This window comes from Streptomyces sp. NPDC051133 (assembly GCF_040682635.1).
GTDB lineage: Bacteria > Actinomycetota > Actinomycetes > Streptomycetales > Streptomycetaceae > Streptomyces.
In genome coordinates this window covers 55,620-113,290 of the sequence record NZ_JBFBBK010000016.1, presented here as the reverse complement: position 1 = coordinate 113,290, position 57,671 = coordinate 55,620, and the positions used below count along the sequence as shown (strand labels likewise).

General features: G+C 72.4%; 47 protein-coding genes and 2 pseudogenes (2 of these 49 cut by a window edge). 27 read left to right on the top strand and 22 right to left on the bottom strand.

Annotated features, from left to right (window positions below):
- Both AB0N17_RS18495 and AB0N17_RS18490 read right to left on the bottom strand, forming a co-directional pair.
- Positions 1–186 carry the start of an NAD(P)-binding domain-containing protein gene (locus AB0N17_RS18495; protein ID WP_366012396.1) on the bottom strand. 477 nt of this gene lie to the left of the window's left edge, so the window shows 186 of its 663 coding nt (coding positions 1–186); it begins with the start codon at positions 184–186; its stop codon lies off the left edge, out of view.
- Positions 187–257: 71 nt separating this feature from the next.
- Positions 258–902 carry an FCD domain-containing protein gene (locus AB0N17_RS18490; RefSeq protein WP_366012464.1) on the bottom strand — a complete coding sequence of 215 codons (645 nt, stop codon included), beginning with the start codon at positions 900–902 and terminating at the stop codon, positions 258–260.
- Here AB0N17_RS18490 and AB0N17_RS18485 point away from each other — a divergent pair.
- Entirely contained in the window at positions 805–1,323 is a 519-nt protein-coding gene (locus AB0N17_RS18485; RefSeq protein WP_366012463.1) for an ATP-binding cassette domain-containing protein, read from the top strand. The two genes, AB0N17_RS18490 and AB0N17_RS18485, sit on opposite strands and share 98 nt — an antisense overlap.
- On the opposite strand, the gene AB0N17_RS18480 is transcribed toward AB0N17_RS18485, so the two are convergent.
- Together AB0N17_RS18480 and AB0N17_RS18475 are read right to left on the bottom strand one after the other, a co-directional pair.
- Positions 1,268–1,480, bottom strand: a complete 213-nt coding sequence (locus tag AB0N17_RS18480) for an EF-hand domain-containing protein (protein ID WP_366012395.1) — start codon at positions 1,478–1,480, stop codon at positions 1,268–1,270. The two genes, AB0N17_RS18485 and AB0N17_RS18480, sit on opposite strands and share 56 nt — an antisense overlap.
- 59 nt (positions 1,481–1,539) lie before the next feature.
- Positions 1,540–2,451, bottom strand: a complete 912-nt coding sequence (locus AB0N17_RS18475) for a MerR family transcriptional regulator (protein ID WP_366012394.1) — start codon at positions 2,449–2,451, stop codon at positions 1,540–1,542.
- A gap of 48 nt (positions 2,452–2,499) precedes the next feature.
- Between AB0N17_RS18475 and AB0N17_RS18470 the strand changes: the two genes are divergently transcribed.
- The gene (locus tag AB0N17_RS18470) at positions 2,500–3,153 is read left to right on the top strand and encodes a GNAT family N-acetyltransferase (protein WP_366012393.1); all 654 of its coding nucleotides are present in this window, start codon (positions 2,500–2,502) and stop codon (positions 3,151–3,153) included.
- Here the strand turns inward: AB0N17_RS18470 and AB0N17_RS18465 are convergent.
- The 6 genes from AB0N17_RS18465 to AB0N17_RS18440 all read right to left on the bottom strand — a co-directional run bounded on the left by AB0N17_RS18465 (position 3,120) and on the right by AB0N17_RS18440 (position 9,634).
- Positions 3,120–4,310 carry a beta-propeller fold lactonase family protein gene (locus tag AB0N17_RS18465; protein WP_366012392.1) on the bottom strand — a complete coding sequence of 397 codons (1,191 nt, stop codon included), beginning with the start codon at positions 4,308–4,310 and terminating at the stop codon, positions 3,120–3,122. The two genes, AB0N17_RS18470 and AB0N17_RS18465, sit on opposite strands and share 34 nt — an antisense overlap.
- The gene (locus tag AB0N17_RS18460; RefSeq protein WP_366012391.1) at positions 4,310–5,119 is read right to left on the bottom strand and encodes a polysaccharide deacetylase family protein; all 810 of its coding nucleotides are present in this window, start codon (positions 5,117–5,119) and stop codon (positions 4,310–4,312) included. The genes AB0N17_RS18465 and AB0N17_RS18460 overlap by 1 nt, the downstream gene beginning before the upstream one ends.
- Positions 5,120–5,256: 137 nt before the next feature.
- Positions 5,257–5,760 (bottom strand): ATP-binding protein, encoded by a 504-nt coding sequence (locus AB0N17_RS18455; protein ID WP_366012390.1) that lies wholly within the window; start codon positions 5,758–5,760, stop codon positions 5,257–5,259.
- Positions 5,761–6,059: 299 nt separating this feature from the next.
- Positions 6,060–6,827, bottom strand: a complete 768-nt coding sequence (locus AB0N17_RS18450) for an enoyl-CoA hydratase-related protein (protein WP_366012389.1) — start codon at positions 6,825–6,827, stop codon at positions 6,060–6,062.
- A 198-nt stretch (positions 6,828–7,025) separates the two neighbouring features.
- The gene (locus tag AB0N17_RS18445; RefSeq protein ID WP_366012388.1) at positions 7,026–8,249 is read right to left on the bottom strand and encodes an Ig-like domain-containing protein; all 1,224 of its coding nucleotides are present in this window, start codon (positions 8,247–8,249) and stop codon (positions 7,026–7,028) included.
- Between the two features lie 161 nt (positions 8,250–8,410).
- Positions 8,411–9,634: an Ig-like domain-containing protein gene (locus AB0N17_RS18440; protein ID WP_366012387.1), complete on the bottom strand. Its 1,224-nt coding sequence runs from the start codon at positions 9,632–9,634 to the stop codon at positions 8,411–8,413.
- A gap of 222 nt (positions 9,635–9,856) precedes the next feature.
- Between AB0N17_RS18440 and glgX the strand changes: the two genes are divergently transcribed.
- The 5 genes and pseudogenes from glgX to AB0N17_RS18415 all read left to right on the top strand — a co-directional run bounded on the left by glgX (position 9,857) and on the right by AB0N17_RS18415 (position 15,461).
- Positions 9,857–12,118, top strand: a complete 2,262-nt coding sequence (glgX, locus tag AB0N17_RS18435) for a glycogen debranching protein GlgX (protein ID WP_366012386.1) — start codon at positions 9,857–9,859, stop codon at positions 12,116–12,118.
- A 137-nt stretch (positions 12,119–12,255) separates the two neighbouring features.
- Complete coding sequence (locus AB0N17_RS18430; protein ID WP_366012385.1) at positions 12,256–12,762, top strand: SigE family RNA polymerase sigma factor; 507 nt, start codon at positions 12,256–12,258, stop codon at positions 12,760–12,762.
- A gap of 10 nt (positions 12,763–12,772) precedes the next feature.
- Positions 12,773–13,339 carry a hypothetical protein gene (locus AB0N17_RS18425; protein ID WP_366012384.1) on the top strand — a complete coding sequence of 189 codons (567 nt, stop codon included), beginning with the start codon at positions 12,773–12,775 and terminating at the stop codon, positions 13,337–13,339.
- A 128-nt stretch (positions 13,340–13,467) separates the two neighbouring features.
- Positions 13,468–14,172, top strand: a pseudogene (locus tag AB0N17_RS18420) (dolichyl-phosphate beta-glucosyltransferase); the annotation flags it as partial.
- A gap of 47 nt (positions 14,173–14,219) precedes the next feature.
- A complete protein-coding gene (locus tag AB0N17_RS18415; RefSeq protein WP_366012383.1) occupies positions 14,220–15,461 on the top strand; it encodes a glycosyltransferase family 39 protein in 1,242 nt (413 codons plus the stop codon).
- Between the two features lie 12 nt (positions 15,462–15,473).
- Here AB0N17_RS18415 and AB0N17_RS18410 read toward each other — a convergent pair whose 3' ends face one another.
- The 4 genes from AB0N17_RS18410 to AB0N17_RS18395 are packed head-to-tail and all read right to left on the bottom strand — an operon-like array spanning position 15,474 to position 19,023.
- Entirely contained in the window at positions 15,474–16,118 is a 645-nt protein-coding gene (locus tag AB0N17_RS18410) for a response regulator transcription factor (RefSeq protein ID WP_366012382.1), read from the bottom strand.
- The gene (locus AB0N17_RS18405) at positions 16,108–17,358 is read right to left on the bottom strand and encodes a sensor histidine kinase (RefSeq protein WP_366012381.1); all 1,251 of its coding nucleotides are present in this window, start codon (positions 17,356–17,358) and stop codon (positions 16,108–16,110) included. Before AB0N17_RS18405 ends, AB0N17_RS18410 begins: the two co-directional genes overlap by 11 nt.
- Positions 17,359–17,383: 25 nt before the next feature.
- On the bottom strand, positions 17,384–18,118 hold the full coding sequence (locus AB0N17_RS18400) for an ABC transporter permease (RefSeq protein ID WP_366012380.1): 735 nt from the start codon (positions 18,116–18,118) through the stop codon (positions 17,384–17,386).
- Positions 18,115–19,023 carry an ABC transporter ATP-binding protein gene (locus AB0N17_RS18395; RefSeq protein ID WP_366012379.1) on the bottom strand — a complete coding sequence of 303 codons (909 nt, stop codon included), beginning with the start codon at positions 19,021–19,023 and terminating at the stop codon, positions 18,115–18,117. The genes AB0N17_RS18400 and AB0N17_RS18395 overlap by 4 nt, the downstream gene beginning before the upstream one ends.
- Before the next feature lie 209 nt (positions 19,024–19,232).
- Between AB0N17_RS18395 and AB0N17_RS18390 the strand changes: the two genes are divergently transcribed.
- From AB0N17_RS18390 to AB0N17_RS18350, 9 genes and pseudogenes are all read left to right on the top strand, one after another.
- Positions 19,233–21,299, top strand: a complete 2,067-nt coding sequence (locus AB0N17_RS18390; protein WP_366012378.1) for an ABC transporter ATP-binding protein — start codon at positions 19,233–19,235, stop codon at positions 21,297–21,299.
- Positions 21,296–23,152, top strand: coding sequence for an ABC transporter ATP-binding protein (locus tag AB0N17_RS18385; RefSeq protein ID WP_366012377.1), 1,857 nt, complete (start codon positions 21,296–21,298; stop codon positions 23,150–23,152). Before AB0N17_RS18390 ends, AB0N17_RS18385 begins: the two co-directional genes overlap by 4 nt.
- 23 nt (positions 23,153–23,175) lie before the next feature.
- Complete coding sequence (locus AB0N17_RS18380) at positions 23,176–23,547, top strand: hypothetical protein (protein ID WP_366012376.1); 372 nt, start codon at positions 23,176–23,178, stop codon at positions 23,545–23,547.
- Positions 23,544–25,265 (top strand): ABC transporter ATP-binding protein, encoded by a 1,722-nt coding sequence (locus tag AB0N17_RS18375; RefSeq protein ID WP_366012462.1) that lies wholly within the window; start codon positions 23,544–23,546, stop codon positions 25,263–25,265. The genes AB0N17_RS18380 and AB0N17_RS18375 overlap by 4 nt, the downstream gene beginning before the upstream one ends.
- Positions 25,262–27,018: pseudogene (locus AB0N17_RS18370) on the top strand (ABC transporter ATP-binding protein). The gene AB0N17_RS18375 and the pseudogene AB0N17_RS18370 overlap by 4 nt, the downstream one beginning before the upstream one ends.
- 253 nt (positions 27,019–27,271) lie before the next feature.
- On the top strand, positions 27,272–29,317 hold the full coding sequence (locus tag AB0N17_RS18365) for a M4 family metallopeptidase (RefSeq protein WP_366012375.1): 2,046 nt from the start codon (positions 27,272–27,274) through the stop codon (positions 29,315–29,317).
- Positions 29,318–29,567: 250 nt separating this feature from the next.
- The gene (locus AB0N17_RS18360; RefSeq protein ID WP_366012374.1) at positions 29,568–31,223 is read left to right on the top strand and encodes a M4 family metallopeptidase; all 1,656 of its coding nucleotides are present in this window, start codon (positions 29,568–29,570) and stop codon (positions 31,221–31,223) included.
- Positions 31,224–31,294: 71 nt separating this feature from the next.
- A complete protein-coding gene (locus AB0N17_RS18355; RefSeq protein WP_366012373.1) occupies positions 31,295–31,816 on the top strand; it encodes a DUF1990 domain-containing protein in 522 nt (173 codons plus the stop codon).
- A 56-nt stretch (positions 31,817–31,872) separates the two neighbouring features.
- The gene (locus AB0N17_RS18350; protein ID WP_366012372.1) at positions 31,873–32,100 is read left to right on the top strand and encodes a hypothetical protein; all 228 of its coding nucleotides are present in this window, start codon (positions 31,873–31,875) and stop codon (positions 32,098–32,100) included.
- Positions 32,101–32,127: 27 nt separating this feature from the next.
- Here AB0N17_RS18350 and AB0N17_RS18345 read toward each other — a convergent pair whose 3' ends face one another.
- On the bottom strand, positions 32,128–34,746 hold the full coding sequence (locus AB0N17_RS18345; protein WP_366012371.1) for a glycosyltransferase family 1 protein: 2,619 nt from the start codon (positions 34,744–34,746) through the stop codon (positions 32,128–32,130).
- Positions 34,747–35,089: 343 nt separating this feature from the next.
- Here AB0N17_RS18345 and AB0N17_RS18340 point away from each other — a divergent pair, with 343 nt between their 5' ends.
- From AB0N17_RS18340 to glgB, 4 genes are all read left to right on the top strand, one after another.
- Positions 35,090–37,207, top strand: a complete 2,118-nt coding sequence (locus AB0N17_RS18340; protein ID WP_366012370.1) for an alpha-1,4-glucan--maltose-1-phosphate maltosyltransferase — start codon at positions 35,090–35,092, stop codon at positions 37,205–37,207.
- Positions 37,204–38,919 (top strand): maltose alpha-D-glucosyltransferase, encoded by a 1,716-nt coding sequence (gene treS, locus AB0N17_RS18335; RefSeq protein ID WP_366012368.1) that lies wholly within the window; start codon positions 37,204–37,206, stop codon positions 38,917–38,919. Before AB0N17_RS18340 ends, treS begins: the two co-directional genes overlap by 4 nt.
- A 95-nt stretch (positions 38,920–39,014) precedes the next feature.
- Positions 39,015–40,400, top strand: coding sequence for a maltokinase (locus AB0N17_RS18330; RefSeq protein ID WP_366012367.1), 1,386 nt, complete (start codon positions 39,015–39,017; stop codon positions 40,398–40,400).
- Positions 40,401–40,421: 21 nt separating this feature from the next.
- Positions 40,422–42,737 carry a 1,4-alpha-glucan branching enzyme gene (gene glgB, locus AB0N17_RS18325; protein ID WP_366012366.1) on the top strand — a complete coding sequence of 772 codons (2,316 nt, stop codon included), beginning with the start codon at positions 40,422–40,424 and terminating at the stop codon, positions 42,735–42,737.
- 49 nt (positions 42,738–42,786) lie between these two features.
- Here glgB and AB0N17_RS18320 read toward each other — a convergent pair whose 3' ends face one another.
- The 4 genes from AB0N17_RS18320 to AB0N17_RS18305 form a co-directional block, all read right to left on the bottom strand.
- Positions 42,787–45,051 (bottom strand): UvrD-helicase domain-containing protein, encoded by a 2,265-nt coding sequence (locus AB0N17_RS18320; RefSeq protein WP_366012365.1) that lies wholly within the window; start codon positions 45,049–45,051, stop codon positions 42,787–42,789.
- A 154-nt stretch (positions 45,052–45,205) separates the two neighbouring features.
- Entirely contained in the window at positions 45,206–45,538 is a 333-nt protein-coding gene (gene trxA, locus AB0N17_RS18315) for a thioredoxin (protein WP_366012363.1), read from the bottom strand.
- Positions 45,535–45,963 carry a MerR family transcriptional regulator gene (locus AB0N17_RS18310; RefSeq protein ID WP_366012362.1) on the bottom strand — a complete coding sequence of 143 codons (429 nt, stop codon included), beginning with the start codon at positions 45,961–45,963 and terminating at the stop codon, positions 45,535–45,537. Before AB0N17_RS18310 ends, trxA begins: the two co-directional genes overlap by 4 nt.
- A gap of 29 nt (positions 45,964–45,992) precedes the next feature.
- Positions 45,993–46,448, bottom strand: coding sequence for an Lrp/AsnC family transcriptional regulator (locus AB0N17_RS18305; protein WP_366012461.1), 456 nt, complete (start codon positions 46,446–46,448; stop codon positions 45,993–45,995).
- A 111-nt stretch (positions 46,449–46,559) separates the two neighbouring features.
- Between AB0N17_RS18305 and AB0N17_RS18300 the strand changes: the two genes are divergently transcribed.
- A complete protein-coding gene (locus AB0N17_RS18300) occupies positions 46,560–47,474 on the top strand; it encodes an NAD-dependent epimerase/dehydratase family protein (protein ID WP_366012361.1) in 915 nt (304 codons plus the stop codon).
- 1 nt (position 47,475) lies between these two features.
- Complete coding sequence (locus tag AB0N17_RS18295) at positions 47,476–48,369, top strand: aldo/keto reductase (RefSeq protein WP_366012360.1); 894 nt, start codon at positions 47,476–47,478, stop codon at positions 48,367–48,369.
- A 215-nt stretch (positions 48,370–48,584) separates the two neighbouring features.
- Here AB0N17_RS18295 and AB0N17_RS18290 read toward each other — a convergent pair whose 3' ends face one another.
- Complete coding sequence (locus AB0N17_RS18290; protein ID WP_366012359.1) at positions 48,585–49,349, bottom strand: DUF2127 domain-containing protein; 765 nt, start codon at positions 49,347–49,349, stop codon at positions 48,585–48,587.
- A 108-nt stretch (positions 49,350–49,457) separates the two neighbouring features.
- Positions 49,458–51,131: an MFS transporter gene (locus AB0N17_RS18285; protein WP_366012358.1), complete on the bottom strand. Its 1,674-nt coding sequence runs from the start codon at positions 51,129–51,131 to the stop codon at positions 49,458–49,460.
- A 129-nt stretch (positions 51,132–51,260) separates the two neighbouring features.
- On the opposite strand from AB0N17_RS18285, the gene AB0N17_RS18280 reads away from it, so the two are divergent.
- Positions 51,261–51,884: a TetR/AcrR family transcriptional regulator gene (locus AB0N17_RS18280; RefSeq protein ID WP_366012357.1), complete on the top strand. Its 624-nt coding sequence runs from the start codon at positions 51,261–51,263 to the stop codon at positions 51,882–51,884.
- Between the two features lie 118 nt (positions 51,885–52,002).
- Here the strand turns inward: AB0N17_RS18280 and AB0N17_RS18275 are convergent, their stop codons facing one another.
- Positions 52,003–53,382, bottom strand: a complete 1,380-nt coding sequence (locus tag AB0N17_RS18275; RefSeq protein WP_366012356.1) for a cation:dicarboxylase symporter family transporter — start codon at positions 53,380–53,382, stop codon at positions 52,003–52,005.
- A gap of 153 nt (positions 53,383–53,535) precedes the next feature.
- Between AB0N17_RS18275 and AB0N17_RS18270 the strand changes: the two genes are divergently transcribed.
- From AB0N17_RS18270 to AB0N17_RS18255, 4 genes are all read left to right on the top strand, one after another.
- Positions 53,536–55,176: a sensor histidine kinase gene (locus AB0N17_RS18270; protein ID WP_366012355.1), complete on the top strand. Its 1,641-nt coding sequence runs from the start codon at positions 53,536–53,538 to the stop codon at positions 55,174–55,176.
- Positions 55,173–55,859, top strand: coding sequence for a response regulator (locus AB0N17_RS18265; RefSeq protein ID WP_366012354.1), 687 nt, complete (start codon positions 55,173–55,175; stop codon positions 55,857–55,859). Before AB0N17_RS18270 ends, AB0N17_RS18265 begins: the two co-directional genes overlap by 4 nt.
- Positions 55,860–55,981: 122 nt before the next feature.
- On the top strand, positions 55,982–57,355 hold the full coding sequence (locus AB0N17_RS18260) for an extracellular solute-binding protein (RefSeq protein ID WP_366012353.1): 1,374 nt from the start codon (positions 55,982–55,984) through the stop codon (positions 57,353–57,355).
- Positions 57,352–57,671, top strand: partial view of a sugar ABC transporter permease gene (locus tag AB0N17_RS18255; protein WP_366012352.1) — the 5' end (the start) only. It continues 556 nt past the right edge of the window; the window shows 320 of its 876 coding nt (coding positions 1–320); the start codon lies at positions 57,352–57,354; the stop codon falls past the right edge of the window. The genes AB0N17_RS18260 and AB0N17_RS18255 overlap by 4 nt, the downstream gene beginning before the upstream one ends.

The window sequence follows — 57,671 nt, the reverse complement described above, 5'->3', positions numbered from 1 at the left end:
GACCACGATCTCGGCGCCCTCGGCCGCGTCCTCGGCCCGGACCGCGGTGGCGCCGGTCTCCTCGGCCAGTTCCTCGAGCGTCTCGGGACCGCGCGAGTTCGCCACGGACACGTCATGGCCGAGGGCGGTGAGCCGCCGGGTGAGGTTGCCGCCGATGTTGCCCGCGCCGATGATGCCGATCTTCATGACAGGCCCTCCAGGGTCGTTCCATGCGCGTGCATGGGTCTTGTCCGGGGACAACCCCGGCGGTCCGGGACCTATTCCGGCGAGCCCTGGCCGCGCAGCAGCCCCAGCGTCTCCTCCAGCTCGCGCAGCAGCACCGCCGCCGCCTCCTCCGCGTCCCCCTCGGCGACGGCCTCGACGAGGGCCGTGTGGGTGTCGTCACCGGTGGCGGGGTCCTGCTCGCGCAGCCGGGTGAGGTCCAGCAGGGTCACCAGGCCCTCCCGCAGGACGGGGGTGAACTCGGTGAACAGGTCGGCGAGGACCGGGTTGTGGGCGGCGGCGACCACGGCCGCGTGCGGGGCGATGTCGGCGTCCACGAAGGCCGTGTCGGCCCAGGCCGCGGCCGTACGGCGGCCCGCGAGCGCGGTCCGCAGTGCGGTGACGTCCTCGGGGGCGCGGCGCCGTGCGGCGAGGCGGGCGGGCTGCACCTCGACGCCCATGCGGACCTCGTAGACGTCGGTGACCGCGGCGCGGCCGAGCCGGGTGGGCCAGTCCTCGGCGGCCTCGGTGGCGATGACGAACTCCGTGGAGCCGGTGCCGCGCCGGCGGCCGTCCCCGGAGCAGGCGGAGCGGGCCGAGTCGCTGCCGGCCACGCTGGGGCCGGCCGCGCTGCGGGACGCCCGCCGGCCGACGCTGTCACAGGGCCGGCGCGGCCGGACCCTGATCGCGCGGGCGCTGATGCCCGAGCCGCGGCTGCTGCTCCTGGACGAACCGGCGACCGGGCTGGACCTGCCGGGCCGGGAGCAGCTGATCGAGGCGCTCCAGGAGCTGCGGCCGACCCGTCCGCGGCCGGCGACCGTGCTCGTCACGCACCACCTGGAGGAGCTGCCGGCCGGTACGACCCACGCGCTGCTGCTGCGCGACGGCCGCTGCCTCGCGCAGGGCCCGGTGTCGCAGGTCCTCACCGGCGATCGGGTCGGCGCGTGCTTCGACCTGCCGCCGGCGCTGGAGCGGCACGAGGGCCGGTGGAGCGGTGCGGATCCGGCGCGGCGCATGACGAAGGGGGTGCCCCTCCCCTCGGGACGGGCACCCCCCACGACGCGCGTCACTTGTTCAGGTAGGCCCAGAACTCGTCGAACGACAGCACCTTGTCGCCGTTGAGGTCGCGGGTCTTGATGACGGCCTCGGCCACCGCGTCGGTGACGTTCCAGTCACCACCCTGGGCGAGGGCGGACTTGAACTCGGCGGCGGTGATGAATCCGTCACCGTCTGCGTCGATCCGCTGGAACTGCTTGCGTGCTTCCTCGATGTCCGCCACCGATCCGCCCCTTTTGTTCGTGTTTCTCATGCCGTGCTGGCGTACTGACGCTGGTCAGATTAACGGCCCGGCCAGGCCTTCAGTGCCGCGACCACCCAGCCGAACTCCTCCTGGTGCTTCGGGGGCTCGGACTCGCCCTTGATCACGGACGCCAACTCCCGGTAGCGGACGACCTCGTTGCCGAGGTCGATCCGGCGCAGTACGGCCGTCCGGTCGGTGCCCGTGCCGAGCAGCTCGGTCAGGACCGCGTCGGCCTCGGGCGACTCGGGCGCCACGCCCCGCTCCCGTGCGGCGCCGACCAGCTCGACCAGCCGCTCGAAGAACCTCGCCGACGCGCCGGCCGGGGTGTCGGGGGTGCGGTCGGCGGCGTTGTACTCGATCATCCGGCGCATCACGGCCCGGAACTCCGGCGTCCGCAGCAGCTCCGCCAGCTCCACCCAGGCGTCCACCTGTTCCGGGGTGGGATCGTCGGGCAGGGACACTCCGATGCTCCGGGTGCGCTCCCGGATCCAGGGGTCGGCCGTGTCCAGCCCGTGGAAGATCTCCTCCACGAAGTCGTCCACGATCCGCTGCCGTTCCGCGGCCGAAAGCCGCGCCAGCTTGTTCATGAGCGTCATCTCCTCCGCGGTCGAGCCGCGTCGTGCCACGGTCGACAGCACCGCCCGGGTCACCTTCAGCGACCTGATCCGGGCGTCCAGCGCCACCACGTGCGTGGCCGCGACCTCGGCCACAGTCCGCTCGCCGGCCACCACCTCGCGCACGGCCTCCAGGCCGAGCCCCAGCTCGCGCAGGGTGCGGATCAGCTCCAGGCGGGCGGCGCAGGCGGCGTCGTAGAGCCGGTAGCCGCCGGTCGAGCGGGCCGCCGGGGTGAGCACGCCCGCGTCGGACCAGTAACGGATGGTCCGCACGGACAGTCCGGTGGCCCTGGCCAGTTCGCCGATGGTGAGGAGTCCGGTGCCGTCGTTGGTCATGTCTGGGAGTCTGGGCCTTCCAGCGGGTGGAGACTCAAGGAGCGCGTGGTGGAGACGTTGCGGGACATTCTCGATGCGGCGGCCCGGGGCGTCTTCCCGCCGGCGGACGGCGGCACGACGGTCGTGCCGCAGCCCTCTCGGCGGCACGCGGGGGTGCTGTCCTTCACCGCGCACTCGGTGGTGTTCCTCGACGAGGACCCGGAGTGGGTGCACGAGACCCTGCGCGGCGTGGACAGCGACGCGCTGGCGGCGACGATGAACCCGCGCTTCCTGACCGCCCTCCTGGAGCGGACGGGACGCCGGGCGGAGACCGTCGACGCGGTCTGGGTGGGCTCCCCGCTGCCGGGCGGGCCGCCGCTCGCGCTGACGGAGATCACGGACGCCGGCCACCCCCGGATCCGGTACGCCCGCGGCCGCCGCGACGACGTGCGCGCCTGGACCGCGGACGGCGGGGTGGTGGTGACGGGACGCGGGGTCGCGGGGCGGCTGGAGGTGTCGGTCGAGGTGGCCGAGGAGGCGCGGCACCGGGGACTGGGGCGGCTGCTGGTGGCCGCGGCCCGGCATCTGGCCGGCGAGCCGCTGTGGGCCCAGGTCGCGCCGGGGAACGCCCGCAGCACGCGGGCGTTCCAGGCGGCCGGCTACCGTCCGGTGGGGGCGGAGCTGCTGCTTCAGCGGAAGATGCCGGTGTGCCCGAGTGAGTAGCGGCCCGGCTGGGGGTAGACGGCGAGGCCGTGGGGGCCGCTGCCGACCTTGATGCGGGCCAGCTGGGTGCCGGTGCGGGTGTCGATGGCGTACACCTCGGAGTTGTAGCGGCCGGACAGCCACAGGACCTTGCCGTCGGCGGAGACGCCGCCCATGTCGGGGCTGCCGCCGCCGGGCAGGCGCCACTTCTTGGTGAGCCGGTTCTGCGCGAAGTCGAAGACGGAGATCGTGCCCTCGCCCCGGTTGGAGATGTACATCTCGCGGGAGTCCCGGCTGATGTAGAGGCCGTGGGCGCCCTTGCCGGTGGCGAGGAAGGTGGGCCGGGTGAACTTGTCGCCGTCCAGGATCCACATGCCGTCCGCCATCATGTCGGCGATGTAGAACCGCTTGCCGTCCGGGGAGATCTTGACGTCCTGCGGCATGGCGCCGTGGAACGGCAGCTTCTCCTGCCGGATCACCTTCATCTTCGCGGTGTCGACCTTGAGGACCTCGCCGCTGAACTCGCAGGAGACGATGAAGTAGCGGCCGTCGACGGAGAAGTCGGCGTGGTTGACGCCGTAGCAGCTGACCGGCACGGCCTTGACGACCTTCATGGTGTGGGCGTCGCGGAAGACCAACTGGCGGTCCATGGAGGCCATGACGACCGCGTACTTGCCGTCCGGTGTGAAGTACAGGTTGTACGGGTCGTGCACGTCGACCGGCTTGCCTGCCTTGCCGGTCCTCGGGTCGATCGGGGTGAGGCTGTTGCCGAGGTCGTTGTTGACCCAGAGGGTCTTCAGGTCCCAGGAGGGCACGACGTGCTGGGGCTGGTGGCCGACCGGGATGGTGTCGATGACCTTGTAGGCCTTGGGGTCGATGACGGTGACGGTGTTGGAGTTGGTGTTGGGGACGTAGACCCGGGACGGGAAGCCCTGGACGGCGGGCGAGAGCCGGCCCGGGCGGTCGGCCGAGTAGATGTCGGCCGGGTCCTCGACCGGGGGCATCCCGGGCAGGACGTCCACCCGCGCCCGGTTCACCTGTGGCTGCAGCGGCGCCTCGCTGGCCCGGGCCTCCTTCTCCGGGTGCTGATCGGAGCCGGAATCGCACGCGGACAGCAGCGTCAGGGCGGTGAGGGCGGCACCGGCGGCCAGCAGGCGGGCGGCTTTCGAGGTTCGCATCAGCTCAGCAGCTCCGTGGTGGTGACCGCGCGCAGGCCACGGCGGTCGAGTTCATGGAGGACGTCGGGGAGGGCGGCGACCGTGTCCGCGTAACCGAAATGCAAACTCACCACCGACCCGTTCCGCACGTCCGAGAGGACCTTGCGGGTGACGGCGGCGGCGCCGGGGCGGGTGTAGTCGAGCGAGTCGACGTCGTAGGACAGCACGTGCGGATAGCCCGCGGCGCGGGCCAGCCGGCCGACCAGCGGGGAGGCGGTCGGCGACCGGGAGGGGCGGAACCAGGTGCCGATGGATCCGGTCAGCCGCTGAAGGCGGTCGGCGCAGTCGGTGATCTCCTTGCGGGCGTCCGCCTCCGCGAGGGCGTTGACGGCGATGTGCCGCTGGGTGTGGTTGCCGAGGTCGTGGCCGCCGTCGAGGATGCGGCGGGCGACCTCGGGGTGTTCGTCCAGCCAGGTGCCGACGGCGAGCACGGTGAGCCGGGCGCCGCGCCGCTCGGCCTCGGAGAGCAGCGCGTGGGCGAGGGCGGGGTCGCCCTGGCCGTGGAAGGTGAGGGCCACCTGGGGGCGGGTGCGCGGGCCGTGGGTGATCTGGGCCGGCTCGCCCGGGTAGGCGCGCGGGGCCGGAGCGGCGCGGGCGCCGGCCGTGGCGTGGCCGGGGGTGCGGGCGGCCGGGTCGGCGGACTCGGCGGACGGGGTGCCGGTGGGGGCGGCCTGGCCTGCGCCGCAGCCGGCGGCGAGCGCGCCGCCGGCCATGAGCCCGGCACCCGCGCGCAGCACTTCACGTCGGTCGGTGGGGGTCACCCGCACCATTTAAGGGGGATTGGGTAAGAAAACAGGCGATTGCCCCGAACGGGGGGACCGTGTTCGGTTCGCGGTGGAGAAATCACCCGTCCGGGTGCATCTCGGGGGCGGGTCCCTGCCGCGGCCGCACCCGGTCGGAGTCGCGCCTAGCGGTCGGCGACCCGCATCTCGAACCAGGTGGTCTTGCCGCGGGGCAGCAGGTCCACGCCCCACCGGTCGGAGAGCTTGTCCACCAGGAACAGGCCGCGGCCGCTGACGTCCATCTCCTGGACCGGCATCAGACAGGGCAACCCGCGGGAGGGATCGCGTACCTCGACGCGGATCCAGCCGGGGCGGCGGCGCATCCGGAGGCCGAAGACCCGGGCGCCGGTGTGGCGTACGGCGTTGCCGACGAGTTCGGACACGAGTAAGACCGTGTCCTCCGTCAGCTTGGGGGTCAGTCGCCAGTGGCGCAGGACGACGACCTGGGCGAGCCGGCGGGCGGTGGCGGCGGACTCCGGGCGGGACGGCAGCGGCACCTCCGCCTCCGTGGGGTTCCCGAACAGTTCGACCGCCTTGAGCGCCTGTTCGTCCTCGACCCCGGGCGACCAGCGCGCCGCGGCCGCACGGCTGTGTCCCCGTGGCTGTTCGATGCCCTCCAGCCCCGCCATGTCCCCATGATGGCCGTCCGGAGCCGTCTTGGGGGCCGTTCCGGAGGAATACGCCCCCTGCGCGCCCCCCGTCTCCGCTCGTCGATCGGCATATGCCGACGGCATGTCACTGGCCGGTATCACCCGATTGACCTGCGGAGACGGCCCATTTCCGGGCAATCGTCACGCCCCCTCGACCGAGCGGACTTAAGGTTGCCTTAAGGCTCCCATAAACCGCTCCATCGAGGGACCCGGATGAGACGACGCGTCAATTGCAAGTGCTCCCACGGGAGTTACGCGGGAGTTCACACGGCTGACGCTCAGACGAACTTGGCCTTGCCCGGCCCTTCCTCGACGAAGCTGCGCATGCCCCGCTCGCGGTCCTCGGTGGCGAACAGACCGGCGAACCAGTTCCGTTCGACGGCGAGCCCGGTGTCGATGTCGGTCTCCACACCGGTGTCGACGGACTCCTTGGCCGCGCGCAGCGCGATCGCCGGGCCCTGGGCGAGCTTCGCGGCCCAGGCGTGCGCCTGCTCGTACACCTCGGCGGCCGGGACGACCCGGTCCACCAGGCCGATCGCCAGGGCCTCGTCGGCCTTGACCTGACGGCCCGTGAAGATGAGGTCCTTGGCCTTGGAGGGGCCGACCAGCCGGGGCAGCCGCTGGGTGCCGCCGGCGCCCGGGATCAGTCCGAGCAGGATCTCGGGCTGGCCGAGCTTGGCGTTGTCGGCGGCGATGCGGAAGTCGGCGCACAGGGCGAGTTCGCAGCCGCCGCCGAGCGCGTATCCGGTGATGGCGGCGACGACGGGCTTGGGGATGCGCGCCACGGCGGTGAAGGAGTCCTGCAGGGCGCGGGAGCGCAGGACCATGCCGGCATGGTCCATGTTCTGCATCTCCTTGATGTCCGCGCCCGCCGCGAACACCCGCTCGCCGCCGTAGATCACCACGGCGCGCACGTCGTCGCGGCGCGTGGCCTCCTCGGCGAGTTCCTTCAGCCGGTCCTGGGTGGCGATGTCCAGCGCGTTCATGGGCGGCCGGTCGAGCCGCAGGGTGCCGACGCCTTCGGCGACTTCGAGAGAGACGGTCATGCAGGCAGGTTAACGGGGATTAACGGCTGCCGGCCCGGTGCGGTCGGTCACATCCGGCCGGGAGTCCGGGAGTCGGCCCCCGGGCGGGCACGGCACGCGGAGCGACCGCTGCCGGCCGCCTGAGACCGGCGCGCCCCCGGTACGCGTGCGGGCCCGGTGCCGTGGGGTACGGCGCCGGGCCCGCATGTCGGTCGCGGATCACTTCTTCCAGTCGGCCCAGGACATGTTCCAGCCGTTGAACCCGTTCGCCGGGTCGACGGTGCGGTCGTGGGAGTGCTGGACGACCACCACGTCGCCGAGCATCGAGTGGTTGAAGAACCAGGCCGCCGGGGTGGAGCTGTCGTAGCCGCCGCGCACGTCGCGCAGGCCGATGCAGCCGTGGCTGGCGTTGTAGTTGCCGAAGGCGTCGCCGCCCCAGTAGTTGCCGTGGGCGAAGGTGCCGGAGGTGGTCAGGCGCATGGCGTGCGGGACGTCCTTGATGTCGTACTCGCCGCCGTAGCCGACCGTCTCGCCGTTCATCCGGGTGACGGACAGCTTCTCGCTGATGACCATCCGGCCGTTCCAGGTTTCGTAGCCGGGCTTGCCGGTGGTGACCGGGAGGGTCTTGATGACCTTGCCGTCCTGGGTGACCTTCATCGTGTGCTTCTTGGCGTCCACGATCGAGACCTGGTTGCGGCCGATGGTGAACTTCACCGTCTTGTGCTGCTTGCCGTAGACGCCGTCGCGGCCCTCGACACCGTCCAGGTTCAGGTCGACGGTGACCTTGGTGCCGGCCTTCCAGTACTTCTCGGGGCGGAAGTCCAGGCGGTCGTTGCCGAACCAGTGGCCCTCGACGTCGACGGCCGGCTCGGTCGTGATCTTCACGGCCTTCTCGACGGCGTCCGGGTGCGTGATGCCCCGGGTGAAGTTCACGGAGAACGGCATTCCGACGCCGACGGTGGAACCGTCCTCGGGGGTGAAGGTGCCGAGGAAGGTGTTCTTCGGGGTCAGCGTGGTGAACGTGGAGTCCTCGGCGGCCTCGCGGCCGTCCGGGTCCTTGGCGACCGCGTGCACGCTGTACTTCGTGGCGGCGGCCAGGTGGCCGGACGGCGTCCAGGACGCGCCCCCGGCGCCGATGGTGCCGTCGACCTTCGCGCCCTTGGCGTCCTTGACGGTGACTTCGGTCAGCTTGCCCTTGGCCACGCCGACCTTCAGCGCGCCGCTGGTGTCGACGCCGGTGGCACCGGACTTGGGGGAGATGCTGACGGCGGCCGTGGACTGCCTGCCCTGCTGGGTGGCTTCCTTGTCCTTCCCGTCGGACCCGGCACCCGAGCCCCCTCCCCCGCCGCACGCGGCGAGCGACAGCACCAGCGCGCCGGCTATGCACGCCAGTCCCCCTCGGCCCCGTCGCCCCGCCACCGACGCCCCCGGTCCAGGCCCCATGTTCAAGTTGTCTCCCCTCGCCGGGCCTGGCCAGGCCCGCTCCCCACCACACTGGTGCGCGCATATTAACCGCCCGGTTTTGAGCGCGGTGTCAGGCGAATGTCACCGTTCCGTCGCAACTTCCGCCCGGCACCGACGTCCAACCCCGGCCCCCCACCTGGTTATTTCACCGCGCTGCCCGCTTTCCACTCCTTCCAGGCCATGTTCCATCCGCTGAGGCCGTTGTCCGGAGAGACCATTTTGTCCTTGCTGTTGACGACCTCGATGACGTCACCGACGAGGCTGCGGTCGAAGAACCAGCCCGCCGGGGTGTCCGAGCCGCCGCCCTTGACGTCCCTCAGACCCACGCAGCCGTGGCTGACGTTGGCGTTGCCGGGGGCGTCGGGCGCCCAGTAGTTGCCGTGCAGGAAGGTGCCGGAGTCGGTGAGCTTCATGGCGTGCGGGACGTCGGGGATGTCGTACTCGCCGCCGAAGCCGACCGTCTGGCTGTTCATGCGGGTCTCCTCCAGCATGTCCATCACCACCATCTTCCCGTTGTACGTGGGGTGCTTCGGGGCCCCCGCGGTGATCGGGACGGTGGCGAGCAGCCGGCCGTCGCGCCGCACCTCCATGGTGTGGCTCGCCGCGTCGACCAGGGAGACCTGGCTGCGGCCGACGGTGAAGGAGAACGTCTTGGACTGCAGGCCGTAGACGCCCTTCGCGCCTTCGACGTCGCGCAGGCCGAGGTCGACGGTGACCTCGGTGCCGGGTTTCCAGTAGCGCTCGGGGCGGAAGTCCAGCCGGTTCTTGCCGAACCAGTGGGGGCGGATCTCGACGGCCGGCCGCGCGCTGACGCGGACGGCGCGTTCGACGGCCGCGCGGTTGACGATGTCCCGGCTGAAGGCGAGGGAGACGATCATGCCGGTGCCGACGGTGGCGCGGTTCTCGGGGGTGACGTAGGCGATGAACCGCTGGTCGGGGACGAAGGTGGTGAACGTGGTGTGCCGGGCCGAGCGGCGGCCCCGGGTGTCCAGCGCCACCACGTTCACGGTGTATCTGGCGGCCAGCGCCAGTTGGTCCTCGTCCGGCCGCCAGGTCAGCCCGTCCGCGCTGACCCGCCCGGGGACGGGGATCTGTTGCGCGTCCTGCTGCCGGACGACGGTCACCTTCTCCAGGCGCCCGTCCGGAACCGTGACCCGCAGCGGTTGCCGGGGCCGGACGGCCTTGCTGCCGTCGTCGGGGGTGACATGGATGACCTCCTCGGGAGCCGGGGGTTTGCCGAGCGCTCCGCCCAGGCCGAGCGGCCCCGAGCCGTCGGCGGAGCAGCCGGACAGCAGCCCTGTCCACATCAGTACGGCGGCCAGCGCGGCCCCCGTGCGCCGTGCGCGTCCTTGTACGTGCCTCACGCGGGGCTCAACGACGGGGCACGCCCCGGGGAAACGTGAGTGCGACGCACGCACTGGGCAGAACAGAGGGAAGGACGACACGTTGGGGAGCCGCCGCGCCTACGCCGGAGCCGTCGGGGCGCATCCGTACCGGGCGGCCGGGGCGTGCCCGACCAGGGTGGCCCCGGCCCTTCGGCGCGGCCGAAGCGCCCCCGGACGCGCCACTGAAAGAGGGGCCGACTGGTGACGAGCGCAGCCGAGCAGCGGGCACCGGCCGGGGAGCCGGCCGCCGGGACCGGGCAACCGGCGTCCGTGGTGAACGGCGCCCGGCGCGCCGTGCCGCCCGCCCCGGCGGTGTGGCCGGGCGCGCCGACCCCGCTGGGGGCCCGGTTCCGGGTCGGCCCGGACGGGGTGGCGGGCACCAACTTCGCGCTGTGGGCGGCCGGCGCGGAGGCGGTCCGGGTCTGCCTGTTCGACGACAGGGGCCGGGAGACGCAGATCCCGCTGACCGAGCTGACGCACGAGATCTGGCACGGCTTCGTGCCGGGTGTGATGCCCGGTCAGCGCTACGGCTACCGGGTGGACGGCCGCTGGGACCCGTGGACCGGCGCCCGCTGGAACCCGGCCAAGCTGCTGCTGGACCCGTACGCGCGGGCGGTGGACGGCGCCGAGGGCAACGACTACGGCCGGCTGCCGCCGGAGGTGTACGGGCACGTCCGGGACTGGCCGGAGCAGCATGTCGCCGACACCGTTCGCGACGACCGGGACTCGGCGCCGTACGTCCCGAAGGGCGTCGTCGTGCACGACGACGACGACTGGTCCGACGACCGCCGCCCCAAGACGCCCTGGGCGGACTCGGTCCTCTACGAGCTGCACGTGCGCGGCTTCACCAAACTGCACCCGGACATCCCCGAGGAGCTGCGCGGCACCTACGCGGGGCTCGCGCACCCGGCGGCGATCGAGCACCTGGTGCGGCTGGGCGTCACGGCCGTGGAACTGCTGCCCGTCCACCAGTTCGCCCACGAGGACCACCTGCTGCGCCGGGGCCTGCGCAACTACTGGGGCTACAACTCCATCGGCTACTTCGCCCCGCACGCCGCCTACGCGGCCTCCGGTACGACCGGACAGCAGGTCGGCGAGTTCAAGCGGATGGTGCGCGCGCTGCACGCGGCCGGCATCGAGGTCGTCCTCGACGTGGTCTACAACCACACCGCGGAGGCGGGCGAGCTGGGGCCGACCCTGTCCCTGAAGGGCATCGACAACCGCGGCTACTACTGGCTCCAGGACGACGCCCGCCGGTACGCCGACTACACCGGCTGCGGCAACACCCTGCACGTCGTCCAGCCCCAGGTGCTGCGCCTGATCACCGACTCGCTGCGCTACTGGGTGACGGAGATGGGCGTGGACGGCTTCCGGTTCGACCTCGCGGCGGCGCTCGCCCGCTCGATGCACGACGTCGACATGCTCTCCCCGTTCCTCGCGGTCATCGCCCAGGACCCGGTGCTCAGGCGCGTCAAGCTGATCGCCGAGCCGTGGGACATCGGCTCCGGCGGCTACCAGGTGGGCGCGTTCCCGCCGCTGTGGACGGAGTGGAACGACCGCTACCGCAACGCCGTACGGGACTTCTGGCGGCACGCCCTGCCCGACGTGCGCGAGATGGGCTACCGGCTGTCCGGCTCCAGCGACCTGTACGCCTGGGGCGGCCGGCGGCCCTACGCCTCGGTCAACTTCGTCACCGCGCACGACGGTTTCACCCTGCGCGACCTGGTGTCGTACCAGACCAAGCACAACGAGGCCAACGGCGAGGGCAACCGGGACGGCACGAACGACAACCGCTCCTGGAACTGCGGGGTGGAGGGCGAGACGGACGACGAGCGGGTGCGCGCGCTGCGCCGCCGGCAGCTCAGGAACCTGCTGACCACCCTGCTGCTGTCCACCGGCGTGCCGATGCTGGTGGCCGGTGACGAGCTGGGACGCACCCAGCGCGGCAACAACAACGCCTACTGCCAGGACGACGAGACCAGCTGGCTGGACTGGTCCCTGCTGCGGGAGCCGGGCTGGCGGGCGCTGTACGAGCTGACCTCCCGGCTGATCGCGCTGCGCCACCGCCACCCGGTGCTGCGCCGCCGGGCCTTCTTCTCCGGCCGGGCGCACTCGGCGGACGGGCTGCGCGATCTGGCCTGGTTCACCGCGCGGGGCGCGGAGATGACCGAGGGCGACTGGTACGCGCCCGCGGCCACGCTCGGCATGTACCTCTCGGGCCGGGACATCCCGGGCCGCGACGAGCGGGGCGCGCCGGTCGTGGACGACAGCTTCCTCGCGGTGCTGCACGCGGGCGAGACCCCGACCGGGTTCGTGCTGCCCGGCCCGCCGTGGGCGGAGCGGTACGAGGTGGTCGTGGACACCTCGCGGGAGGAGCAGGCCGAGGCGCCGGGCACGGTCCATCCGGCGGGCGCGCAGATCACGGTTCCGGCGCGGGCGGTGCTGCTGCTCCGAGTCGTCTGACGCCGTCCCCCGGGCGCCCCTTCCGGCCTGTGTCACAGCTGTGCGTGACGCGGATCACGCCCCCCGAGTGCAGCGCGGGAGGGGCTCCAGGGCCTTTCTCCTGGTGTAGACAGCCGGCGAGGACAGGGACCGTGGGGATGGAGCAGGCTCGGGCCGGTGAGTACGACGCGTTCGTGGCGGCCCGCTGGTCGGTGTTGTTCCATCTGGCCCGTCTGCTCACCGGAGGGGACCGGCATCGCGCCGAGGACCTGTTGCAGGACTCCTTGGTCAAGCTGTGGTTCGTGTGGCCGAAGGTCGCCGACGAGGCGCCGGAGGCCTACGTGCGCAAGGTGCTGGCACGGGCCGCGGCCCGCTCGGCCCGCCGCCGCTGGTGGGGCGAGCGTCCCGTCGAGGAGCTGCCCGAGGTGGTGGCGGCCGGCGACATGTCGGCGGCCGTGGCCGAGCGCTCCCGGCTGGAGGCGGCTCTCGCCCAGCTGAGCGCGCGGCAACGGGCCGCCGTGGTGCTGCGCTACTACCAGGACCTGCCCGACCGGCAGGTCGCGGAGGTCCTGGGGTGCCCGGTGGGCACCGCACGGTCGCATGCCGCGCGCGGGGTGGCCCGGCTGCGCCGGCTCCTGGCCGACGTCATCGAGCCGGTGGGGTGAGGGAGAACCCGTGGAGCACCTGAAGCACGCGCACGGCCGGGACGACGGCGAACGCACGGACCCTTTCGAGCGGCAGCTGACGCAGCTGATGCACACCACCCGGGAGCAGACGCCGTTCGAGGCCCGGCACCGGGACCGGCTGCGCGCCGGGGTGCGCACCCGCCGGCGGGTGCGCGCGGCGCGCCGCGCGGCCGGTTCCGCGCTGGCGGTGGCCGGGCTCGGGATCGGTCTGCTGCTGTGGCCGCACGGCCGCACCGACGACCGGCCCAGCGCCCCGCACCCCCGGCCCCTGAACAGTCCGACGGTCCTGCCGAGCCCCTCCCCGACGACCTCCGCGTCGTCGTCGCAGCCGTCCTCCCGGTCGCCGAGCGCGCCGCCTTCCGCGACCTCGACGGCCACCTCCCCGACCCCGACCGGCACCTCGACGGCCTCCGATCCGCCGATGACGGCCGGGAGTTCGGCGACGGCCCCCCGCAGACCACCGCCCGCCACGACCAGCCCGGCCGCCGGGGACACGACCACCCCCGCCGCCGGGGACCCGACCACCACCCAGCCGGCGACCGGCCCGACCGGCTAGCGCGCCGTGCGCCGCCCGCCACGCCTGCCATCGGCATGCCATCCGACCGAGAACAAACGGGGAATCACGTGATAAACCTCCGCCCTGACCGGCCGTCGGCCCCCGCGCCGCTGCCCCGCCGCGCGCCCCTGCCGTCGCACCACGACGAACCCGTCCTGGACGTGGTCGTGCCCGTGTACAACGAGGAGAAGGACCTCGAGCCCAACCTCCGGCGGCTGCACACGCATCTGCGGGACACCTTCCCCTACCCGTTCCGGATCACCGTCGCCGACAACGCGAGCACCGACCGCACCCCGGCCATCGCCGCACGGCTCGCCGAGGAGCTGACCGAGGTGGTCGCGCTGCGGCTGCCGGAGAAGGGCCGCGGCCGGGCGCTGCGGGCCGCCTGGTCGGCGTCCCGGGCGCCGGTGCTGGCCTACCTGGACGTGGACCTGTCCACCGGGCTCGCGGCGCTGCTGCCGCTGGTCGCACCGCTGATCTCGGGCCATTCCGACCTGGCCATCGGCACCCGGCTCGCGCCCGGCGCCCGGGTGGTGCGCGGCGCCAAGCGCGAGGTCATCTCCCGGTGTTACAACGTCCTGCTGCGCTGCACGCTCGCCGTCGGCTTCTCCGACGCGCAGTGCGGTTTCAAGGCGGTGCGCCGCGAGGTCGCCGAGCGGCTGCTGCCGCTGGTGCGGGACGGGGAGTGGTTCTTCGACACCGAGCTGCTGGTGCTGGCCGAGCGGGCGGGCCTGCGCATCCACGAGGTCCCGGTGGACTGGGTCGACGACCCCGACAGCAGCGTCGACATCGTCGCGACCGCGCTGGCCGACCTGCGCGGGATCGCCCGGATGCGGCGCACCCTGCCCCGCCGCCGTCGCCGTACCGCCCCGGCCGCCTCATGACCGTGACCCTGCCCCGCACACCGGTGCCGGACGCCGCCCGGCCGCTGTCCGCACCGCGCCTGCGCACCGCCGCCCGCCGGCACGGGCCGGTCCTCGCGCTGTACGGCACGCTGAAGCTGGCCGGTTTCTGTTCCTTCATGTACCTGCTGTCCTCTGCCGGGGCCTACCGCACCAAGGACCCCCGGTTCGGCGGCGGTGCGCACGCCTGGGACGTGCTGGCGACCTGGGACGGCTGGTGGTACCAGCAGATCGCCCTGCACGGCTACGACCCGAAGCTCGTCCACGTCCCCGGCGCCACCGGCATGATCACGCTGGAGGGCAACTCGGCGGCGTTCTTCCCGCTGTATCCGGCGCTGACCCGGACGGCCATGACCGTGACCGGCCTCGGCTCGTACGGCGCCGGGCTGCTGGTGTCGATCCTCGCCTCCTTCGCCGCCGCGCTGGGCGTCTACGCCGTCGCCGAGCGGTTCGGCGGCCGGCGGGCCGGGTTCGCCGCGGCCGGGCTGTGGGCGGTGTGGCCGGGCTCGGGCGTGGAGTGGGCGGTGTACTCCGACTCCCTCTACGTGGCCCTGGCCGTGTGGACCTGTTACGCGGTGTTGACCCGGCACTGGCTCACCGCCGGGGTCCTCGCCTTCGCGGCCGGGCTCAACCGGCCCACGGCCGCCGCGCTGATCGCCGCGCTCGGCGTCGCCGCGCTGCTCGAACTCCGGCGCCGCGAGGACGGCGTGCTGCGCCCGCTGCTCGCCATGGCCCTGGCCCCGCTGGGCTTGTTCGGCTACCTGCTCTGGGTCGGCGACCGCATGGGCGACCTGGGCGGCTACTTCAAGCTCCAGTCGGGCGCCTGGGCCCACAGCTTCGACTACGGCAAGCAGACCCTGGACGTGCTGACGTCCGTGCCGGTGGGCAAGTTCGACTACCTCTTCGCGTACCCGTTCCCGGACGTCATCTCGGTCGCCGTCATCCTCCTGGCCTGCGCGCTGCTCCCCCTGCTGCTGCGGCTGCGCCCGCCGGCCGTGCTGGTCGTGTACACCGTCCTCACCCTGGCCCTGGTGCTGGGCAGCCAGCAGATCGTCGCCAACATCTCCCGCTATCTGCTGCCGTGCTTCCCGCTGTTCCTCCCCCTCGCGGCCGCCCTGCGCCGCCTCAGCCTGCCCATGCTGTGCACCCTGCTCGGCCTCGCCGCACTGGCCTCGGGCTCGTACGCGGGGTATGCGCTGTTCGAGCTGGGGGTGCCGTGACGGGGCGGCGAGTCAGCCCAGGATCCCCCGGTCGTACGCCGCCGCCACCGCCGCCGCTCGGTCCTTGACGGCCAACTTGGCGTACAGGTGGGTGAGATGCGTCTTCACCGTCGCCTCGCTGATGAACAGTTCGCGGGCGATCTCGCGGTTCGACGTGCCCTTGGCGACCAGGGCCAGGACCTCGCGCTCGCGCGTCGACAGCGGCTCGGCGCCGGGTTGCCGGGGTGTGCGGACCGCGTGGACGAGACGGGAGGCGACGGCCGGGGAGAGGACCGTGCGGCCTTCGGCGGCGGCCCGGACGGCCGTGAACAACTCCTCGCGCGGGGCGTCCTTCAGAAGGTAGCCGGTCGCGCCCGCCTCGATCGCGGGGAGGGTGTCGGAGTCGGTGTCGTAGGTGGTGAGCACCAGGACCTTGGCGCGGGCACCGCGCCTGCTGAGCTCGCGGATCGCCTCCACGCCCGAGCCGCCGGGCATGCGCAGGTCCATCAGGACCACGTCCGGGTCGAGCGCCGTGGCCCGGTCCACCGCCTCCACGCCGTTCGCGGCCTCGGCGAGCACGCGGAAGCCGGGCGCGGACTCGAACATGCCGCGCAGGCCGTCCCGGACGACCGGGTGGTCGTCGACGATCAGCAGCGTGATGGCGGGGTCAGTGGTCATCGCGGACCAACGGTACGCGAGCCGACACCGCCGTACCCTGCCCCGGCTCGGACTCCACGGTGAGGGAGCCCGCGATGCGCTCGGCGCGGGCCCGCATGCCGTCCAGGCCGAAGCCGCCGCCGCGGGTGCGTTCCGGTACGGCGGCCGGGTCGAAGCCGGTGCCGTCGTCCCGGACATCGAGGGTGACCTCGTCGCCCATGAAGGACAGGGTGACGCCGACGCGGGACGCGCGGGCGTGCCGTGCCGCGTTGGACAGGGCCTCCTGGGCGATGCGCAGCAGCGTCGCCGAGACCTCGTCGTGGAGCTGCTCGGCGGTGCCGGTGACGGTGAACTCCGCCTGTGTGCCCGTGCGTTCGCCCCACTCGGTGACCGTCTTCTTCAGCGCCTCGGGCAGCCCGTCGGCGGCCAGCGCGACCGGGGCCAGGTTGTGCACCGAGCGGCGGGCCTCGCCGAGGCTGTGCCGGGCGAGCGTCGAGGCGCGCTCCAGATGGGTGCGGGCGGTGGTCAGGTCGGGGGCGTTGGCCACCACCTGGAGCTGGGCGATGATGCCGGTCAGGCCCTGCGCGATGGTGTCGTGGATCTCGGCGGCGAGCCGGCGGCGCTCGTCGGCGACGCCCGCCTCCCGGGCCTGGAGCAGGAGTTGGGCGTGCAGGGCCGCGTTCTCGTCGAGGGCCCGCTGCAACGCCGTGTTGGTGCGCTCCAGTTCGCCGATGGTCTCGGCCTGGTTCACGGAACGGGCCTCCTCCTGCAGGGCGTACCGGGTGAAGACGCTGACCATGCCCATGTTCACGGCCAGGACGAGGAAGAAGCCGAGCCACAGGATCACCCCGTGCGGCGGCCAGCCGCCGATCTCGCTGCCCGACATGGTGACGGCGGTCAGGAACAGGCCGGGCATCACCAGCCGGCGCGGCAGCTCCCGGACCGCGATGTAGTAGCCGGTCACGGCGTAGAAGGCGAAGAACGGGTTGGCCCAGGTCAGCACGAAGGCGAAGGCCCAGCGCAGCAGGTAGAGGCAGACACTGGTCCGGTTCGGGCCCGGCCGCTTGCGCCTCACTCTCTGCGCCCACAGCTGCAGCACGACGGCCGCGGGCACGAGGACCGCGCAGACGACGAGGCCGGCGCGGTCCACGCCGACCACCCGGGCGGACATCCCCCCGGCGACGACCGCGGCGGCCAGCAGCGCCCAGGGCCCCCACGTCTGGAAGGAGGCGCGGGGCTGCTGGTACGCCGAGTTCGTCATGCTCCCAGTCTCCGGCACGGCCCGCTCACTCCCAGCGGAACCAACGAGCCGCCCCCGCCGTGAGCAGCACCGCCCAGGCCGCGAGCACGCCCAGGTGCCCCCAGCCGGGCCAGTCGCCGGCGGCCGCCTCGCCCAGGGCGCGGGCCGCCGCGCCGAACGGCGTGAGCTGCACCACGCGCGCCAGCGTGTGCGGCATCTGCTGCACCGGCAGCCACACGCCCGCGCAGAACATCATCGGGAAGAACACCGCCGAGCCGATCGCGCTCGCGATCTTCGTGGTGCGGGACAGCGCCGAGACGACGGAGCCGAGGGCGAGCGCCGACGCCGTCGCGAGCAGCAGCGCCAGCAGATAGCCGGCCGGCTGCCCGGGCAGCGTCACGTCGAAGGCGAGCCGGCCGACGGCGAGCGCGAGCAGCGCCGAGGCCAGTGCCACCGTGCCCTGCACGACCATCTGCGCGGACAGCAGTGCGGAGGGCCGTACCGGGGTGAGCCGCATCCGGCGCAGGATGCCCCGCTCCCGGTGGCCGGTCAGGACCTGGGGCAGCGACTGCACCCCGGACATGATCAGGGCGACCAGGACGGCGATGGGCACGTATGCGTCGACCGGCCGCAGCCCGCCGAGCGAGGTGTCGGCCTCCCGGAACGACGGGATGGAGCCGAGGATCACCAGGAGCAGCGTCGGGAACAGGAAGATCCAGAAAACGGCGGCGGGTTCACGGCGGAACAGCCGGAACTCGGTGCGCAGGACGGCGGTGTTCATGCCGCGGCCTCCTTCGTCAGGTCGAGGAACGCGTCGTCGAGGGTGGCGTCCAGGACGCGGAGTTGATGGGCGGTGACGCGGTGCCGGGCGAGCAGGGTGATGACCGCGTTCACGGTCTCGTCGGTGCCGGCGAGCGTGATCCGGCCGTCCTTGCGCTCGATCGAGGCGAGGGCCGGGAGGGCGGCGAGGTGCCGGTCGTCCAGCGGGGCCGACGGGGTGAAGCTGATGACGGTCGCGCCCGCCGAGCGGCGGATGAGCCCGGCCGGGGTGTCCAGGGCGGCCACCCGCCCCTTGTCGATCACCGCGATCCGGTCGCAGAGCCGCTGCGCCTCCTCCATGAAGTGGGTGACGAGCAGCACGGTGACCCCGCTCGCGCGGACGTCCTCGATCAGCTGCCAGGTGTCGCGGCGGGCGCGCGGATCGAGGCCGGTGGTCAGCTCGTCCAGCACGACGACCCGCGGGTTGCCGATGAGGGCCAGGGCGATGAACAGCCGCTGCTGCTGGCCGCCGGACAGCTTGGCGAACCGGGTGCCGAGCTTCGGGGTGAGGCCGAGGCGTTCGGCGAGGGGCCGCCAGTCGGCGGGGCTGGGGTAGAACGCGGCGTACAGCTCCAGCGCCTCCCGCACGGTCAGCTTGGGCTGCAGCTCGCTCTGCTGGAGCTGGGCGCCGAGCAGTCGTGCGACCTTCTCGTGGTCGGCGACGGGGTCCAGCCCGCACACCCGGACCCGGCCGGCGTCGGGGACCCGGAGGCCCTCGACGCACTCCACGGTGGTGGTCTTGCCGGCGCCGTTGGGGCCGAGGATCCCGAAGACCTCGCCCTCCTCGACGGCGAAGGAGACGCCGTCGACCACGGCCCGGCCGCCGTAGACCTTGCGCAGTTCGGTGACTTCGATGACGGATGCCATGCGAAGAGAATCCCGGGCGGGCGGGGTCCGGCACATCGGCCGGCCCGCTCGAAGCGGCATCGTCCGATCGGTTGATGCCGCGCTACGACCCCGTACCGAATCCCGGTTCGGCTCCTCGAACGTTCTCGCAGGTCATGGGACCGGCGACCGGGTGGGGTCCGGCCGAAACTCGGTGGGCGATGTCGGTGCCGGTCCGTACGCTCGCGATGATGCCCACGACACGTGCAACCACCCAGGACCGCTCCGCCGTTCGCATCCTGCTGCGCCTGTGGCCGTACGTCCGTCCCGCGAGCGCCCGGATGTCCACCGCCGCGTTCGTCGCGATCGTCGCCTCCTGTACGGGTCTGGTGATCCCGCTCGTCCTGAAGTGGATGGTGGACGGGCCGGTCGCCGACCGGGACCCGGCGGGGGTGTGGCGCGGCGCGCTGTACCTGCTGCTGATCGGGATCGCCGAGGCGGTCCTGTTCGGGATCAGACGGTGGCTCGTGGCGCGTCCGCTGTCACGTGTCGAGGCGGACATGCGGGCGGCCCTCTACCGGCACCTGCAGCGTCTCCCGGTGGCCTTCCACGACCGCTGGTCCTCGGGTCAGCTGCTCTCGCGGGCCACGACCGACCTGATGCTGCTGCGCCAGTTCCTCTCCTTCGCGCTGACGTTCCTGGTGGTCAACGGGGTCACGATCGTGATCGGCGTGGTGATCATGCTGATGCAGGACTGGGCGCTGGGGCTGGTCGTCCTCGGGCCCGCGATCCCCGTGATCTGGACCTGCGCGGTCTTCGAACGGCGCTACGCGCGCGTGGCGCGACGCGCCCAGGACCAGGTCGGGGACCTGACGACGGTGGTCGAGGAGAGCGTGCTCGGCATCCGCATCATCAAGGGCTTCGGCCGCCACCGCAGCCAGGCGCGGGTGTTCCGCGCGCTGGCGGGCGGCCTGCGCGGCACGGAGCTGCGCAAGGCCCGGCTGCTGGCCACCATCTGGGCGGTCATCGTGACCCTGCCGGAGGTGGCGATCGGGGTGGCCCTGGTGCTCGGCGCCGGCCGTGTCGCCGACGGCGGTCTGTCCGCGGGGACCCTGGTCGCCTTTCTGAGCACGGCACTCGCGCTGCGGTGGCCGGTGGACTCGATCGGCTTCCTGCTGGCGATGAGCCAGGAGGCGGCGACGGCGACGGAGCGGTACTTCGAGGTGATGGACGAGGCACCGGAGGCCGCGCCGGCCGGACCCGGGTCGCCCGACCCGACGCCACGAGACGCCGGCGCGGGTAATCGTACCGGCGCGAACGGTCGTACCGGCGCGGACGGTCGTACCGGCGCGAACGGCCTTGCCTCTGCGGACGGCCTTACCGCTGCGGACCGTCGTACCCCCGCAGACGGTCACATCACCGCGGACAGCCCTGGCACTGCGGACAGTCGTACCGCCGCGGACAGCCGTAGCCCCGCAGGGGGTCACATCACCGCGGACAGTCGCACCACCGCGGACAGCCGTGCCGCCGCCGGCACTCGCACCCCTGCGGCGGCACGACCCCCCGCCGCCGCAGCGGGACTCCGCTTCGAGAACGTCCGGTTCCGCTACCCCGACGCACCCCCCGGCTCCCCGCCCCTGCTGCACCGCATCGACCTGCACATCCGCCCCGGCGAGTCCATGGCCCTCGTCGGCGCCACCGGCAGCGGGAAGACGACGCTCACCGCGCTCGTCCCCCGCCTGCACGAGGCGACCTCGGGCCGTATCACCCTGAACGGCGTCGACATCACCGCGATGTCCCGCGCGGAACTGCGCGCCAGGGTCGCCGTCGCCTTCGAGGAACCCACCCTCTTCTCCATGTCCGTCGCCGAGAACGTCCTGATGGGCGCCCCGGACGACGCGGGAGAGCCCGACCTCGACCGTGCCCTCGCCATCGCGCAGGCGGACTTCGCGCACGCCCTCCCGTACGGCACCGGCACCCGCGTCGGCGAACAGGGCCTCAGCCTCTCCGGCGGCCAGCGGCAGCGCCTCGCGCTGGCCCGGGCGGTGGTCGGACGCCCGGAGTTCCTGGTGCTGGACGACCCGCTCTCCGCCCTGGACGTGCACACGGAGGCCGCCGTGGAGGCCGCCCTGCGGCAGGTCCTCGCCGACACCACCGCCCTGATCGTGGCCCACCGCCCGTCCACCGTGCTGCTCGCCGACCGGGTCGCCCTGCTGTCGGGCGGCCGGATCGCCGCCGTGGGCACCCACCACGAACTGCTGCGCGGCAACGCCGAGTACGCACATCTGATGTCCGGGGAGCAGGAGGACCGCCCATGACGACCACGACGCCGTCCGCCCCCACCACCAGCAGCGGCGGCGGCCCGGACCCCGCGGATCCCGGCGATCCCTTCGACCGGGACGTCCTGCCCACCCCGCCCGGCGCGACGGCCGCCCTGCTGCGCTCGCTGCTCTCCCCCATGAAGGCCCGCGTCGCGCTCACCGCGCTCCTGCTGCTGCTCCAGCAGGCCGCCGTGCAGGTGGGCCCGCTGCTGGTGGCGTACGCCATCGACAGCGCCGTACCGGCCGTCCGGGACCACCGTCACGGCCCGCTGATCGCGGTGGCCGTCGGCTATCTGCTGTGCGCCCTGCTCTCCGGCGGGCTGCAGTTCGCCTTCATCGAGGCCTCCGCCCGGGTCAGCCAGGACGCGCTGCTGGAGCTGCGCGGCAGGATCTTCCGGCACGCCCAGGCGCTGAGCATCGACTTCCACGAGCGCTACACCTCGGGCCGGCTGATCTCCCGCTCCACGACGGACGTCGAGTCGCTGCGCGAACTGCTGGCCGAGGGCCTGCAGGAGCTGGTGACCGTGGTGCTGTCCTTCGTCTACATCTCGGCGCTGCTGCTCTGGCTGGACCTCGGCCTGGGCGCGGTCGCCGTGGCCTCCTTCGTGCCGCTGTACCTGCTCGTACGGCTCTACCGGCAGCGCGCGGGGCGGGTGTACCGGGTGCGGTCCACGGCGATCGCGGCCGTGATCGTGAAGTTCGTGGAGACGATGAACGGCATCCGGCCGGTGCGCGCCTTCCGCCGGGAGGCGGCGAACGACGCCGAGTTCGCGGTGCTGAACGCACGCCACGAGCGGACCAACGGGGACGCGCTGCTGGAGATGGCCCGCTATGTGGTGGGGTCCCGGCTGGTGGCCAACACGGCGATCGCGGGGATCGTGCTGTGGGGTGCCCACCGGGTGGCGACCGGCTCGCTGGAGCTGGGTGTGCTGGCGGCCGCGGTGCTGTACCTGCGGCGCCTGTACGACCCGATAGACCGGCTCGGCATGTTCCTGAACTCCTACCAGTCGGCCGCGGCGTCCCTGGAGAAGATCGCCGGGCTGCTGGCCCAGACCCCGTCGGTGCCGGAGCCGTCGGCCCCGCGGGAGCTGCCGCCGGGCAGGGAGGAACTGCCCGGGCGTGAGGTGGTCTTCGCCGGCGTCCGCTTCGCCTACCGCACCGGCGGCGAGGTGCTTCCCCGCTTCGATCTGACACTCCCGGCCGGGCAGACGGTCGCCGTGGTCGGTGCCACGGGCGCGGGCAAGTCCACGCTGGCCAAGCTCCTCGCCCGCTTCTACGACCCCTCCGAGGGGCGTGTCCTGCTGGACGGGGTGGACGTGCGCGAGCTGTCCACGCGGGCCCTGCGGCGCGGGGTGGTGATGGTGACGCAGGAGGCGTTCCTGTTCTCCGGCACGGTCGCGGACAACATCGCGATCGGCGATCCGGACGCCTCCCGCGAGGAGATCGAGCGGGCCGCGAAGGCGATCGGCGCGCACGAGTTCATCAGCGCGCTGCCCGACGGGTACGACACCGACGTCCGCAAGCGCGGCGGCCGCATCTCGGCGGGCCAGCGTCAACTGGTCGCCTTCGCTCGGGCGTTGCTCGCCGATCCGGCCGTACTGATCCTGGACGAGGCGACGAGTTCGCTGGACGTGCCGGGCGAGCGGGCGGTGCAGCGGGCGATGTCGACGGTGCTGCGGGGCCGCACGGCCGTGGTGATCGCCCACCGGCTGTCGACGGTGGAGATCGCCGACCGGGTGCTGGTGATGGAGGGCGGCCGCATCGTGGAGGACGGCTCCCCGGCCGAACTGATCGCGGGTTCCGGCGACTTCGCGGACCTGCACCGGGCCTGGCGGGACAGCCTCAGCTAGCCGAGGGACGGGGAGGGACGACGATGGCGGACCGGAAGCGGCGGCAGGCCTCACCGGCGGACGTCGGAGCGATCGCAAAGACGCGGACCGTGGCACCCCGGGCCGCTCCGCGGCGGCTCGGGCGCTACGGCGGACACGGGTTCCGGCCACGGGACCGCTCCGCGCCGGAGCACGCCCGGCTGACCGGGACCGGCAGCGCGTCCGCCCGCCGCGCGGCGCCGCGACCGGCCGGGGACGCCCGCTCGCCGGAACACTTCCATCCGGCCCGGCGCCTGCACGAGCGGCACGGGGTGCGGTCGGCGACCGGGGACGCGGTGGGTGTGTTCCCGGTGCGCGAGCCGGCCGTGGCCGTGGGTGAGGGGTGCCGCACAACGAGCCGATCGGGGGACGGATGATCGACGCCTACGAGGACCCGGGCACGCCCGACACGCGTGGCGGCTGGCGCTATCTGGGGTGGCTGGTGCGGTGCCAGCCGGGGCGGTCGGTGGCCGGGGCGCTGCTGGGCAGTGTGTGGATGGTGCTGCTGGCCGCGCAGCCGTATCTGATGGCGCGGGCCGTGGACGACGGTCTGGTGCCGGGCCGGCCGGGGGTGCTGGCCGGGTGGTGCGCGGTGATGTTCGTGCTCGGGTCGGTGAACGCCTGGCTGAGCATCATGCGGCACCGCACGATGACGCGGGTGCGGATGGACGCCCACTTCCGCACGGTGAAGGTGGTCGTGGGGCAGGTGGTCCGGCTCGGGGCCGCGCTGTCGCGCCGGGCGGAGGCCGGTGAGGTGGTGACCATCGGGGTCGGCGACGTGCGGACCATCGCGATGGCGCTGACCGTGGTGGGCCCGGGTGTCGGCTCGGGCGTGGTCTATGGGGTGGTGGCCGCGCTGCTGCTGTCGGTCTCGGCGCCGCTCGCGGCGGTGGTGCTGCTCGGGCTGCCGGTGATCGCGCTGGTCACCGGGCCGCTGACGCTGCGGCTGCAGGGTGCGGAGAGCACGTACCGGGAGCGGCAGGGCGTGCTCACCGCGCGCATCGGCGACCTCGCGGGCGGCCTGCGCGTCCTCAACGGCCTCGGTGGGAAGGGGCTGTTCGCGGACGCCTTCCGGGAGGACTCGCAGCGGTTGCGCGCCCAGGGCTACCGGGTCGGCGCGGTCGCCAGCTGGGTGCAGGCCCTCGGGGTGGGCCTGCCCACCCTGTTCCTGGCCGTCGTCACCTGGCTGGCGGCGCGCCTCGCCGCTCAAGGGGACATCACCGTGGGCCAGTTGGTGTCGGTGTACGGCTATGCGGCCGTGCTGATCGGGCCGGTGGCGTTCTTCGTGCAGACGGCCTACGACCTCAACCGGGGTGTGGTGGCCGCGCGCCGGGTCGTGACGCTGCTGCGGCTGGAGCCGGAGCCGGACGAGGGCGGCCTGCCGGCCCCCAACGGGCCCGCCGAGCTGCACGACCCGGTGTCCGGGGTGCGGGTGGTGCCGGGCCGGCTGACCGCGCTGGCCGCCGCCAGGCCCGCGGAGGCGGCCGCGGTGGTGGACCGGCTCGGCCGGTTCGGGCCGACCGACGTCACCTGGGGCGGGGTACGGCTCGACGGGATCCCGCTGGCCGACGTACGGCGGCGCATCCTGGTCGCGGACAACGAGGCCGACCTGTTCGCCGGGCCGCTCCGGGAGGTCGTGGCCGCCGGACACACGGCGGGCGAGGCGGCCCTGCGCGGGGCGCTGCACGCGGCGGCCGCCGAGGACGTCGTCCGCGGGCTGCCGGACGGCGCGGACTCGTCGGTGGCCGGGCAGGGCCGCAGCCTGTCCGGCGGGCAGCGGCAGCGCGTCCGGCTGGTGCGGGCGCTGCTGGCCGAGCCCGAGGTGCTGCTCGCCGTGGAGCCGACCTCGGCGCTGGACGCGCACACCGAGGCGCTGGTCGCCGCCCGGCTGCGGGAGGCGCGCCACGGCCGTACGACGGTGGTGACCACCACCTCGCCGCTGGTGCTGGACCGTGCGGACACGGTCCTGTTCCTGGCCGAGGGGAAGGTCGTGGCGAGCGGCCCGCACCGGCGGCTGCTGGCCGAGGAGCCGGGCTACCGGGCGCTGGTGGCCCGGGACGTGGAGGCGGAGGACGCCGAGGGGGTCGTACGGTGACGGCGGGCGAGGGGCTGCTGCCGGTCGCGGACCGGGGTCAGGTGCGGCGGGCCGCGCTGCGGCTGGTGCGGGCCGACAAACGGGCGTTCGCCGCCGCGCTGGTGCTGAACGCGCTGGCGGCCGGGGCGGGCCTGGCCGGGCCGTGGCTGGTCGGGCGGATCGTCGACGAGGTGAGGGCCGGGCACGGGGTCGGCTCGGTGGACCGGCCGGCCCTGTGGATCCTGCTGTGTGCGTCGGCCCAGCTGCTGCTGGCCCGCTGGGCACGGTACGTGGGTCACCGGTTCGGGGAGCGGACGCTGGCCCGGGTCCGCGAGGAGTTCGTGCGGCGGGTGCTGGCGCTGCCCGCGTCCGTGGTGGAGCGGGCCGGCACCGGCGATCTGACCGCGCGCGGCACGGCGGACGTGGCGACGGTCGGCACCACGCTGCGGGACGTCGGCCCGGAACTGCTGGTCAACACCGCGCAGGCGCTCTTCGTGCTGGGCGCGGTGTTCCTGCTGAGCCCGCTGCTCGGCGCGTTCGGGCTGCTCGGGCTGACCCCGATCTGGCTGGCCCTGCGCTGGTATCTGCGGCGGGCCCGGGACGGCTATCTCGCCGAGGGGGCGGCGTCGTCGGAGGTCGCGGAGATCCTCGCGGCGACGGCGGCCGGGGCGCGGACCGTCGAGGCGTTCGGGCTGCGGCGACGGCGGGTCGCGGCGAGCCGGGAGGCGTTGGAGAGGTCTCGCCGGACCCGTTTCCACACGCTGTGGCTGCGGACGGTGTTCTTCCCGGCGGTCGAGGTGACGTACACCGTGCCCGTGGTGGGCGTGCTGCTGGTCGGCGGATGGCTGCACGCGCGTGGCGCGGTCGGGGTCGGCGCGGTGGTGGCCGCCGCGCTGTATCTGCGGCAGTTCACCGAACCGCTGGACCAGATCCTGATGCGGGTGGAGCAACTCCAGGAGAGCGGCGCCTCGTTCGCCCGCGTGGAGGGGCTGGCGCGGGCGCCGCGCGGGGATGCCGCGGACTCCCCGGTCCCGGCGGACGACCGGATCGACGTGCGCGGCGTGCGGTACGCCTACGAGCGCGGCGGCGAGGTGCTGCGCGGGGTGGATCTGACGGTGCGGCCCGGGGAGCGGCTCGCGGTGGTGGGCCCCTCGGGAGCCGGCAAGACCACCCTGAGCAGGTGCTGGCGGGCATCGACCGGCCCGGCACCGGCACGGTCACGGTGGGCGGGGTGCCGGTCGCCGAGCTGGCGCCGGAACTGCTGCGCCGCCAGGTCGTCCTGGTCACGCAGGAGCACCATGTGTTCCTCGGCACGGTCCGCGAGAACCTGCTGATCGCCGAACCCGCGGCGACGGACGACGAACTGTGGGCGGCGCTCGCCGCGGTGGGCGCCGACGACTGGGTCCGCGAGCTGCCGGACGGCCTGGGCACCCGGCTGGGCGCGGGCGGCCGGGCCACCGACGGCTCGCAGGCGCAGCAACTCGCCCTGGCCCGGGTGGTGCTGGCCGACCCGCACACGCTGATCCTGGACGAGGCGACGGCCCTGCTGGACCCCACCACCGCCCGGCACACCGAGCGCGCCCTGGCCGCGGTCCTGCGGGGCCGCACGGTCATCGCCATCGCCCACCGCCTGCACACCGCTCATGACGCGGACCGGGTGGCGGTCATGGAGGACGGGCGCCTCACCGAACTGGGCACGCACGAGGAGCTGGTGACGGCCGAGGGGGCGTACGCGGCGCTGTGGGGGACCTGGCACGGGGAGGCGTCCCCCTGACGGCCGGTCCGCATACCGAACATGAACATCCGGTCAACGAACCATTTCCGGCCAAGTTTCTGACGCGCTCCTGACAGGCTGCGTGATCCCCTGCCACTCTTCCCAGGCCGACTCACAGCAACCCCACAGCTTCACCCGCTGCGAGCGGCCCGCACGTGGTTCCGCGCAACGCCCTGTTCTGCCCCGGACGTCCCAACCCACCGTCCGGTCTCCCCTGGCCGCGCGACCCGCGGTCACGCAGAAGGAGTCAGTGTTGAGAAGCAATTCCTCTCGCGGACGCACCTCCCACACCCCGCACCGCCGTACCGCCACCGTCGCCCTCGTCGGCGTCGCCGCCCTGATCGCCGTCGCCGTCCAGTCGGGCGCCGCCGGCGCCGCACCGGCCGCCCAGCCGCGGGCCGGCAAGGCGAATCCGGCCCATCTGGCCGTCCGGCTCACGCCCTCCCAGCGCGCCGAGCTGATCCGGCACGCCGACGCCGGCACGGCCGCGACGGCCCGCGCGATCGGCCTCGGCGCCAAGGAGAAGCTGGTCGTCAAGGACGTCGTCAAGGACGCCGACGGCACGCTCCACACCCGCTACGAGCGCACCTACGCGGGTCTGCCGGTGCTCGGCGGCGACCTGGTCGTGGACACCGCCCGCACGGGCAAGACCATGGAGGTCGTCAGGGCCACCGGCGCCACGCTGAAGGTCACCGGTCTCACCCCGGCCGTGTCCAGGGCGGCCGCCGAGAAGCAGGCCGTGCAGCGGGCGAAGACGCTCGGCGGCAGCAAGCAGAGCGCGGACAGCGTGCGCAAGGTGATCTGGGCCGGCTCCGGCAAGCCCGTCCTCGCCTACGAGACGGTCGTCGGCGGCCTCCAGGACGACGGCACCCCGAACCAGCTGCACGTCATCTCCGACGCGGCCACCGGCAAGAAGCTCTTCGAGTACCAGGGCATCAGGACCGGCGTCGGCAACACCCAGTACAGCGGACAGGTCACCCTCACGACGACCCAGTCGGGCTCGACGTACACGCTCAACGACGGGGCGCGCGGCAACCACAAGACGTACAACCTGAACCACGGCTCCAGCGGCACCGGCACGCTGTTCTCGCAGTCGAACGACACCTGGGGCAACGGGACCACCTCGAACGCGGCCACGGCGGGCGCGGACGCCCACTACGGCGCGCAGGAGACCTGGGACTTCTACAAGAACGTCTTCGGCCGCAGCGGCATCAAGAACAACGGCGTCGGCGCGTACTCGCGGGTGCACTACGGCAACTCGTACGTGAACGCGTTCTGGGACGACGGCTGCTTCTGCATGACGTACGGCGACGGCTCCGGGAACAACGACCCGCTGACCGCGCTCGACGTGGCCGGCCACGAGATGAGCCACGGCGTCACCGCCAACACCGCGGGGCTGGAGTACAGCGGGGAGTCGGGCGGCCTGAACGAGGCGACCAGCGACATCATGGGCACGGGCGTGGAGTTCTACGCCAACAACTCCAGCGACGTCGGCGACTACCTCATCGGCGAGAAGATCGACATCAACGGCGACGGCACCCCGCTGCGCTACATGGACAAGCCCAGCAAGGACGGCGGCTCCGCCGACTCCTGGTACTCGGGCGTCGGCGACCTCGACGTGCACTACTCGTCGGGCGTGGCGAACCACTTCTTCTACCTGCTGAGCGAGGGCAGCGGCGCCAAGGTGATCAACGGCGTCAGCTACAACTCGCCCACGGCGGACGGGCTGCCGGTGACCGGAATCGGCCGCGACAAGGCGCTGCAGATCTGGTACCGGGCGCTCACCACCAAGTTCACCTCCACCACCGACTACGCGGGCGCCCGCACCGGCACCCTCGCGGCGGCCGGTGAGCTGTACGGCACGTCCGGCGCCGAGTACAAGGCGGTGCAGGACGCCTGGGCCGCCGTGGCGGTCGGCTCGCGCTCCGGCGGGGGCGGGGGCGGCGGCGGTTCGACGTACGAGAACAGCACCCCGGTGTCGATACCGGACAACGGGCCCGCCGTCACCTCCGCCATCACCGTCTCCGGCAGGAGCGGAAACGCACCGAACAATCTGCAGGTGAGCGTCGACATCACGCACACCTGGCGGGGTGACCTGGTGATCGACCTCGTCGGCCCGTCGGGCACCGCGTACCGCCTGAAGAACTTCTCCTCGTCGGACTCGGCGGACAACGTCAAGCAGACCTTCACGGTCAACGCCGCCGCGGAGCCGGCCAACGGGACCTGGAAGTTGAAGGTGCAGGATCAAGCCACCTACGACACCGGAACGATCAACGGCTGGAAGCTGACGTTCCCGTAAGCGGCAAGCAACAGGCCCGGAAACAGGGCGCCGACCGAGGGCTCACCGCCCTCGGTCGGCAGCAGTTCACACAGCCGCAACGTTCATGGATGCGTCGATTTCCAGCCAACATCACTTCAGGGTCCTGACATGTACGCGCCCCTGATGTCACTCTCTCTCCACCCGCCGCAGCAGCACAGCAACTTCACAACGCCATATCGCCGGCCAGTAACCCCACGCTGACCGGACTCCCCACCTGAAGGAGCTTTGAGTGAGCCCCCTCTACGCGCGTCACAAGCGCACCACTCTGGCCATCGCCACCGCTGTCGCCGCCGGAGCCCTGCTCTCCACTGGTCTGACCACCAGTGCCTCCGCCCAGACCCCGGCCGCCTCGGCCAAGCCGCCGGCCGCCGCGCCGACCGCGCTGTCCGCCGCGGCCCGCACCTCCCTGATCCAGAAGGCCCAGGCCGGCGCCGCCGAGACCGCGCAGCACATAGGCCTCGGCGCCAAGGAGAAGCTGGTCGTCAAGGACGTCGTCAAGGACGCCGACGGCACCGTCCACACCCGCTACGAGCGCACCTACGCGGGCCTGCCGGTGCTCGGCGGCGACCTCGTCGTCCACACGGCCAAGTCCGGCAAGACCGAGGGCGTCACCAGAGCGACCAAGTCGACCATCAAGGTGGCCTCGCTCAAGCCGCAGATCACCGCCGCCAAGGCCGAGAAGCAGGCGGTGTCCGCCGCCAAGACGCTCGGCTCCGCCAAGTCCACCGCGGACGGCGCGCGCAAGGTGATCTGGGCCGGCTCCGGCAAGCCCGTCCTCGCCTACGAGACGGTCGTCGGCGGCCTCCAGGACGACGGCACCCCGAACCAGCTGCACGTCATCTCCGACGCGGCCACCGGCAAGAAGCTCTTCGAGTACCAGGGCATCGAGAACGCGACCGGCACCGGCAAGACGCTGTACTCCGGCACGGTCAGCCTCAACACCGTGCAGTCGGGCTCGACGTACCAGCTCACCGACAGCGCGCGGGGCAACCACAAGACCTACAACCTGGCCCGCAAGACGTCCGGCAAGGGCACCCTGGTGGCCAGCTCGAGCAACGTCTTCGGCACCGGCACCGCCTCCAGCTCCTCCTCCGACCAGACCGCGGCCGCCGACGCCGCCTACGGCGCCGCGGAGACCTGGGACTTCTACAAGAGCACCTTCGGGCGCAGCGGCATCAAGAACGACGGTGTCGGCGCGTACTCCCGCGTCCACTACGGCAGCTCGTACGTGAACGCGTTCTGGGACGACAGCTGCTTCTGCATGACCTACGGCGACGGTGAGGGCAACGTCGACCCGCTGACCTCGCTGGACGTGGCCGGCCACGAGATGAGCCACGGCGTCACCGCCAACACCGCGGGCCTGGACTACTCGGGCGAGTCCGGCGGCCTGAACGAGGCCACCTCCGACATCTTCGGCACCGGTGTGGAGTTCTTCGCCAACAACGCGTCCGACAAGGGCGACTACCTCATCGGCGAGAAGATCAACATCAACGGCGACGGCACCCCGCTGCGCTACATGGACAAGCCCAGCAAGGACGGCGGCTCGGCGGACTCCTGGTCCTCCTCCGTCGGCAACCTGGACGTCCACTACTCGTCCGGCGTCGCCAACCACTTCTTCTACCTGCTGTCGGAGGGCAGCGGCGCGAAGACGATCAACGGCGTGTCGTACAACTCGCCCACGTCCAACGGCTCCACGGTCACCGGCATCGGCCGCGACAAGGCGCTGCAGATCTGGTACAAGGCGCTGACGACGTACTTCACGTCGACGACCAACTACAAGTCGGCCCGCGCGGGCACCCTGTCCGCCGCGTCCGCCCTGTACGGCTCCTCCAGCACCGAGTACAAGGCGGTGGCCGCGGCCTGGGCGGCGGTCAACGTCAACTGACGTCGGCACCTGAGCACACGGGCGGCACCCGGGCGAAGCACACCCCGGGTGCCGCCCTACTCTTGTGACCCATGTCCTCGGCGTCCTTCACCTACGAGCCGGTCGGCGCGACCCGCGACGACCTGACGTACTGCCCGCCCGGCTTCCGCCCCCTGCTCGTCCGCACCCGCCTCGGCGAGGGCGAGAAGGTCTTCCAGCGGGCCGCCGAGGCGGTCCTCACCTGGGAGATGCACCGCGAGCTGGGCGTGGGCATCGACGCGACCGCCGACCGCGCGGCCCCCGGCGTCGACGTCACGGTCACCCTGGCCGCGCTGATCAAGGCCCCCTGCCGCGTCATCTGGTCGACCGAGGAGCCCCGCCGTGCCGGCTGGGCCTACGGCACCCTGGAGGGCCACCCCGAATGCGGTGAGGAGGCCTTCGTGGTCGACCGCACGGGCGACGGCACGGTGTGGCTGACGATCGCGGCCTTCAGCAGGCCGGCCAAGTGGTACGCGAAGGCGGGCGGCCCGGCGACCCGGGCCCTCCAGCACGCCTACGCCCACCGCTGCGGCACCGTCCTGCGCCGCCTGTGCGCAGACCTGACAGAGGCCTGACACCTGCGGCGACCGGGAGGACCGCCATTCCGTTCCACGACCATCAGGAACTCGACGTGACCGTGGTCGCGGTGGCATCGGTGGGCGCAGCGGTGGAGACGGACGGCGAGACCGGTTTCATCGATCAGGCCAAGCACCCCTCTTGGTGGGACCAGAACATCGCACCGCCCCGCGTCGGAGACGAACTGCATGCCGTCGTCCTGGACGCCGGCCGGGAACCACCCCGGCTCAGCGCACTGCCGCGGGACATCGCCATCGCACGACGGCTGCGTGATGCCATGTGAGACCCGGGCAATCGGACACGTCTCCCCTCACCGCAACAACACCCCCGCCCCCTCCACCACCTCCTGTGGCGGGATCGTCATCAGGCCCATCTCCGCGCTCGACGCGAGGAGGCGGTGGGTGGGGAGGATGCGGATCGTGTAGCCGTAGGGGCCGGTGCGGTCCAGGGAGAGGGGGCCCTCGTACAGCAGGCGGCCCTCCAGGTCGGGGGTGCCCGTCGGCTTCAGGGGGACCACCGTCGCGTCCGTGATGCGGTCCTCCGCGTCCACCCGGCCGGAGACCGCCTGGACCTCGACGTCGTCGGGGAGCAGGTCGCCCAGGCCGACCCGGACCCGGAGCCCGACGGTCGTGCCCAGTTCCGCCGTGGCCGTCGTCGCGGTCGTCTCTACGTGGTCGACGCTCACCCCGGACCAGGCGGACCGTACCCGGGCCTTCCACCGCGCGAGGTCCCGGGCGGTGTCCGGGGTCAGCGCGCGATGCGTCTGCGCGGCCGGGGTGTAGAGGCGGTCCACGTACTCCCGGACCATGCGGCCGGCCAGCACCTTCGGGCCGAGCAGGGTGAGGGTCTGGCGGACCATCTCGATCCAGCGGTCGGGCAGGCCGGCGCGTCCGCGTTCGTAGAAGCGGGGGGTGATCCGCTGCTCCAGCAGGTCGTACAGGGCAGCGGCCTCGATGTCGTCGCGGCGGTCGGGGTCGGTGCCGACGCCGTCGGCGGTCGGCACGGCCCAGCCGAAGTCGGGCCGGAACCATTCGTCCCACCAGCCGTCCAGGACGGAGAGGTTCAGGCAGCCGTTGAGGGCCGCCTTCATGCCGGAGGTGCCGCACGCCTCCAGGGGGCGCAGGGGGTTGTTCAGCCAGACGTCACAGCCCGGGTAGAGCTTCTGCGCCATCCCCATGCCGTAGTCGGGGAGGAAGACGATGCGATGGCGCACGCGCGGGTCGTCGGCGAAGCGGACCAGTTCCTGGACGAGCCGCTTGCCGCCGTCGTCCGCCGGGTGCGCCTTGCCCGCGACGACGATCTGGATCGGCCGCTCCGGGTGCAGCATGAGCTCCATCAGGCGGTCACGGTCGCGCAGCATCAGGGTCAGGCGCTTGTACGACGGGACCCGGCGCGCGAAGCCGATCGTCAGGACGTCGGGGTCCAGGACGCCCTCGATCCATCCCAACTCGGCGTTCCCGGCGCCGCGTTGCCGCCATGACGCCCGCAGCCGCTCACGTACCTCCAGCACCAGCTGTTCGCGCAGGGCCCGGCGCAGCTCCCAGACCTCCTCGTCCGGGATCTCCGCGACGGAGTCCCAGCGCTCGGAGCCGCCGACGGTGAGCGCGTCCTCGGTCCGCTGGGCGCCGATCTGCCGGGCGCCGAGCCGCAGCACCTCCGGGGCCACCCAGGTGGGCGCGTGGACTCCGTTGGTGACGGAGGTGATCGGCACCTCGTCGGGGTCGAATCCCGGCCACAGGCCCGCGAACATCTCCCGGCTGACCTGCCCGTGCAGCAGCGACACCCCGTTGGCCCGCTGGGCGAGCCGCAGCCCCATCACGGCCATGTTGAACAGGTTCGGCTCGCCGCCCGGGTACGTCTCCATGCCGAGGGCCAGGATCCGCTGCACCTCGATGCCGGGAAGCTCGGCGTCGGGGCCGAAGTGCCGGGCGACCAGCTCCCGGTCGAAGCGGTCGATGCCGGCGGGGACGGGCGTGTGGGTGGTGAAGACCGTGCCGCCGCGCACCGCCTCCAGGGCCGAGTCGAAGTCCAGTCCCTCCGCGCACAGTTCGGCGATCCGCTCCAGGCCCAGGAAGCCCGCGTGGCCCTCGTTGGTGTGGAACACCTCCGGCTCCGGGTGCCCGGTGAGCCGGCAGTACGTCCGCACCGCGCGCACACCCCCTATGCCGAGCAGCATCTCCTGGAGCAGCCGGTGCTCGCCGCCACCGCCGTAGAGCCGGTCGGTCACCCCGCGTTCGCCCTGGTCGTTCTCCTCCACGTCGGAGTCCAGCATCAGCAGCGGCACCCGGCCCACCTGTGCCAGCCAGATCCGCGCGTGCAGCGCCCGGCCGCCGGGCAGTGCGAGGGAGACCCGCGCGGGGGTGCCGTCGGCCTCCTTCAGCTGGGTGACGGGAAGTTCGTTGGGGTCGAGCACCGGATAGTGCTCCTGCTGCCAGCCGTCCCGGGACAGGGTCTGCCGGAAGTACCCGTGCCGGTAGAGCAGCCCGACCCCGATCAGCGGTACGCCGAGGTCGCTGGCCGCCTTGAGATGGTCGCCGGCCAGGATGCCGAGGCCGCCGGAGTACTGGGGCAGCGCGGCCGTGATGCCGAACTCCGGGGAGAAGTAGGCGACGGCGGCGGGCAGGCCGTCGGATTGTGTCTGGTACCAGCGGTCGCCGGTCAGATAGTCGTCGAGGTCGTCGGCGGCCGCGGTGAGCCGGCGCAGGAACCGCCGGTCCCCGGCCAGCTCGGCCAGCCGGGCCGGCCGCACGCTGCCCAGCAGCCGCACCGGGTCGCGCTCGGCGGCGGCCCAGGCCTCGGGGTCGACGGACTGGAACAGGTCGCGCGTTTCCGCATGCCACGACCAGCGCAGATTGCGCGCCAGGTCGCTCAGCGGCCGGAGGGGGTCGGGGAGAACGGGACGGACGGTGAACCGACGGATCGCCTTCACATTCCACCTCGGCGGCGCGTTGCGTGGTGAGACGTACGGCGCTGTACGTCTCGTCGTCACCTTCGACGGTAGTGGTTACCGGGGGGTCGGTGGGGACCTGTCCGCGGGGGTGTCGGGGCGGGTGTCGGGGCGTCAAGAGGCGATGACCGGGAACCCGTGGAAAGGGGCCGGTCTTGTGTGTAGACATACGCGTGAGTAGTTAACAAAGTGCCGGATTGCCCACCCGAAGAGGATGGGAAGGCTCCACCGGTACGCACCCCACAGGCGTCCCACAGCACCGCCGCAGGACCCACCTCCCCATATCCATCCGCCCACACCCTCGTTGACGCGGACAGGAGCGGTCATGCCCGCCACGCACCACTCGTCAGCACCACCGACCGACAGCAAGGCCAAGGCAGCAGGAAAGAAGACCACGGGCAGGAAGGCCCCGCCGGCCGCCGTCGCCCGCGGCTCGGCCGAACCCCCTCCCGCGTCCGGGGAGACCACCCTCGGCCGCATTCCCGTCCTCGACGTACGTCCCGTGGTGCAGCACGGGCGCAAACCCGCCAAATCCGTGGCCGGTGAGTCGTTCGAGGTGTCGGCCACCGTGTTCCGGGAGGGGCACGACGCCGTGGCGGCGAACGTGGTCCTGCGGGACCCGGCGGGCCGGGCCGGCCCCTGGACGCCGATGCGGGAGCTGGCCCCGGGCACCGACCGCTGGGGCGCCACCGTCACCGCGGGCGAACCCGGCCGCTGGACCTACACGGTGGAGGCCTGGTCGGACCCGCTCGGGACCTGGCGGCACACCGCGGGGATCAAGATCCCGGCGGGCATCGACACCGGCCTCGTCCTGGAGGAGGGCGCCCGGCTGTACGAGCGCGCCGCCGCCGGGGTGCCGGACGCGGACCGCAAGCTCGTGCTGGACGCGGTGGCGGCCCTGCGCGACGAGAACCGCCCGGCGGCCTGGCGGCTCGCCGCGGCGCTGGCCCCGGAGGTGGAGTCGGTCCTGGCGCGGTATCCGCTGCGGGAGCTGGTCACCGCCTCCGATCCGATGCCGCTGCTGGTGGAGCGCGAACGGGCCCTGTACGGCTCCTGGTACGAGTTCTTCCCCCGCTCCGAGGGCACCGCCGAGCAGCCGCACGGCACCTTCCGCACCGCGGCCCGCCGGCTGGAGCCGATCGCCGCCATGGGCTTCGACGTCGTCTACCTGCCCCCCGTCCACCCCATCGGCACGACGTTCCGCAAGGGCCGCAACAACACCCTCACCCCCGGCCCGCACGACGTGGGCGTGCCCTGGGCGATCGGCTCGCCCGAGGGCGGCCACGACGCCGTCCACCCCGGCCTGGGCACCCTGGAGGACTTCGACTTCTTCGTCGCCGAGGCCCGCGGGCTGGGCCTGGAGGTGGCGCTCGACTTCGCGCTGCAGTGCTCCCCGGACCATCCGTGGGTGCACAAGCACCCGGAGTGGTTCCACCACCGCCCGGACGGGACGATCGCCTACGCGGAGAACCCGCCGAAGAAGTACCAGGACATCTACCCGATCGCCTTCGACGCCGACATGGACGGGCTGGTCGCGGAGACCGTCCGCGTGCTGCGGCACTGGATGCGGCACGGGGTGCGGATCTTCCGGGTCGACAACCCGCACACCAAACCGGTCGTGTTCTGGGAGCGGGTGATCGCCGAGATCAACCGCAAGGACCCGGACGTGATCTTCCTGGCGGAGGCGTTCACCCGGCCGGCGATGATGCACACCCTCGCCCAGATCGGTTTCCAGCAGTCGTACACGTACTTCACCTGGCGCAACACCAAGCAGGAGCTGACGGAGTACCTCAGCGAGCTGACGGGTGAGGCGGCGGCCTGGATGCGGCCGAACTTCTTCGCCAACACCCCCGACATCCTGCACGCCTACCTCCAGCACGGCGGCCGGCCCGCCTTCGAGGTCCGCGCGGTGCTGGCCGCGACCCTCTCCCCCGCCTGGGGCATCTACAGCGGCTACGAACTGTGCGAGAACACCCCCCTCCGGGAGGGCGGCGAGGAGTACCTCGACTCCGAGAAGTACCAACTCAAGCCACGCGACTGGCAGAAGGCGGAACGGGAAGGGCTCACCATCGCGCCCCTCATCACCCGCCTCAACGAGATCAGGCGGCGCAGCCCCGCCCTGCGGCAGCTGCGGGATCTCCACTTCCACCACGCCGACCAGGACGCGGTGATCGCCTACTCGAAGCGGAGCGGATCGAACACGGTTCTGGTCGTCGCCAACCTCGACCCCCACCACACCCAGGAGGCAACGGTCTCGTTGGACATGCCGCAACTCGGCCTGGACTGGCACGAGTCCGTGCCGGTGCGCGACGAGCTCACCGGCGAGACCTACCACTGGGGCAGGGCCAACTATGTGCGCCTCGAACCGGGCCATAGGCCCGCGCATGTCTTCACCGTCCTGCGACCGTCCAACCCGCAGATCGGAGGGTCACCCACAATATGATCGTCAATGAGCCCGTTCCGGACACCTTCGAGGACACGCCCGCCAAGGACCGGGACCCCGAGTGGTTCAAACGCGCCGTCTTCTACGAGGTGCTCGTCCGCTCCTTCCAGGACAGCAACGGCGACGGCGTCGGCGACCTGAAGGGCCTCACCGCCAAGCTCGACTACCTGCAATGGCTCGGCGTGGACTGTCTGTGGCTGCCGCCGTTCTTCAAGTCACCGCTGCGGGACGGCGGGTACGACGTCTCCGACTACACCGCTGTCCTCCCGGAGTTCGGCGACCTCGCCGACTTCGTGGAGTTCGTGGACGCCGCCCACCAGCGCGGCATGCGCGTGATCATCGACTTCGTCATGAACCACACCAGCGACCAGCACCCGTGGTTCCAGGAGTCGAGGCGCGATCCGGACGGTCCGTACGGTGACTACTACGTCTGGGCCGACGACGACAAGCAGTTCCAGGACGCCCGCATCATCTTCGTCGACACCGAGGCGTCCAACTGGACGTACGACCCCGTACGCAAGCAGTACTACTGGCACCGCTTCTTCTCGCACCAGCCGGACCTCAACTACGAGAACCCGGCGGTGCAGGAGGAGATGATCTCCGCGCTGAAGTTCTGGCTGGATCTCGGCATCGACGGGTTCCGCCTGGACGCGGTGCCGTACCTGTACCAGCAGGAGGGCACCAACTGCGAGAACCTGCCGGCGACCCACGAGTTCCTCAAGCGGGTGCGCAAGGAGATCGACGCCCAGTACCCCGACACCGTGCTGCTGGCGGAGGCCAACCAGTGGCCGGAGGACGTCGTCGACTACTTCGGCGACTACGCCTCCGGCGGCGACGAGTGCCACATGGCGTTCCACTTCCCCGTGATGCCGCGCATCTTCATGGCCGTACGCCGGGAATCCCGCTACCCGGTCTCGGAGATCCTGGCCAAGACACCGGCCATCCCGGCCGGCTGCCAGTGGGGGATCTTCCTGCGCAACCACGACGAGCTGACCCTGGAGATGGTCACCGACGAAGAGCGCGACTACATGTGGGCCGAGTACGCGAAGGACCCGCGGATGCGCGCCAACATCGGCATCCGCCGCCGCCTCGCGCCCCTGCTCGACAACGACCGCAACCAGATCGAGCTGTTCACCGCCCTGCTGCTCTCCCTGCCCGGCTCACCGATCCTCTACTACGGCGACGAGATCGGCATGGGCGACAACATCTGGCTCGGCGACCGCGACGCGGTGCGCACGCCGATGCAGTGGACGCCCGACCGCAACGCGGGATTCTCGTCCAGCGATCCCGGACGCCTCTTCCTGCCCACGATCATGGACCCGGTCTACGGCTACCAGGTCACCAACGTCGAGGCCTCCATGTCCTCCCCGTCCAGCCTGCTGCACTGGACGCGCCGCATGATCGAGATCCGCAAGCAGAATCCTGCCTTCGGACTGGGGTCCTACACCGAGCTGCCGTCGTCGAACCCGGCGGTGCTCGCCTTCCTGCGCGAGGCTCCCCTGTCGAAGGAGGGGGAGGACGACCTCGTGCTGTGCGTCCACAACTTCTCGCGCTTCGCCCAGCCCACGGAGCTGGACCTGAGCCGGTTCGGCGGGCGGCACCCGGTCGAGCTGTTCGGCGGGGTCCGCTTCCCGGCGATCGGCGAGCTGCCGTACCTGCTCACCCTCGCGGGGCACGGCTTCTACTGGTTCCGGCTGCGCCGGGAGGCGTAGTCCGGCCGGGTGGGGCGGTGGAGCGTTTCCACCGCCCCACCCGGGGCACGCAAAAGTGACACCCCCTCGCGCTCCGGGGAAAGGACGTGACGTCCATGGCGGACACGGTCACCTCTTCCGGCACCACCCGCTCCCTTCTCGCCTCGCTGGACCCCCTGTTGCGCGCGTGGCTGCCGAGGCAGCGCTGGTTCGCGGGCAAGGGGCGCCCGGTCACCGGCCTCACCCCGGTGGCCCTCACCGAACTGCTGCCGCCCGACGGGCGGCTGGGCCTGTACCACCTGCTGCTGCGCGTCCACCAGCCGTCCGCGCTCGGCGCCGAACCGCACCCGGGCGACTGCTACCAGCTCCTCATAGGCGTGCGCGAGGCGCTGCCGCCCCGGCTGGCGCCCGCGCTCATCGGACATCCGGACGAGGGGCCGCTCGCCGGACGCACGGTGTACGAGGCCCTGTACGACGCCCGGCCCGCCGAGGTGCTCCTGGAGGCCCTGCGCACCCGGGCGCGCATCGGCGGGCTGCGTTTCGAGCGGGACGCGCAGCAGGAGATCCGCGAGGGTCTCGTGGCCCGGCCGCTGACCGCGGAGCAGTCCAACTCGTCGGTCATCTATGGCGATACGTTCATCCTGAAGTTGCTGCGCCGGGTGGTGCCCGGCGTCAATCCCGATCTGGAGATACCCCTCGCCCTGGCCCGGGAGGGCTGCCCCCGGGTGCCCGCGCCGACGGCCTGGCTCCGCGCGGAGCTGGACGGCGAGTCGTCCGTGCTGGGCGTCCTGCAGCCGTTCGTGAACGGCGCGGGCGACGGCTGGGAGCTGGCGCTGCGCGAGCTGGCCAAGGGCGAGGACTTCGTCGCCGAGGCGCGGGCGCTGGGCCGGGCCACCGCCGAGGTGCACACCGCCCTCGCCCGTGCCCTGCCGACGGTCACTCTCGGCCATGTGCAGCTGGGCTCGCTGGTCGACGGCATGACCGAGCGGCTGGAGGCGGCCGTCCAGGCGGTGCCCGCCCTGCGGCCGTACGAGACCGGGCTGCGCTCGGCCTACACCGCGCTCGCCGATCTGGCCGCCGAGGGCCGCACCTGGACCGCCCAGCGGGTGCACGGCGATCTGCACCTCGGTCAGTGCCTGCGCTCGCCGTCCGGCGCGTGGTCGCTGATCGACTTCGAGGGCGAGCCGGCCCGGCCGCTGGCCGAGCGGCGCATGCCGCAGCCGCCGGTACGGGACGTCGCGGGGATGCTCCGCTCCTTCGACTACGCCGCCCACTCGGCGTCCCCGCCCGCCCCGGACTGGGCGCGGGCCTGCCGGGCCGCCTACTGCTCCGGATACGCGGAGGTGGCCGGCCGCGACCCGCGCACCGATCCGGTGCTGCTGCGGGCCTACGAGACCGACAAGGCGGTCTACGAGGTGGTCTACGAGGCCCGGCACCGGCCCGACTGGCTCCCCGTACCGCTGTCGGCGGTCCGCCGCCTCGCCACGTCCGATCCGATCTGACCTCGCCCGGGAGACTCGCTCGTGACGTCCAAGAAGTCAGCAACCTCGAAGAACAAGTCCGCTGCGGCCAAGCCCGCGAGGAAGAGGGTCAGGGAGACCCCGGCGCCGCAGGTACCGCCGCAGCCGGCGCCGCCCGCCCTGGAGATCGCGGTCTCCCCCGCCGTCGACGCGGACGACCGCGAGCGGCTGCGGCACGGCACCCACCACGATCCGCACTCCGTGCTGGGCGCCCACCCGGTCCCGGGCGGGGTCGCCTTCCGCGCCTTCCGCCCGTACGCGCAGGCGGTCACCGTGGTCTGCGGTGAGCTGCGCGCGGAGCTGCACGACGACGGCGACGGCTTCTTCTCCGGGCTGCTCCCGCTCGCCGAGGTCCCCGTCTACCGGCTGCTGGTGCGCTACGACGGCACCGAGCGCGAGACCGAGGACGCCTACCGCTTCCTGCCCACGCTCGGCGAGCTGGACCTGCATCTGATCGGCGAAGGCCGGCACGAGCAGCTGTGGCGGGCGCTCGGCGCGCACGTCACGACCGTGCAGGGCGTGTCCGGCACCCGGTTCGCGGTGTGGGCGCCGAACGCGCGGGGCGTACGGGTCACGGGCGGCTTCAACTTCTGGGACGGCAGCGGGTTCCCGATGCGCTCGCTCGGTTCCTCCGGGGTGTGGGAGCTGTTCGTGCCGGGGATCGGCGAGGGCGAGCTGTACAAGTTCGAGATCACCCGCCCGGACGGCTCGCGTTCCCTGCGTGCCGACCCGCTGGCCCGCCGCACCGAGACCCCGCCCGCCACGTCGTCGATCGTGCACACCTCGCACCACGACTGGGGCGACGCGCAGTGGATGGCCCACCGGGCCGACACCCCGGTGCACGAGGCGCCCCTGTCCGTCTACGAGGTCCACCTGCCGTCCTGGCGCCCGGGCCTGACCTATCGCCAGCTGGCCGACCAACTTCCCGCCTACGTCACCGAGATGGGCTTCACGCACGTCGAGCTGATGCCGGTCGCGGAGCATCCCTTCGGCGGCTCGTGGGGCTACCAGGTCACCGGCTTCTACGCCCCGACGGCCCGTCTGGGCACCCCGGACGACTTCAAGTACCTGGTGGACCGGCTGCACCAGGCCGGGATCGGGGTGCTGATGGACTGGGTGCCGGCCCACTTCCCGCGCGACGAGTGGGCGCTGGCCGAGTTCGACGGGCGCCCGCTGTACGAGCACCACGACCCGCTGCGTGCCGCGCACCCCGACTGGGGCACGCTGGAGTTCGACTTCGGCCGCCGGGAGGTGCGCAACTTCCTGGTGGCGAACGCCGTGTACTGGTGCGAGGAGTTCCACATCGACGGGCTGCGGGTGGACGCCGTCGCCTCCATGCTCTACCTGGACTACTCGCGCGAGCCGGGCCAGTGGTCGCCGAACGAGCACGGCGGCCGGGAGAACCTGGACGCGGTGGCCTTCCTGCAGGAGATGAACGCCACCGTCTACCGGCGCTGCCCGGGCGTGGTCACCATCGCCGAGGAGTCCACCGCGTGGGACGGTGTCACGCGGCCCACCGACCACAGGGGCCCGAGCGGCTTCGGCGGCCTGGGGTTCGGCCTGAAGTGGAACATGGGCTGGATGCACGACTCGCTGCAGTACATGAGCCACGAGCCCGTGCACCGCAAGTTCCACCACGGCGAGATGACGTTCTCCATGGTGTACGCCTACAGCGAGAACTACGTCCTGCCGATCTCGCACGACGAGGTGGTCCACGGCAAGCGGTCCCTGGTGTCGAAGATGCCGGGCGACTGGTGGCAGCGGCGCGCGAACCACCGCGCCTACCTGGGCTACATGTGGGGCCACCCGGGCAAGCAGCTGCTCTTCATGGGCCAGGAGTTCGCCCAGGGCGCCGAGTGGTCCGAGGCGCACGGACCCGACTGGTGGCTGCTCGACCCGTCGTACGGCGCCGAGGCCGAGCACCGGGGCGTACGGGATCTCGTACGGGACCTGAACGCGCTGTACCGGGCGACCCCGGCGCTGTGGCAGCGGGACACCGATCCGTCGGGCTTCCAGTGGATCGCCGGGGACGCCGCGGACGACAACGTCTTCGCGTTCCTGCGCCTCGACGCCGACGGCACCCCGCTCCTCGCGGTCTCCCACCTGGCCCCGGTGGTCCGCCACGACTACCGGCTCGGGGTTCCGGACGACGTCCCGGCCTGGCTGGAGGTGCTGAACACCGACGCGGCGGCCTACGGGGGCGGAGACGTCACCAACCCGGACGCGGTGAAACCCGAGCCCCAGGGCGCCCACGGCCGTCCGGCGAGCATCAGGCTGACGCTGCCACCGCTGGCCACGCTGTGGCTGCGGCCGGCCTGAGGCTCCGAGGCGGGGCGCGCCGGAGCGGCGCGCCCCGCGGGAGCGGCGGTTACGCGGCCGTCCCGGCCAGTGCCCGGGGCAGCTCGCCGGTGTACAGCACCCCCAGCCGCTGCGTCGCCCGGGTCAGCGCCACGTACAGGTCGCTCGTGCCGTAGCGGGCCGGTTCCACCACCAGGACCGAGTCGAACTCCAGGCCCTTGGACTGGCGCGGGTCGAGCAGGACGACGGACCGGGTGAGGTCGGGCTCGGCGCCCGCCGTGACCCCGTCCAGCCGGGCGGCCAGCGAGCGGTGCAGATCGCGCGGGGCGATGACCGCCAGGCGGCCCTCGGCCGGGGTGAGTTCGGCGACCGCCTCGGCGACGGCGCCGGGCAGGTCGCCGACGGCCTGCCGTACCCAGGGCCGTTCCCCGGTCGAGCGGACCGAGCCGGGCGGCCGGAAGTCCGGGTGCTCGGCGCGGACCACGGCCGCGGCCAGGTCCATGATCTCGGACGGGGTGCGGTAGTTGACCCCGAGGCGGGTGTGCTCCCAGCGGTCCTCGACGTAGGGGGTGAGGATGTCCGCCCAGGAGCCCACCCCGGCCGCCTCCGCGGTCTGCACCGGGTCTCCGACCAGGGTCATGGAGCGGGTCGGGCTGCGCCGCATCAGCAGCCGCCAGGCCATCGGCGACAGCTCCTGCGCCTCGTCCACGATGATGTGCCCGAACGCCCAGGTCCGGTCGGCCGCGGCCCGCTCGGCGGCGCTGCGGTGGTCGGCCTCCTCGTGCCGCTCGGCGAACCGCTCGGCGTCGATGATGTCGTGGGCGGAGAGGACCTCGGAGGCGTCGGGGTCACCGTCCTCCTTGTCCTCGAACTCGTACGTCCGGGAGGCGTAGGAGACGTCCAGGACGCCCTGCGCGTAGGCGACCTGGGTCTCGCGTTCCCGCTCGGCGCGGGCGCGTGCCTGCCGGTCGTCCTCGCCGAGGAGTTCGGCCGCCTCGTCGAGGAGCGGCACGTCGGCGACGGTCCAGGCGCGGGTCACCGGGCGGCGGATCGCGTCGGCGTCCTCCTTCGGCAGGTAGCCGTCGGGCTCCGCGAGGAAGTCGGCGACCAGCCGCCGCGGGGTGATCCGGGGCCACAGCTGGTCGATCGCGGCCCAGACCTCGGGGTTCTCGGCGATCTCGTCGCGGATCTGGGTGATGTCGGAGGCGTCGAGCAGGCTGCTGCCGTCGTACGGGTCGGTGCCCACGCGTTCGGCGTACAGCTCGGTGAGCGTGTTGAGGATGTGGCCCTCGAAGTACTCGCGGGCCGCGTTGTGCGGCAGCTTGGCGGCCCGGGTGCGCTCGCGGGCGACGCCGGCCAGGCCTTCGTCGAGCATGAGCACCTCGCGGTCGTGCTCGATCGCGATGACCGGGTCGGGCAGGGCCTGCCGGTCGCGTACGACGGCGGCGAGGACGTCGGCCATGCCGGCGCGGCCCTTCACCGCGGCGGCCTCCGGGGTGTCCGTGGCGGTCGCCCGCACGCCGGGGAACAGCTCGCCGACCGTGGCCAGCAGCACTCCGGTCTCGCCGAGCGAGGGCAGCACCTCGCCGATGTAGCCGAGGAAGGCCGGGTTCGGGCCGACGATGAGCACGGCCCGGCGGGCCAGCAGCTCGCGGTGCTCGTAGAGCAGGTAGGCCGCCCGGTGCAGGGCGACGGCGGTCTTGCCGGTGCCGGGACCGCCCTCGACGACGAGTACGCCGCGGTGCGGCGCCCGGATGATCTCGTCCTGCTCGGCCTGGATGGTCTGCACGATGTCGCTCATCCGCCCGGTGCGCGCCGAGTTCAGCGCGGCCAGCAGCACGGCGTCGCCGTTGTGGTCCTCGTACCCGGTGCGGGTGGCGTCGCCGAGGTCCAGGATCTCGTCGTGCAGGGAGGTCACCGTCCGGCCGTCGGTGCCGATGTGCCGGCGGCGCCGCAGGCCCATCGGGGTGTACCCGGTGGCCAGGTAGAAGGGGCGGGCGACGTCGGCCCGCCAGTCGATGAGGATCGGGGTGCGCTCGGTGTCCTCCTCGCGCAGCCCGATCCGGCCGATGTGGTGGCTGATGCCGTCGGCCAGGTCGATACGGCCGAAGCAGAGCGAGCCGTCGACGGCGTTCAGCGCGGCGAGCAGCCCCGAGCGCTCGGCGACCAGGATGTCCCTCTCCAGCCGGGCCTGCATGGGCTTGTCGCCCTGGGCGAGCGCGTCCGAGACCGAGGCCTCGGTCTCGCCGCGCAGGACGTCCACGCGCGCGTAGAGTCCGTCGATGAATTCCTGCTCGTTCCGCAATTCATCGCCCGGATATTCGGTGTTCGCCACATGCCTGTTTGACAATTCCGCTCCCGCCCGGATATACTTCGTTCAGTGAACTTCTCCGCGACGTGTCAAAAATGAAGTCGCGAACCACTCAATATACGCAGAGAAATCCCCCGGGCGCAATTGCCCGGGGGATTTCTTCGTGCAGCGCGCGGATTTACAGCACGTCGGCCAGCTCCTGAAGCAGCCGGCGCTTGGGCCGCGCCCCCACCATGGACCGCACCGGCTCGCCGTCCCGGAAGACCATCAGGGTGGGCGTCGACAGCACGCCGTAGGCGACCGTCGTCCCCGGGTTGCGGTCCACGTCCAGCTGGACGATCTTCAGCCGGTCCGCCTCCTCGGCGGCGATGTCCTTCAGCACCGGCGCCAGCTGCCGGCACGGACCGCACCAGTCGGCCGTGAACTGCACCAGCACCGGACGGTCCGCGCCGAGCACCTCCGTCCCGAAGTCGGTGTCGGTCACCTCGGCCAGTCCGCTCACCAAGCTCATCGTGCAGGCCCTCCCAGTTCGCACACGGGTTCCGGACCCCCCGGAACCAGCGCGTCGGCGGCCAGCTCGTCCCGGGCCCGCTCGGCCCGCTCCAGCTGCCCGGCGACCGTCTCCCGCACCTTCGACAGCTCCCCGATGAGCGCGTCCAGCTCCGCCAGCTTGCGGCGGTAGACCACGAGCGAGGCCGGGCAGGAGTCGCCCTCCGGGTGCCCGGCACGCAGGCACTCCACGAACGGCCGCGTCTCCTCCAGGTCGAACCCGAAGTCCTGCAGCGTCCGGATCTGCCGCAGCAGCCTCAGGTCGCCCTCGTCGTAGGCGCGGTGTCCCTTGTCGTCGCGCCGGGCGGGCAGCAGCCCCCGTGCCTCGTAGTAGCGCAGGGTGCGGGTGGTGGTCCCGGCCCGTGCGGCCAGCTCGCCGATTCGCATGGTCCCGACCGTAGGCGTTGACGTCGGCGTCAACGCAAGTCCGCCGGCAGCAGCGGGGTGCTGCGCACGGGCGAGGACAGCACGATCGACGTCGTGGTCCGGCCGAGCGCGGAGGTCTGCTCCAGGATCTCCTCCAGGTGCCCGGTGCCGGTGACGGCGACCTTGAGGATCCAGCAGTCCTCGCCGACCACGTGGTGCACCTCGGTGATCTCCGGGCGGCCGATCAGTTCCAGGGTCCGCGGGTGCTTGAGGGTGTAGCCGCCGTGCGGGTTGACCCGGATGAACGCCTGGATGCCGTAGCCGAGCCGGGCGGGCGCGACCCTGGCGCCGTACCCCTCGACGACACCGGCCGCCTCCAGCCGGCGCACCCGCTCGGCCACGGCGGCGGGGCTGAGGCTGACCCGGCGGCCCAGCTCGCTCAGCTTGATCCGGCCGTCGGTCTGCAGCAGCCGGAGGATCTCCCGGTCCACCCCGTCGAACGCCACCGGCGTTTCGTCGGCGACGGACCGCAGATGCCGTGCTTCTTTCGGTGCGGTGGTGCCATCTCCCATGTCTCCCCCTTCAGAGCGCCCTGTCCGGACCGGAGAATTATGGTCATGACAAAAGCGCGAGAGGTACTGGTCATCGGCGGCAACCGCTACGTCGGCAAGCGGGTGATCGACCGGCTGCTGGCGGCAGGTGACCGGGTCACGGTGCTGAACCGGGGTTCGTCCCCGCCGCCGCCGGGCGCGGTGCACGCGATCGGCGACCGGAACGACGGCACGGCCCTGGCCGAGGCGATCGGCACCCGCGCGTTCGACGTGGTCCTCGACCAGGTCTGCTACACCCCGCGCCAGGCGGCGCTCGCCCGGCGCGTCTTCGCGGGGCGCACCGGCCGCTATGTGATGACCTCGACGGTGGAGGTGTACGAGCGCGAGCACTCCGCGGCGCTCGTCACGGAGAGCGCCGTGGAGCCGGGCGCGGTCGCCGTGGACCTGGAACTGCCGTGGCACGACGCGGAGTTCCTCGAGGAGCACTACGGCGAGGGCAAGCGGCAGGCGGAGGCGGTGTTCTCGGCCGGCGGCCCGGAACTGCCGTTCGCGTCCGTGCGGGTGGCCCATGTCCTGGGCGGCGAGGACGACTTCACCGGCCGTCTCGGCCACTACGCCGACCGCATCCGCACCGGCTCCCCCATCGCCGTACCGCCGTCGGTGCACCCGGCGACGTACATCCACGTCGAGGAGATCGCGGACCTCCTCTGCTGGGCGGCGGGCGAGGACTTCACCGGCCCGGTGAACGCCGCCTCCCACGGCCTGCTGACCCTGGACGAGCTGTGCGCGGCGGTGGCGGCGCACTTCCCCGGGGGGAAGGCGGTGTTCGAGGTGACCGAGTCGGACGAGGTCTCCCCGTTCGCCTTCCGCCGCCGCTATCCCATGGACAACTCCCGTGCCGCGAGGCTCGGTTTCTCCTTCGGCGAGGTCGGGCAGTGGCTGCCGACGGCCGTCGCCGAGACCCTCGGAAAGGACGTCTGACATGCGGTACCGCACCCTGGGCGGAATGAAGGTGAGCGCGGTCGGACTCGGCGCCATGCCGCTGTCCATCGAGGGCCGCCCGGACGAGGCACGCGCCCTGGCCACGGTGCACGCGGCGCTGGACGCCGGCGTGACCCTGCTGGACACGGCCGACTCCTACCACCTTCCGGGCGAGGACCCCGGCCACAACGAACTCCTCGTCGCCCGCGCCCTGGCCGGCTACGGCGGCGACACCGACGCCGTGCTCGTGACCACCAAGGGCGGCCGGGGCCGGCCGGCCGGCGCCGACTGGACGGTGACGGGCACACCCCGGCACCTGAAGGCCGCCGCGGAGGCCTCCCTGAAGCGGCTCGGTGTCGAGGCGATCGGCCTTTACCAGCTGCACAAGCCCGACCCCGCCGTCCCCTTCGAGGAGTCCGTGGGTGCGCTGCGCGACCTGCTGGACGAGGGCAAGATCCGCCTGGCGGGCCTGTCCAACGTGGACACGGACCAGATCCGCCGGGCCCGCGCCGTCCTCGGCGAGCGGCTGGTGTCGGTCCAGAACCGCTACTCCCCCGAGGTCCGCGACAGCGACCCCGAGCTGCGGCTGTGCGCGGAGCTGGGCCTGGCCTTCCTGCCCTGGAGCCCGCTCGGCGGCATCTCCCGCAGTTCCCTGGACGGGCCGTCGGCGCTGGGCCGCGACGACCGGTTCGCCGCCTTTCACGAGGTGGCGCGGGAGCGCGGGGTGAGCCCCCAGCAGGTCTGCCTGGCCTGGCTGCTGACGCTCTCCCCGACGGTGCTCCCGATCCCGGGCGCGAGCCGCCCGGAGACGATCCGGGACTCGGCGGGTGCGGCCGACCTGCACCTGACGGAGGAGGAACGGGCGCGGCTGTCCGAGGCCGCGCGGGCCGCGTAGCCCGAACGCCGCTCGGCGGCGGAGTCCGCCGAGGGCCTCGGCGGACGACCGGCACTCCGCGCCGCGGTGGCGTGCGGGGAGGCGATGCCGGCGAGTGCGTCCGGGCGGGCGGCCCGCTCCCTCCCGGGCCCGGCCGGCCTGCCTGGGGCCATGACCGGCGGCCGGGCCCCCACGGAGCCCGGGAGAGCGGCGGTCGTCCTCGGCTCCGGCGCGGCTCAGACGGTCAGCCCCGCCGACTCCTCCACCTCCATCAGGGAGGCGCTGTGCCGCTCCTCCTCGAAGGCCTTGCGGCCGCCGCGCAGGCCGAACAGGCGCTTGGCGACGGCGATGTAGAGGACGGCGAGGATGTTGAGGACCAGGGTGGCGATCTTCAGGTAGCTGACCTTCTCGGTGAGCTCGTAGATCTCCAGCGGGAGGAAGGCGGCCGTCGCGACGACCGTCAGGTACTCGGCCCAGCGCTTGGCGTACCAGAGGCCGACCGCCTCGATCAGCTCGACCAGGGCGTAGGCGAGCAGGAGCGCCGCCACCAGCAGGAGCGTGTGGTGCTTGTAGCCGAAGGCCTTCTGGATGGAGCCGACGACCGGTGAGTGGTCGAGGTCGTAGTGGAAGTGCCGGAAGACCGGGCGGAAGACGTCCAGGTTCTCGTTGAAGAGCCGGCGCACCGCGTCCTGACTGTTGCTGAACTTCCACACCGCCACCGCGACCAGCACGATGAACACACCGCGCACCGCACGCTCGACGGCCAGAAAGCGCAGGATGAACAGGTCCCGCAGGACCTTGCCGCGCGCCACCAGCGGCGCGTCCGCGGCCGGGCCCGAGCCGTGCGGCTCGCCGAGCGCGAAGTCGCCGCAGCGCAGGCAGCGCCACACCTCACCGAGCGCGGTGTCGGCGTGCAGCCGCAGCCGCAGCCGCGGGTCGTCCGGCGCGTAGGTCACATGGCCCTTGCGTGCGCAGGTCCGCCGGTCCCAGTCGATCTTCATCCCCCGTGCCTCCATACACGTACTGACATACACATACTGACGCCACGCACGAACGTGCCGTTCCGGTTGATCCGGAACGGCACGGTAGTGGATGCGGGTGCGAGGCGGTCAGTCGGCCGCGCTGCCCACCAGCACCTTGTCCTCTTCCTCCGCTTCCGCCGCGGCGGCCTCACGGCGTGGCAGCAAGGCGGCGACCAGGATCGTGCCGATGCCGAGGATCACCGCGCCGACCAGGCTGGTGTGCGCGACCGCGTCGGAGAAGGCGGAGCCTACCGCGTCGGCCATCTGCCGTGCGCCAGAGGCGAGTTCGGCGGCCTGCTGCTTGAGCTGCGCGGCCGCTTGCGGGTCCTTGGCCTGCGCCGCCTGCGCGGCCACCCGGTGCGCCTTGTCGCCGATGCCCTGGGCGACGGCGTATCCGGCGCCGACCGAGTCCCGCGCGGTGTCCAGGGCGCTCGCGGGGAGCTTGCTGCCGGCGGTGGCCTGGTTGAGGTGGTTGCCGTACGACGTGGCGAGCAGCGAGCCGAGGATCGCGATGCCGAGCGAGCCGCCCAGCTCCAGCGAGGTGTCGTTGACCGCGCCGCCGACGCCCAGTTCGGACTCCGGGAAGGCGCCCATGATGGCGTCGGTGCAGGGCGAGAGGGCGAGGCCGATGGCGAGGCCGAGGATGATCAGGGGGGCGACGAAGTCGCCGTAGCCCGACCCCGCGTCGATGCGGGTCAGCAGCGCGAGGGCGGTGGTGCCGCCGACCATGCCGGCGCTGACGGTCCACTTCATGCCGACGCGGGGGGTGAGCCAGCCGGTCAGGGCCGAGCCGACGAAGACGGCGCCGGCCAGCGGCAGCATGCGCACACCGGTCTGCAGGGCGTCGTAGCCGAGGACGAACTGCAGGTGCTGGGTGAGGTAGTAGAAGGCGCCGAAGACGGCCAGGAAGAACAGGGCGACGGCGAGGTTGGAGCCGGCGAAGCCGCGGCCGGTGAAGCGGCGCACGTCCAGGATCGGGCGAGGGTGGCGCAGCTCCCAGCCGACGAAGGCGACCAGGCCGAGGCCCGCGACGACCGCGGCGGTGACCGCCTTGACGCCCCAGCCGAAGTGCGGCCCCTCGATGATCATGTAGACGAGCGAGCCGGCCCAGATCACCGACAGCAGGCCGCCGACGTAGTCGATGCGGTCATGGTGGCCGGCCCTGGACGGCGGTACGAGGACGAAGGCGGCGACGATCGCCACGGCCGCGATGGGCACGTTGATCAGGAAGGTCGAGGACCAGCCGTGAGCGCGCAGCAGAGCGCCGGCGACCACCGGCCCGGCGGCGATGGCGAGACCGGCGGTGGCGGTCCACAGCGTGATCGCCTTGGCCCGCTCGGCGCGCGGGAAGGTCGCGGCGAGCAGGGAGAGGGTGGCCGGCATGATCAGCGCCGCGCCGACGCCCATCACGGCGCGGGCCGCGATGACGGTCGCCGCGCTGTCGGCGAGGTACCCGAAGACGGCGCCGCCGCCGAAGACGACGAGCCCGAGGACGAGCGCGCCGCGCCGGCTGTACTTGTCGCCGATCGCGCCGAGCAGCAGCATCAGCGCCGCGTAGGGGACGGTGTAGCCGTCGATGACCCACTGCAGGTCGGCACTGGAGAGCCCGAGGTCCTTCGTCATGTCGGGCGCGGCGACCGTGAGGGCGGTGTTCGCCATCACGATGATCAGCAGGCTCAGGCAGAGCACGAGCAGTGCCCACCAGCGCCGGGCGTAGGGCCGGCCCATCCCTTCGACCGGTTCGGTCATGACGAGTCGCATGGCAGGGGTCGCCTTCCTCGGTGCGCGACGGGAACGTGCGGCTGAATTGCACACTGGCGTGCAATTGCACAACCATGTGCAATGTACGTCCGTTGCACAGCACTGTGCAAGTCGGGCCGGGGAGGCAGAATGACAGCCATGACCACGGGTAACCCCAGCCGCGCCGACGCCAACCGGCGCCGCATCCTCGACGTCGCCCTCACCGAACTGCTGCGCGATCCCGACGCGTCCATGGACCAGATCGCGCGCGCCGCGGGCGTCGTACGGCGGACGGTGTACGGGCACTTCCCCAGCCGTGAGGCGCTGATCAGCACCCTCGTCGACGAGGCCGTGGCGGCCCTGGCGGACGCGGACGCGAGCGCCAGGGCGGGGGTGACGGACCCGGCGGAGTCGGTGGCCCGCTCGGTGCTCGCCGTCTGGCAGATCGCCGACCGCTACCGTCTGCTGGTGGCCCTGGCCCAGCGCACGGTCACCGTGCAGGGCATCCGCGAGCGCCTCGCCCCGCTGCGCGAGGCCAAGGTCCGGGTGCTGCAGCGCGGCCTGGACGAGGGCGTGTTCACCTCCCCGCTGCCCGCGCCGGCGCTGGCGTACGTGCACGAGCAGATGCTGTTCGCGGTGACCGAGGCGGTGAACGACGGCCTGCTGACAGCGCACGAGGCGGGCCGCTCGGCCACGGTCACGGTCCTGACCGCGGCGGGCGTGCCCGCCTCGACGGCCGCCGCGCTGGTGGCCGAGGTGAGTGCGTACGAGTGAGGGGACGAAAGAGCCCGGACGGCCGGGGAACGGGGGAGACCCGGCCGCCCGGACCCTGGGCCCGGACGCCCGGCCCGGGTTCAGGCCGAGCCGGACGTCCGGAGTTCTTCTCCTCGGATCAGGCCTTCACCAGCCCCTCTTCCCGAGGCTCGGGGACCTCGCTCACCGTCCCCTGGTTCTCGTCCAGCAGCGTCGTCTCGTCGAACGGCAGCTCGCCGGCCAGCACCTGCCGCACGCGGGCCTTGTCGATCTCCTTCGTCCACGTACCCACCAGGACCGTGGCCACCGCGTTCCCCGCGAAGTTCGTCAGCGCACGCGCCTCGCTCATGAACCGGTCGATGCCGACGATCAGCCCGACCCCGTCGACCAGCGCGGGCTTGTGCGACTGCAGACCGCCGGCCAGGGTGGCGAGCCCGGCCCCGCTGACCCCCGCCGCGCCCTTGGACGCCAGCAGCAGGAACAGCAGCAGCGGAATCTGCTCGCCGACCGACATCGGCGTCCCCAGCGCGTCCGCGATGTACAGCGACGCCATGGTCATGTAGATCATCGTGCCGTCGAGGTTGAAGGAGTAGCCGGTCGGCACGGTGATGCCGACGACCGGCTTGCTGATGCCCAGGTGCTCCATCTTCGCGATCAGCCGCGGCAGCGCGGACTCGGAGGAGGACGTGGACAGGATCAGCAGGAACTCGCGGGCCAGGTACTTGCACAGCGAGAAGATGTTCAGCCCCGCGACGATCCGCAGCACCGCGCCGAGCACGACGAAGACGAACAGCACGCAGGTGACGTAGAAGCCGAGCATCAGCACGGCGAGGCTCTTGAGCGCGTCCAGGCCGGCCGAACCGGTCACGGCCGCGATCGCGCCGAACGCACCGATCGGCGCGGCCCACATCACCATCGCCAGGATGCGGAAGACGAGCCGCTGGAGGTGCTCGATGCCGCGCAGTACCGGCCGGCCCGCCGTGCCCATGGCCTGCAGCGCGAAGCCGGCGAGCAGGGCCACCAGCAGCGTCTGGAGGACCTGGTCCCCGGTGAAGGCGGCGACGAACGTGGTCGGGATGATCGACAGCACGAAGTCCACGGGGCCCAGCGCCTCGCTGTCCACCTGGGCATGACCGGTCTGCTTCAGCGCCTCGGTCACGTGCAGCCCGTCACCCGGGTGCAGGACGTTGCCGACGACGAGCCCGATACCGAGGGCCACGAGCGACATCACGACGAAGTAGCCGAGGGCGATGCCGCCGACGGCACCGACCTTGGCGGCCTTCCGTACGGACCCGATCCCGAGCACGATCGTGCAGAAGATGATCGGCGAGATCATCATCTTGATCAGGTTCACGAACCCGGTGCCCAGCGGCTTCAGCTGCACCGCGGCGTCGGGCCAGATGAGGCCGACGGCGATACCGAGCGCGACCGCGCCGATGACGGCGATGTACAGGTAGTGGGTACGGTCCCGCTTCACGCGGGGTGCGGCAGGTGCCGTGTCGGCAGTGCTGGCGGCCACGACTGCCCTCCTTGACGTCTTCGTCGGTGAACACCGGCGTGCGGCTCACGTCCGGGCGTTACTGGGGAATGCCGTGACTATCTCCCGCCCTGTGAGGGCGGTCACCCTTCCGTTCATTTAGTTCACGCTTAACCGGAGAGGCACACTGCTGACATGCGCGTTCCGTCCCTCCCACGACCCCGCAGCCTGGCCGGCCAGCTGTTCGCCGTGCAGGCCGTGCTGATCGCGCTGGTCGTCGCCGGGTACGCGCTGTTCACCTACGTCAGCGACCGGAGCCAGGCCGAGGACGCGGCGGTCCGCCAGGTCACCGCGGTGGCCCGCTCGATCGCGGACGCCCCCTCGGTCCGCTCGGCGATCCACACCCCGGACCCCACGGCCGCGCTGGAGCCGTACGCGCTCCAGGTCATGCGGGACGCGGACGTCGACTTCGTCACGATCATGGACACCGACGGGATCCGCTGGACCCACCCCGACCGCAGGCAGATCGGCAAACGCTTCCTGGGCCGCATCGGCCCCGCCGTGCACGGTCACACCTTCACCGAGACCTACACCGGCACCCTCGGCGCCTCCGTCCGCGCGGTGACCCCGGTCGAGGAGAACGGCCGCGTCATCGGCCTGGTCAGCGCCGGCATCAAGGTGGAGGAGATCAGCGCGCGGGTGCAGGACCAGGTCACGGCCCTGCTCGGGGTCGCGGGCGGCACCCTGCTGCTGGGCGCGGTCGGCACCTACGTCGTCAACGCCCGGCTGCGCCGGCACACCCACGGCATGAACGCCGGCGAGCTGAGCCGGATGCACGACTACCACCAGGCGGCGCTGCACGCGGTCCGCGAGGGCCTGCTGATGCTGGACGGGCAGTACAGGGTGGCGCTGATCAACGACGGCGGGCGGGAGCTGCTCGGGGTGGGCCCCGAGGAGGAGGTGGTCGGCCGCTCGGTCGCCGGCCTGGGACTTCCGGCCCAGCTGACCGGTGCCCTGCTGTCCTCGGAGCCCCGGGTGGACGAGGTGCACCTGACGGCGTCCCGGGTGCTGGTCGTGAACACCTCCCCGGTGTCCGGCGGCGAGCGGCGCGGCACGGTGGTCACCCTCCGGGACGTGACCGAGCTGCAGTCGCTGATGGGCGAGCTGGACTCGGAGCGGGGCTTCACCCAGGCCCTGCGCTCCCAGGCGCACGAGGCGGCCAACCGGCTGCACACGGTGGTGTCGCTGATCGAGCTGGGCCGGGCCGAGGAGGCGGTGGAGTTCGCCACGGCGGAACTGGAGCTGGCCCAGGCGCTGACCGACCAGGTGGTCGCGGCGGTCGGCGAGCCGGTGCTCGCGGCGCTCCTGCTGGGCAAGACGGCCCAGGCCAACGAGCGGGGCGTGGAGCTGGTGGTGTCGGACGACAGCCGTCTGGACGACGGCCTGCTGCCGGACAGCCTCTCCGCGCGCGATCTGGTGACCATCCTCGGCAACCTGATCGACAACGCGGTGGACGCGGCCCAGGGCAGTACCGGGGCCCGGGTGACGGTGACGGCGTACGCCTCCGCCACCGAGGTGGTGCTGCGGGTGAGCGACACGGGCCCCGGTGTCGACCCCGGCCATGCCGACCTGGTATTCCAGCGGGGGTTCTCGACGAAGCCGGCCGGGCCGGACGGGCGGGGGCTCGGACTGGCCCTGGTCCGGCAGGCGGTGACCCGCCACGAGGGCACGTTGACGGTGGCGGAGTCCGACGAGGATGGCGAGGGCGGAGCGGTGTTCGAGGCACGGTTGCCGTTGCCCAGGGCGTCCCGGGTGCCGGAGGGCGGCCGGGCATGACCGGGTCCCCACCGATCCGGGTGCTGGTCGTCGAGGACGATCCGGTCGCCGCGGACGCCCATGTGATGTACGTCGGCCGGGTGCCCGGCTTCGTCGCGGTCGGCAAGGCGCACACGGGCGCGGAGGCCCGCCGCGTCCTGGACCGTACGCCCGTGGATCTCCTGCTGCTCGATCTGCACCTGCCGGACGTGCACGGCCTGCAGCTCGCCCGCTCCCTGCGTGCGGCCGGTCATCACGCGGACGTGATAGCGGTGACCTCGGCCCGCGACCTGGCGGTGGTCCGCGAGGGCGTCTCGCTGGGCGTCGTCCAGTACGTCCTGAAGCCCTTCACCTTCGCCACGCTCCGGGACCGCCTGGCCCGCTACGCCGAGTTCCACGCGGCGGCCGGCGAGGCGAGCGGCCAGGACGAGGTGGACCGGGCCCTGGCGGTGCTGCGGGCGCCGACACCGGCGGCGCTGCCCAAGGGGCTGAGCGGGCCGACCCTGGAGCGGGTCACCGTGGCCCTGCGCGACCGCCCCGACGGCCTCACCGCCACGGGCGTCGCCGAGGCGGTCGGCATCTCCCGCATCACCGCGCGCCGCTACCTGGAACACCTGGTGGACGCGGGCCGGGCGGCCCGCAGCCCGCAGTACGGCACGGTGGGACGGCCGGAGCTGCAGTACCGGTGGGTGACGGGGGGCTGAGGCCGGCCGTGCCCGGCGGCGCCAACTGCCAATCCCCGCACACGCATTGACCTGACTAGACCATTCCTCTTACCTTCACACGGCAACCACCCGGCCACGCAGAAGTGCGCCCGCAGGAGGTCATGCCCGTGCGCCCCACCGCCGCTTGTTCCGCCCTCCTCGCCACCGCCCTCGCCGCCACCGCCCTCACCGGGTGCAGCTCGGGTTCCGGCAGCAGTCCCGACACGCTGAAGGTGTCCTTCAAGCAGTCGACCGACAACTCGGTCAAGGTCATGGACACCTACCTCGCCGGCATCAAGAAGCAGTTCGAGAAGAAGTACCCGGGCAAGAAGGTGGAGTTCGTGCCCATCAAGGCACCGGACTCGGAGTACTACACCAAGCTGCAGCAGATGCTCAGGTCGCCGAGGACCGCGCCGGACCTCGTCTACGAGGACACCTTCCTCATCAACTCCGACATCACCAGCGGGTACTTGAAGCCGCTCGATCCCTATCTCGCCAAGTGGCGGGACTGGGGGCAGTTCATCGACACCGCGAAGGCGGCGGCGCGGGGGCAGGACGGGAAGACGTACGGCGTGCCCGACGGGACGGACACCCGCGGGCTGTGGTTCGACAAGCGGGTGTTCAAGAAGGCCGGGCTGCCCCCGAACTGGCAGCCGGAGAACTGGGACGACATCCTCGCCGCCGCCCGCACCATCAAGCGGAAGGTGCCCGGCGTCACCCCGATCAACGTCTACACCGGCAAGCCCGCCGGCGAGGCCGCCGCCATGCAGGGCCTGGAGATGCTGCTGTACGGCACCGGCGACGGGAAGAGCGACCCGCTGTACGACAGCGGCAGCAAGAAGTGGATCGCCGGCGGTCAGGGGTTCACGGACTCGCTGAGGTTCGTGGAGACCGTCTACAAGGAGAAGCTCGGGCCGGACGTCTCCGACGCCCTCGACCCCAACTTCAGCACCGCCGTCCGTGGTGAGCTGCTCCCGAAGGGCAAGCTCGGCATCGACCTGGACGGCTCCTGGCTGCCGCAGGACTGGCTGCCGGGCAGCGGGCACGAGTGGCCGGACTGGTCCGCGCGGCTCGGTCTCGCCTCCATGCCCACGCAAGCCGGGCAGGCGCCGGGCAAGGTGAGCATGTCCGGCGGCTGGACCTGGTCCGTCCCGGCCAAGGCCGGCAACCCGGACCTCGCCTTCGACTTCATCAAGACGATGCAGACGAAGGACAACGCCCGCAAGTGGTACATCGCCAACTCCGGCATCGCCGTGCGCAAGGACGTCGCCGCCGACCCGGCCTACGTGGGTGCCCAGCCGGGCATCAAGTTCTTCACCGACCTGGTGTCCGTCACGCACTACCGGCCCGCGTACCCGGCCTACCCGAAGGTCTCGACCGCGATCCAGGAGGCCATGGAAGGCGTGACGACGGGCGACGAGTCGGCGCAGAAGGCGGCGAGCGGCTACGACTCCACGCTCAAGGACGTCACCGGCGACCAAGTGATCCACAAGTGAGGCGCCGGAGCCGGGTCACCCACGCCCTTCCCCGTCTCCTCCCCCTCTCCCCCGCCCTCGTCCTGCTGTTCCTCTTCCTCGCCGGCCCCATCGCCTACTGCGTCTACATCGCCTTCACCGACCTGCAGCTGACCGGCCAGGCCCACTCCTCCTTCGTGGGCTTCGCCAACTTCCGCAGGGCCTTCCACGACGACGCGTTCCTGAACGCCGTCCGGCTGACGCTGGTGTTCACCGTGCTGTCCTCGCTCGTCGGGCAGAACACCCTCGGGCTCGTCCTGGCCGCGCTCATGAAGCGGGCCTCGAAACCGGTGCGCAC

Bases quoted from the DNA above. Each gene is read 5' to 3' on its own strand.
- treS (WP_366012368.1), top strand. From the start codon at position 37,204: ATGATCGTCAATGAGCCCGTTCCGGACACCTTCGAGGACACGCCCGCC.
- AB0N17_RS18310 (WP_366012362.1), bottom strand. From the start codon at position 45,963: ATGCGAATCGGCGAGCTGGCCGCACGGGCCGGGACCACCACCCGCACC.
- AB0N17_RS18455 (WP_366012390.1), bottom strand. From the start codon at position 5,760: ATGGCGGGGCTGGAGGGCATCGAACAGCCACGGGGACACAGCCGTGCG.
- AB0N17_RS18400 (WP_366012380.1), bottom strand. From the start codon at position 18,118: ATGAACACCGCCGTCCTGCGCACCGAGTTCCGGCTGTTCCGCCGTGAA.
- AB0N17_RS18285 (WP_366012358.1), bottom strand. From the start codon at position 51,131: ATGCGACTCGTCATGACCGAACCGGTCGAAGGGATGGGCCGGCCCTAC.
- AB0N17_RS18290 (WP_366012359.1), bottom strand. From the start codon at position 49,349: ATGAAGATCGACTGGGACCGGCGGACCTGCGCACGCAAGGGCCATGTG.
- AB0N17_RS18390 (WP_366012378.1), top strand. From the start codon at position 19,233: ATGCCCACGACACGTGCAACCACCCAGGACCGCTCCGCCGTTCGCATC.
- AB0N17_RS18465 (WP_366012392.1), bottom strand. From the start codon at position 4,310: ATGCGAACCTCGAAAGCCGCCCGCCTGCTGGCCGCCGGTGCCGCCCTC.
- AB0N17_RS18330 (WP_366012367.1), top strand. From the start codon at position 39,015: ATGGCGGACACGGTCACCTCTTCCGGCACCACCCGCTCCCTTCTCGCC.
- AB0N17_RS18270 (WP_366012355.1), top strand. From the start codon at position 53,536: ATGCGCGTTCCGTCCCTCCCACGACCCCGCAGCCTGGCCGGCCAGCTG.
- AB0N17_RS18460 (WP_366012391.1), bottom strand. From the start codon at position 5,119: ATGGTGCGGGTGACCCCCACCGACCGACGTGAAGTGCTGCGCGCGGGT.
- AB0N17_RS18445 (WP_366012388.1), bottom strand. From the start codon at position 8,249: ATGGGGCCTGGACCGGGGGCGTCGGTGGCGGGGCGACGGGGCCGAGGG.
- AB0N17_RS18295 (WP_366012360.1), top strand. From the start codon at position 47,476: ATGCGGTACCGCACCCTGGGCGGAATGAAGGTGAGCGCGGTCGGACTC.
- AB0N17_RS18410 (WP_366012382.1), bottom strand. From the start codon at position 16,118: ATGACCACTGACCCCGCCATCACGCTGCTGATCGTCGACGACCACCCG.
- AB0N17_RS18415 (WP_366012383.1), top strand. From the start codon at position 14,220: ATGACCGTGACCCTGCCCCGCACACCGGTGCCGGACGCCGCCCGGCCG.
- AB0N17_RS18280 (WP_366012357.1), top strand. From the start codon at position 51,261: ATGACAGCCATGACCACGGGTAACCCCAGCCGCGCCGACGCCAACCGG.
- AB0N17_RS18405 (WP_366012381.1), bottom strand. From the start codon at position 17,358: ATGACGAACTCGGCGTACCAGCAGCCCCGCGCCTCCTTCCAGACGTGG.
- AB0N17_RS18265 (WP_366012354.1), top strand. From the start codon at position 55,173: ATGACCGGGTCCCCACCGATCCGGGTGCTGGTCGTCGAGGACGATCCG.
- AB0N17_RS18260 (WP_366012353.1), top strand. From the start codon at position 55,982: ATGCCCGTGCGCCCCACCGCCGCTTGTTCCGCCCTCCTCGCCACCGCC.
- AB0N17_RS18300 (WP_366012361.1), top strand. From the start codon at position 46,560: ATGACAAAAGCGCGAGAGGTACTGGTCATCGGCGGCAACCGCTACGTC.
- AB0N17_RS18380 (WP_366012376.1), top strand. From the start codon at position 23,176: ATGGCGGACCGGAAGCGGCGGCAGGCCTCACCGGCGGACGTCGGAGCG.
- AB0N17_RS18340 (WP_366012370.1), top strand. From the start codon at position 35,090: ATGCCCGCCACGCACCACTCGTCAGCACCACCGACCGACAGCAAGGCC.
- AB0N17_RS18395 (WP_366012379.1), bottom strand. From the start codon at position 19,023: ATGGCATCCGTCATCGAAGTCACCGAACTGCGCAAGGTCTACGGCGGC.
- AB0N17_RS18375 (WP_366012462.1), top strand. From the start codon at position 23,544: ATGATCGACGCCTACGAGGACCCGGGCACGCCCGACACGCGTGGCGGC.
- AB0N17_RS18355 (WP_366012373.1), top strand. From the start codon at position 31,295: ATGTCCTCGGCGTCCTTCACCTACGAGCCGGTCGGCGCGACCCGCGAC.
- AB0N17_RS18430 (WP_366012385.1), top strand. From the start codon at position 12,256: ATGGAGCAGGCTCGGGCCGGTGAGTACGACGCGTTCGTGGCGGCCCGC.
- AB0N17_RS18450 (WP_366012389.1), bottom strand. From the start codon at position 6,827: ATGACCGTCTCTCTCGAAGTCGCCGAAGGCGTCGGCACCCTGCGGCTC.
- AB0N17_RS18385 (WP_366012377.1), top strand. From the start codon at position 21,296: ATGACGACCACGACGCCGTCCGCCCCCACCACCAGCAGCGGCGGCGGC.
- AB0N17_RS18475 (WP_366012394.1), bottom strand. From the start codon at position 2,451: ATGACCAACGACGGCACCGGACTCCTCACCATCGGCGAACTGGCCAGG.
- trxA (WP_366012363.1), bottom strand. From the start codon at position 45,538: ATGAGCTTGGTGAGCGGACTGGCCGAGGTGACCGACACCGACTTCGGG.